Raw genomic sequence first — 57,476 nt, forward strand, 5'->3', positions numbered from 1 at the left:
CCTGTTCCGGATCAAGGCGTTCACGGCCGGCACCATCACCGGATTCATCGCCCGGCTCGCGCAGGGTGGCCTGCAGTTCGTGCTGATCATCTGGTTGCAGGGCGTCTGGCTGCCGCTGCACGGGTACGACTACAGCCAGACGCCGTTCTGGGCGGGCATCTTCCTGCTGCCGCTGACGGCGGGATTCTTCATCGCAGGCCCGCTGTCGGGCACCCTGTCCGACCGGTTCGGCGCGCGCTGGTTCGCCTCCGGCGGCATGCTCCTGTTCGCCCTGACCTTCGTCGGCCTCCTCGCGCTTCCGGTGAACTTCCCCTACCCGACGTTCGCCCTGCTGATCGCCCTAAACGGGGTGGGCATCGGGATGTACAGCTCGCCGAACTCCGCGTCGGTCATGTCCAGCGTGCCGGCCGGGTACCGCGGCGTCGCCTCCGGGATGCGGTCCACCTTCCAGAACTCCGGCACCTCTCTGTCGATCGGGGTGTTCTTCTCCCTCATGATCGGGGGCCTGGCCAACTCCCTGCCCGGCACTCTCACCAGCGGCCTTGCCCAGCACGGCGTCTCCCACCAGGTCGCCGAGCAGATCGGCGGCCTCCCGCCGGTCTCGTCCCTGTTCGCCGCCCTGCTCGGTGTGAACCCCATCCACTACCTGCTGTCGCAGTACGGAGCGCTGTCGCCGCTGACACCGGCGAACGCGAACCTGCTCACCGGCCGCGAGTTCTTTCCCGACCTCATCTCCGGCCCGTTCCACAATGGACTGGTCGTCGTGTTCGCCGTCTCCGCGGCCCTCGGTATCATCGCCGCGATCGTCTCTCTCATGCGCGGCAGCAACCCGCCGTCGGCCGACACCGCAGCGGCCGTGACCCCGACGGCCGCAGCCCGACCCTGACCCCCTTTCGTCACCCCTGAGCCCGCAAGGAGCGCGATCCATGCCGCTGACCACTCTCGGGCCCACGCCCGCCCTGATCGTCATTGACTTGCAGAAGGGGATCGTCGCCGGCTCGGTCGCGAGCGTCGTGCCGAACGCAACCACTCTGGCGAAGGCATTTCGCGAGCACGACCTCCCCGTCGTGCTGGTCAACGTCACGGGGCGGGCGCCCGGTCGCACCGATGCCGACAGCCGTGGCGGCCACGGCACCACCACGACGCTTCCCTCGGGCTGGTCGGACATCATCGACGAACTGGAGCCACAGCCGGACGACCACGTGATCACAAAACGGCGCCGCAGCGCCTTCCACGACACCGGCCTGGACACCCTGCTGCGCGACCTGGGCATCAGCCAGATCGTGCTCGCCGGGGTCTCCACGAGCTCCGGCGTCGAGTCCACCGCTCGCTCCGGCCACGACCACGGTTACCATGTCGTCCTGGCCACGGACGCGATGGCCGACCCCGACCCCCACGCCCACCGGCACGGCGTCGAACGCGTCTTTCCCAAGCTCGGTGAAACCGCCACCACCGCCGAGATCATCGACTTCCTCGACCACGGGCCCCGCCGCACCGACCGCGCCGCCCACCGACCGTAGTCCAGACCCACACACAACCAGATTCGCAGCGAGAAGGAACCGAAATCATGCCCGTAAACCCGCTCGGCGTGGCACTGCGCAACCGGCGCGCCGGCCACCACACTCTCGCCTGGGCCCATCCCGACCTGCAGGCCCCCGAGAACTTCACTCTGACCAGCCCGGCCTTCGACCACGGGGCCCCCATCCCGGACAAGCACCGCGGCCGACTGTTCGGCGCGAACATCTCACCCGCCCTGCACTGGACAAAGCCGCCGGCCGGCACCGTCGAGCTCATGCTCATCGTGCAAGATCCCGACGTCCCGCGCGGGAAGCCCGCCACCCATGCGCTTACGCTGGGCATCGACCCGTCGCTGCCCGGCATCCCGGAGAACGCGCTGGCCAACCCCAGCCCGATCGCCGGCATCCAGCACGGAAAAGGCCCGCTCGGCCGCCGCGGCTGGGCCGGCCCCCTGCCGATCCGATCCCACGGACCGCACGCCTACGTCTTCCAGCTCTTCGCCCTCGACCACGCGCCCCGGCTACCCGGTGGCTTCACCCTCGACGAGGCGATCGCCGCCATCGCCGGCCACGCCATTGGCCGCGCCCGGCTGGACGGAACCTACGAAATCCGTTAAGGACCTCTTCGACGCCTGGATCTCGTCCGACGACCTGCCGGCAGGCAGCCTCGACCAACCAGAGAATCACCAGCCCAGCACAAAAGGACGTCCAGTCGATTTCGGTCCACTTATGACGCCAATTAGCGCAGGCGCTTTCGTCCGGTCACAAGTGCGTCCAGGCTTTCGGTGACACGCAGACGACGCAGGACCTCGGCAACGCTGGCAATCCCCCTTGCTCCGCCCGCTCCTGCGAGTCCTCGGCTGCCTCAGAACCAAAGGATGGAGATCCTCGTCGAAAAACGGATAAAGATGTTGCACCTCGCGCAGGTCAATTCCAGCCTGCACTAGTATTCGGATGAGATTGAACGGCGTTGGTGTCAACTCCTTTCCCGAGCGCACGAAGGACAACAAGTCGACAAAGGTGCAACCGTCGAGAATTCTCTGGCGAACATCGTTGACAATCTTTGGTACGTCCGTTGCCATCTTTTCCTAGGATTACTACTCCACGCTACAGGTGCAAGCACCACTCGACAGTGTCCCGTGATTCGTTCGCCTGGTCAATCGCCAATAAAATACAGATATCCTCGTAGCCGGATTGCGCGTTCGGCAGCATCGATGACTCGAGAAACCGCTGCGGTTGTCTGATCGCCGGGCAGACTCTCGAGTTCTCTGACCAGCACGCCTAGCTGGTATGGATTCAGCATCGTGTCAAGCCACGGTAGGATGCCCCTGCGCATGCTGGTTTCCGGGGCGGATTGACAAATCCTGGCGAAGCTCCCCTCCACGTCGTCGACAACCCTCTCCACCTCGTCGTGGTTTTGATTCTCGATGCGTATGGAAATTCCCAAAATGTACTCCCTAACGAACCGGCGTGGCAATTGTATACATCGTGATCACGCCGCCCCACTTGTCCTGAACCAGCATGTACCAAGATGTTGGCTGGCGTCCCGTCATCTCCGACGTGACCCCGATCAGTCTACCTGCGTCGACGGTCCGCTCGTAGAACCCGGCCGGGTTGGGACCGATGGCCGCAGCCTGGACGGACTGTGCTGCAAGGGCATCCAGATCGACGTCTGCGTCGAAGACACCCTTTGTGAAGTCGACGTTCGTACCACCTACGACGTGCTTACCTTTGATGTAGATCTCTCCCTGAGCGTCCAAGACCGGGTCGAAACAGTCTGCGTTGTGAACCAGTACCGCAACCCCACCTGCCAACACATAGTAGGTGTGGACATCCGCGACCGTAAGGTTGTAAACGCGAACGTCTTCGGTCTCGCGTCGTATGGCTGTGACGATTGCGGGATGGCCGGTTGGTGTCTCCAGGCGCTCACCGACCGAGAGGGAATTAGCAGCGGACCATGCCCGCTGATCGGCGGACCAAAACAGATGGTTCCGTGTAGCGTGGACACTCTCTGTACCGTCAACAGTGACGTCGACAAGTGATTTTATTCCTCGCCCGACAATCAGGCCGCTGACTCGATACGACTGGTTTGCACCGCGCGCCGGATCTTTTGCCAAAACGTTATCACCGAGGCGTACATCTTTAATTTTTTTCGTTGTCCCGTTAGCCATGAGAACCCGAGTATCACCAGTAAAGCTGTTGGCTTCGCAGCTTGTTTTCAGCAAGCCGCGTTCCGCGGCCTCCAAAGCCTCATCGCCCAGCCTGACCTCTGCCGCTTCCGCGTCGATCATGGCTTCTTCGAAGATGGCGGCGATTCGGGTGCCGCTGATGGCACCGGCGGCGCTGCCGACCAGCCCAGCGAGGCCAGGAGCGAGGGCTGCGCCGTCCGGGGTGATTGAGAGCACGATGGCGCCGCAGACTTCCGAGGCGAGGCATGCCATGCCGACGGTCAGTCCGGCGAAGGTGATGGTGAACCCGAGTATGGCCTCGGCCAGGGGTTCGAGCAGGTTCAGTGTCTGGTCGTCTTCGAAGGTGGGGCTGAGCACATCGCGCAGGCAGTTCTGGTAGGCGGGGCTGCCTTCTTTGGCGCTGTGGGAGCATTCCAGGCCGTGTGCGTAGGCGGTTCCGAGGAGCTGTTCGTCGGATGCGGTCGCCAGGTGGATACAGTTGTTGAACCCATCGGTGCCCTGGGGATATTGCCCGGCGCAGTAGGCCGCCTGCTTGGTCTGCGCGTCTTTCTTCTCTTGGTCCAGCTTGCCGAGCGCGTCCTGGACCGCTTGGGTAAAGGCCTGCGCGGCTTTCAGGGCGTCTTTCCCGGCGGCGACGGCGGAGTTGAAGGCCTGGGTGGCCGATCGGTAGGCGTCGCTGGCGAAACCGGAGGCCTGTCGTGCGGATGATTCGGCCCAGATGGCCGATCGTGTGGCCTGGTTCGCGGAAGCAGTGGCCGCAGCGGCGGCGTTCTTGGCGGTCGCGGCCGAGGCCGCCGCCTGTTGCGCTGACGCCTCGGCCTGCGCGGCGGAGTCGTGGGCCTGCTGGGCGTAGGTCGCCGCTTGGTTGGCGTCGTTTTGGGCTTGCTGGGCGTAGTTTGCTGCGACGGTGGCCGCGCCGCGTGCGGTGGCCGCGGCTGCTTGGGCTTCGTTGGCGTTCTGGCTCGCCGTCTGGGCCGCCTCGGACGCCTGTTTCAGATACCCGGCGACCTCCGCGACGTGGGCGGCGCTGTCGGCGTCATGTTGCGCGGCAACATATCGGCCTTGGACCAAGAATTGGTGCAGTATTCCAGGCGGGCCGTCGAGCGCGGCCTGCGCGGCGCCTTTGAGTTCCGGGCCGCTGTTGGGGTCGGCCAGAATCTGGTCGGCGACGATGCGCTCATCCGCACTGGCGGCGGTGTACTGCCCAGTGGTGAGGAAATCGAGCAGAGCCTGGTCGGTGCCGGCGTCCAAAGCGGTCTGCGCGGCTTGTTGGGTGGCGACGTTGCCGGCCTGGAGTGCTGCGCTGAGAACCTGGTCCACCGCGATGCGGTCGTCGGTGTAGTGCTGGGGATAGGTGGGGTTTTGGAGGAAACCGGCCACGTCAGCGTCGCTGCCCGCCAGCGCTGTCCCTGCCGCCGCGCGGAAGTTGTCCGTACCGGTCGCTTCCAAGTCGGCCAGGGTGACCCGGTCGTCCTGGCCGGCAGCGATCGCGACCCCGGACCGCACGTAGTCCATAACCTGTTCGTCGGTACCGGCCAACGCCGTCAGCGCGGCTTCGCGCGTCCACGAACTACTGCTGGCGGCCAAGGCCAGCGCAACCTTGCGGGCGTCGGTGACAGCGACCGCCGGGTCCGTGCCTGCCGCCGTTGCCTCGGCGAGCAACCGGTTGGTCTCCGCGTCACGTTTCGCGGCCTGTGTGGCATTCCAGGCCACTCGTTGCTGATCTCGCTGCGCGGCCGCGCTGGCCTGGAGTGCGGCCTCGTCGGCCTGCTCAGAAGTGGTGGCCACCCGCTGCGCGTCCGCCTGCCGCGCCGCGTCATAGACCTGTTGTGCTTGGTTGGCCGCATCAATCGCTCGTTGAGCGGCGGCTGTCGCGGCGTTGGCGTGGTCGGTGGCCTGTTGGGCCGCGTCCGCGGCCTGTCCGGCGTGATTGGCGGCATCGTCGGCCGCTGCCGCGGCCGCGTTGGCGTCCTGTGTGGCCCGATTCGCTGCGTCCCTGGCCGCGTATGCCGCGTTCGCCGCGGTATCGGCGAACCCTTGTGCTGCCGTGGCAGCGCGATTCGCCCGGTCAGCGTCCGCTCGCGCGGTCGCCGCCGCGGCTCGCGCGGCCGCCGCGTCCGCGCCGGCGTTAGCGGCGTCGCGGCTGGCCTGAGCTGACGCGTCTGCCGCCGCGGCAGCCTCATTACCGGCGTGGCCAGCCGCGAGGGCGGCGTTGCCGGCGGCCTTCGCGGCATCGCCCGCGGCCGCCGCCGCGTCCGCGGCTTTCTGCGCGCCGGCCGCAACGTCGCGAGCGTTCTGTGCTGCCTGCCGGGCGGCGGCCGCCTGGCTGGCGTCCGTGGCCGCTGACGCCGCCGCCGAGTACGCCCGAGCTGCCGCCTGTCCTGCCATGGATGCGGCCGTCGCCGCCCGTGCGGCCGCGGAGGCAGCGACCCGTGCTGCGGTACTGGCTGCGTTCGCGGCACCGATCGCCTCGCGCGCCGCGGCCGCCGCATTGTCGGCCGCCGTCGCAGCCTGACTGGCCGCGGCCGCCGCCGCGTTGGCGTCTCCGTGGGCATTTGCGGCCGCTTGTGCCGCAGCCTGCGCCGCCTGCCGAGCCAACTCGGCTTCGGCTACCGCCTTGTCGGTGGCCTCCTTGGCCGCGGCAGTCTCGCGTGCCGCTTCCTCACCGGCATCCCGGGCGATTCCAGCCAGTTGCGCCACCGTGGCGGTCTCCTGGTCACGGGCTTGGGCTACCGCCCAGTCGGTGTCCAGGAACCGGTTCAACGCGTCCACCGTGCCCGCGTCCAACGCCTCCTGCGCGATCTTCTTCACCTCTGGGCCGCCGTCGGCCAGGATCTGATCGACCCGGATGCGTTGGTCGTTGGCGTACGGTGTCTGCCATCCGGACTTCAAGAATTCCTGCAACGCCGCGACGGATCCGTCATCGAGCGCCCGCTGCGCGGCCTGCCGCAGGTTGCTGCCGCCGACGGCCAGCATCTGGTCCACTCGAAGCCGCTGGTCATTCGCCCACGGCGTCTGCCAGCCGGAACCCAGAAACGCCGTCAGCGCACCCGCATCGGTGGAGTCAAGAGCCTGTTGCGCGGCGGCCTGCATCGCCGGCCCGCCGGAGGCGAGCATTCGGTCTACGCTGATCCGCCGGTCAGTCGCCTGCGCCGGCGCCAAACCGGTGGCCAAAAAGGATTCGACATCCGCGTCTGAACCCACCAACGCCTGTTCAGCTGCCGCCCGGACGGCAGGTCCGCCGAAGTGCCACAACGCCACGACCCGTCCACGATCCCCACTGTGGTCGTCGGCGGGTGCCGCCAAGGCAGGCGCGGGAACTCCGACTATCGCAGCGACAAGCGCCGTGACCGTCGTCAGAACAATCGAGCGCACACCCATTCGCCTGCCAGTCACAGACCCCCCATTTCGACTGAACAAATTCGATACTTCGGCGTAATCCAGTACCAACCAATGGCGTATCACTGCCACTGTCGACGGTTTCGGACTTCAGGAAGCGGACCCCGTGACGATACCCCGACAGACCATGCGTTCGTAACCATATGTCATGATGCGCATCACAGCGCTGGTTTTTCCCGGAGGACTCGACAACGATGGTGCTCGCACGGTTTCGAAGCGCAGGGGGAGATCCATGAAAATCCGTAGTCGCATCCTGCTGATCACCGCCTCGGCGAGTGCCGCGGTGGTCATCATCGCCGGAGCCGTTGCTGCTGCCCCACGAGTGGTCTCGACCAGTCGGGTCGCCTCGGCCGTTGCGGCAGACGCGCAGCCTTCACTGGTGGAGGACTATTCGTATCCCGGTGCGGATGCCATCAAGGCCACCTATGGGGTGGCCTTGGTCTCCGGTGACGGACATATCATGTTCGCCGACTGTGCGACGTCGACCTCCGGCAATCTCGGGCTGATCCAAGTTCACACGAGTCAGGCCGTCGGAGCCGGACAGCAGGGACTGATCTGCTTCAAGGTCCTGGCCGTTCCCGGCCATCTGGAGATGAAGGTGCCCGCCGTCTATGAAATCAGGGGTGACGGACTCGCCGCCGGTGCTGGGCACCACGTCACCGCCGACCTCACCACGGACGACGGCACACACACCACGGTCGCAGTCAATCCCAGTGGTAGCACTCCCGTCGGGATCGGCAACGGCCCGGCCAACCAACCCACCACCTTGTTGACACTCAGCGCCACCAGTTGAACATGCTTGATGGTCACCCATCGCTGAGGTCTGGACCACCATCGTCACTCTGGTGGTTATCGAGATGCGGGCCTCGTCCGGACACGCTCACGCCTTTGGTCCCGACCGGAACTATGTGATTCTCAGGGAGCATTTTTCATGCCTGGCTTTTCGCGAAGACACCTTGGCTCGACGGCCGCGGCGGTGGCTGTGGCGTTGTCCAGCACGGCCTTGTTCACCGCACCGGCCAGCGCGGTGACCGGTGACGCCACCCCGAACGGGCCCGGGGCGATAGTGAAACTCAGCAACACCAACGGCGCCTGCAGCGGCGTGCTGATCGCGACCCAATGGGTCCTGACCTCCAGCACCTGCTTCCCCAACACCACCCCTTACACGGCACCCACCGCGGCGACCACCGCGACCCTCGGCCGCAACGACCTGACCACCGGCACCGACGGCCACGCAGTCGCGGTCACCGCACTCATCACCCAACAAGGCCGACCGATCGCGCTCGCCCGGCTCGCCACCCCGGTCACCGACGTCACCATCGCCCCCCTCGCCACAACCCCACCCAACCCCGGCGACCAGATCTACATCGCCGGATACGGACGCACCGCCACCGCATGGGTACCCGACCAACCCCACTACGCCACCGTCACCGCCGGCACCCCCGACACCACCACCTTCCCCATCAGCACCACCACCGGCCCCACCACCTGCAAAGGCGACGCCGGCGGCCCCGCCTGGCGCACCACCACCACCGGCCAACCCGAACTCCTCGCCCTGCACCACACCTCCTGGCAAGGCGGATGCCTCGGCGAAACCGACACCCGCACCAGCGCCACCGAAACCCGCATCGACGACCTCCACACCACGCTCACCCAACAAACCACCAGCCCCCTCCTCGCCCGCTACCTCGACCTCGGCGGCGCGACATCCTTCCTCGGCGCACCCACCGGCACCGAATACACCATCGCCGACGGCAGCGCACAGGACTATCAGAACGGCGCCCTCTACACCTCACCCGCCACCGGCATCCACTCCGTGCAAGGACCCATCCTCTCGAAATACCAAGAATTCCACGGACCCACCGGACTCGGCTTCCCCACCACCGACCAAAACACCACACCCGACGGCATCGGACACTACAACCACTTCAACCGCCCCGACGGCGCCTCCATCTACTGGACCCCCACCACCGGCGCCCACGAAATCCAAGGCACCATCCGCGACAAATGGGCATCCCTCGGCTGGGAAACCGGACCCGGCTACCCCACCACCGACGAAACAACCACCACCGACGGAACCGGAAAATACAACGACTTCACCAACAACACCTCCATCTACTGGACCCCTGCCACCTCCGTCCACCCCATCTACGGCACCATCCGCGACACCTGGATATCCCTCGGCCGCGAAACCAGCCAGCTCGGCTACCCCACCACCGACGAATACGACAACCCCGGCGGACGCCGCATGGACTTCCAACACGGCACCATCACCTGGAACGCCACCACCAACACCACCCAGGTTTCCTATAGCTAGGACCGAATCTCCGCGCTGAGACGCGCGGGCCCTCGGACTGCGACCACTGACGCCCAGCACGTAGTCGACAAAGCGTCAACCGCTGCCGCCCCGAGCATCGGCCGCCGGGTGGGCCAGCCACCCGGCGGACCCACCCGGCCCGATTCCCGCGTCGGTACCACGCCCGCCAAAGTCAACCGGGTCCTTGATCAGGGATGTGGTAGCCAGGCACTGACGCCGGCGATAGCGCACTTCGCTTGGCAGCGAACGCACCGGCGCGGCAGCCCAGGACGCGGCCAGCCAGCACCTTGCAGAGCCAGCGGGGACCGGGTTGTCGGTGCCCGGCCGTAGGCTCCGGCGCACCAGCCGCACCACTGACGAAGGTGATGATCCATGCGCGCCCTGACCCGAGAGATCAAGGACCCGAAGTTCCCGGTGTGCCGCTTCCTCACGCAACACTTCGGCAACACCAAAGATGTCCAGCGCCAGTACCGCGATGCTGTCGAACCGTTCCGGCTCCCCGGCAACAGCGCTAACCCAGGCACGCTCGGCACGGCTAATGTGTCCAGTGATGTTTCCTGTCGGCTTCGATAGACACCATTCAATCAAATACCACAGCAGGCACCTCGACCCCGGCATGGATGACAGTGGTCGTCTCCGCAGTGGTTGCCGGCGCAGTCGAACTGGTTGTTGCTCCTGGACTGGTCGTTGAAGCACGAGCGCTCGCGACCTCAGCCCGTTTAATGCTTGCGGGGACGGCACGGGAAGCGAGGGAGCCACTAAAAGCCGGGTATTTGTATCCCCATGCTCCTCGAGTTCGTTGAGCGGACCTGGCCATGCCGCGCACCGCCCAGATCCATTCGTCGCGCTCGCCTCGTCAGCCCGCGACGTAATGATGCGCGAGTATGTCGTAATGCTTCGGGTGGGTGGCGTACTCGAGGCGGTCGGCGAGCGTCAGGGCCTCCTCGAGCGACACTTCGCGGAACCGGATCACATCCCGTCCCGGACGTAGCTGGCCGGTCTTCCAACGTCCGGCCGACACAACGGTCGCGATCACGCAGAACCCCGCACACGCCGACAACGACCGGCCCAAATCCCCATCCTCCACCACCGGAACCACCTTCTCCGGCACCGCCGGCTGGGAAATGCCCTCCATCGGACTGACGCTCAACTCCCCCTCGCCCACCAGATACCGGAAAAACTGCTGCAACCCCTTGAACTTGTTCAACGCCGTCGCCGCCGACCGCGTCTCCGCGATCCACACCAGAAACCACCGCACATGCCCGCGCCGCACCCCCACCGCCCTCCACACCCTCGCCCAACCCCTCAGCATCCACTCCACACGCGAGCGGCCCACAAAACCCACGATCTCCGGGCCGGCCAGGAACGCTGCCAACTGCCGGACGGCCAGCAGGTAGTTCTCCCGCGTACGCGCCGGACCCATACTCCATTGCGGACGGGGACTTCACCTTGGACACCTTTTAGTCAAAACGACCACACCCGGTCACGCGACAGTCAAGGAGTCGCTCACCGCTGTGCTAACAGATTCCGCCACAACCACCACCCGCACCGTCGAGATCCACAACAGGCTGGCCACGACTCGATCAGCCCAGGTCAACGCCCCGTTACGACGCCCCGTTACGGCGCCAACTGAGCACAAGGATCGAACCGCACCGAGCAAACCCGACGCCGAGGTGTCCACGAAACCTTACCCCGAATGTTCATAGACACCATTTAGTCAAATTTCTCAAACCTTTTCAGTCCTCCTCGCTCTACCCGCCAAGCACAACCGATAGTCGTCGCCTCGAAGGCCGCAGGATCGGGGCAATGGTGTTCAGTTGACGGTCACCGGTCAACTCGGCTCGACGATGGCGGCGCGCCGTGGTTTCGCCGCGCCCGCTCCCACAAGGCGGCCAGGGCTGTGGCGCGTTCTGAATCGCTCAGCCCACGCACATCACGTGAGCCAGCCTCGGTGATCACAATGTCGACGTCAGTTCGAGCCGTCGAAACCGGCGCGCTCAAGCGGTCGACAAGGGTGGGTCGTCCGCCGCGAAACGCCGGTAGGGCAACGATGCTCAGACCGTCGGCGGCACGGCCGCCCGCCGCCGCGAAATCGGTGTGCCCACCGACGCCGGCGATCGTGCGCCCGGCCACACCTTCGATGTTGACCTGGCCTGTGTGATCGATCTCCAGCGCGGTGTTGATCGCCACGAGCGGAAGCCGGGACAGGCGACCGATGTCGTGGGTGTACTCGACCTCGCGGGCCAGCGGCCGCTGATCGGCCCACGCGTACAACTCGGGCGTGCCCGCGACGTAGGCACAAACCGGCTCGCCGAGTAACAACCCGCGTCGGGCAAGATCACGGACCGGATCGGTCAGGACCCCGGATTCGATCCGGACCGGAACATCGATCGCCCGAAGCGCCGCCTCACCGACCGCACCAGGGCCCACCTGAACGCACGCACCCGCCGGGATCCGGGACGCGACCGCCACGCCGATCGCGTCTGCGGCCTCGGACCGGGGCGGGAGCGGAAGTGCCGCCGGGGGCCGGTTCACCTCCGCGACCACGGGAACGCCTTCCGTACCAGCAACGGTGATGCTCGCCGCGGGCAAGTCGTGATTCACCTCGGCGATGACTTGGGATGCCGACCGCATCGCGGCCGGCATCCAGGACACCTCCGTTCCCAGTGCCCGGCCCGTCGTGAGGCCGAGCAGCAGCAGATCCGGTCGCCACGGACCGGCCAGCAAGGCCGGCATCGCACTCAGCCGGACCGGAGCGAAGCGCACGTGTTCGTTGCCCGCAAGCCCGTATCCGCCCAGATAGCCACGTACCACCGGGAAAGCGTCCGACGGGAACTTCCGCACCTGCGGCCCGAGATACCAGCCAAGAACGAGTTCCACGCCGCCGACCGCGCGTGCCGCGTGAGCCAGCGGGCGCAGCAGGGAAAACGGGGCCCCCGCACCGTCGGCGAGCACCACGCGGCACCCACGGTGCAGGAACCGGCCCAACTCCCGCGCCGTTTCCCGTTCGGTGTCGTTCAGCGGCTCCTCGAACAACGAATCCTCACTTCGCTCCGGCCAGGCCACGCGGCGCCACACCGAACAACACCGGCACGGCTTCGACCAGTTCCTCCGGCTGGAGGACACCTGGCTCTCGGGACGTGTAGTCCTCTCCCATACTCCAGCCGTGCATGCGGATAATCCGCCGTCCCTCGACACGCAGCACCTGGCCGGTGAGCCATCCGGCCTCGGCCGAAGCGAGGTAAGCGACCAGCCCGGAAGCGTTGGCCGGGTCCAGTTTCCTGGTGTCCTTTTCGGACAGACCGGCCAGGTAGGTTTCGGTCATGCGAGTCAGCGCCAGCGGTGAGATCGCGTTGACACACACCTGATAGCGGCGTGCCTCCAGCGCGAGACTCTGCGTGAACCCGATGATGGCGGCCTTCGCGGTGGCATAGGGTGTCTGCCCAGGATTTCCGTACATGCCGGCTCCTGATGTGGTGTTGATGACGCGTCCCGATACCGGAGTGCCTTCCTTGAACCGCTGCCGCCAGTATCGGCACGCGTGGTGCGACATCGCGAACGTGCCCTTGACATGCACGTCCAGCGTGACGTCCAGGTCCGCTTCGGACGCCGAGGTCAGCATGCGGTCCCGGGTCACCCCGGCGTTGTTCACGACGATGTCGAGCCCGCCGAACTCGTCGATCGCGCGCGCGACCGTGGCCGCGCAGGCCTCCCAGTCGCTGACCGACCCGCTGTCGGCGACCGCGGTACCACCGGCCGCGGTGATCTCGTCGACGACACGGTGCGCCGCCGATCCCCCGGTCGCGCGGCCGTCGAGGCCGGCATCCAGATCGTTTACCACGACAGCCGCGCCCTCGGCTGCGAGGGCAAGTGCGTGTGCGCGGCCCAGACCACGGCCGGCGCCGGTGACGATCGCGACCCGGCCATCGAGCAATCCCATGGAGACCCTTCCACTCAACCGATTTCGACTATTGCCTTGCCGTGCACCGCGCCCTGCTCCAGTTGGGAAAGCGCGAATGGCAGGTCCGTCAGTGCATAACGCGCGCCGATCTGCGGACGTAGCAGGTTGCGTTCGTACATCTCCGCCAGAATCCGGCCCACGTCGGCGAAACCCGGCCCTGGTGCGCGCATCGGCCCGGTCCACGAAACGCCGATGGCTTCGAGGTTGCGCATCAGCAACCGATTGGCAGGCAGTGCGGGCACGCCACCCGCCACGAAACCCACCACCAGATGCCGGCCTTCCGGGCGGAGGCACCGCAACGCTTCCAGGGACACGTCGCCGCCCAAGGGATCGACGACGACATCGACACCTTCGCCGCTCAGCGCACGCACCTTCGCTGCGAAACCCGTCGCCAGCACGACCGCGTCCCCGGCACCGGCCGAAAGCGCGGTTTCCGCCTGCTCTTCGTTCGCCACGCCCGCGATGACGCGAGCACCCGAGGCCCCCGCCACCTGGACAGCGGCGGTGCCGATGCCCCCTGCGGCGCCCAGCACCAGAACCGTTTCGCCACTGGCGAGACGCCCGCGCGTGGTGAGCGCGAAATACGCAGTCTGGTAGTTGACGACCAGCGCCGCCCCAGCGGCGAAATCGGCGGAAGCAGGCAGCGCCATGACGCGATCCAGGGGGACCTCGACTGCTTCCGCATAACCACCGTGATCGATATAGGCCGCCACCCGGTCACCGGGCCGCCAAGCACTGTCCCGGGGGGCGTGCTCCACGACACCGGCGATCTCCCGCCCGGGAATGGTGGGCAGGGATGGCAAATCCGCCAGTTTGCCACGTGTGGTGAGCAAATCGGGGAAGTTGACGCCGACTGCCCGCACCCGCACGACCACGCCGTCCTCACCGGGCGAAGGCTCCGCCGTGGTCGTCAGGCGCAGCGCGTCCGGCCCGTCGAAACTCTCCAGGAGAAATGCCCGCATCAAGGCCTCTCCTGGAAGAAGGGATCGGTGTTCTTCTGTCCCATGAGGAAGGGCAGGATGGTGTAGTACTTGCCGTCGAAGGCCGGTTCCACCGCCCCGTTCCGCACCAGCGAGATCGCGATCTCCGACGCGAAGAGCCGGGGGGAACCCGGCACCGGGGACGTTTTGGTGAAGTCCAGCGCCGCGCCGGTTCCGTCGCTGTTCGCCGAGGTCGTGGCGTTCAACGCGGCTTGCAGGCCGGCCGGCGCCAACTCCTTGCGCTGCGACGCCAGGTCACGAAGTGTGTTGCCGATGACCGACATCGCCACCCACGTCGGCTGGGCCTGTTGCGCGGGGTGCTTGGCCTGGTCGGTGGTCACGTACCGCTTCACCGCGTCGGCGAACTTCGCCCACGGCGGGGTGGTCTGGTCGGTGACCAGGCCGCAGATCAGCGCGCCCTCCCACGCGGCCGGATTCTTCGAAACCAGTTCCGTGGTGAGGGTCCCCTGGCCGATGATCTGCCGGAACTTCTGTCCCGACTGCCCGAGCGCCACCCCGAGTTGCGCGGTGAACTGGTCCGACGTGTCACCGACCAGCAGGCAGTCCGAGCCGGCCAATTGCGCGGCGTAGGGAGCGGCGTCGGTGGCGTTCGACGGGTACGTCACGATCTTGATCGTGATGTCCTGAGCCTTGGCGAGATCCCGGACCTGCTCCGCCTGCGTGAGGAAGTTCGAGTTCGTGATGACCGAGGCCGTCTTGCATCCGGTCTTCGCCGCCAGCGCGATGGCGCCGATCTTGGTGGAGGACGACCCGATCGTCACCGGGAAGGAGTCCGGATCACTGAACTCCAGCGGCGACCGTGCCACGCCGGGAACCCAGGGGATCTTCGCGTCGGACAACACCTTCAGGAAGGCGGGACTGACGATCGCGAACCCGACCACGGCGACGGCCTTGTCGGTCACCGCCTGCCGGGCACAGGTGACCGTGGGGTTTGGGGAGGCCTGGTTGTCACAGGTGGTGATCCGGATCGGGTGGCCGTTGATACCGCCCTCGGCGTTCACCGCTTCCGCGTAGGCTTTCGCGACATCGAAGAACTGGGGCAGGCTGGCGAGATCGGAGTTCACCGCAGAGGTGGCCATGATCGTGATGGGCGTGGCGTCCGAACCAGAACCGCCCGCTCCGGTCGTGCCGCAAGCGGCGACGGCGAGTACCGCGCCGGCCGCCAGAGCCGATCGCCAGGATCTAGAGGTTTTCGTAGTGTCCATTTGTCACTCCTGTCTGGAAAAGACTCAGATCGCAAGACTCAGATAAGTTCGCTCGATGTCGTCAACCCGCTGGAGCAGTTCGCCGCTGCTCCCCGAGATCTCGATGCGGCCTCGCCGCATCACGAAGGCGAAATCGCTGACCGCCAGTGCTTTCCGCACATGCTGCTCGACCAGCAGCACGGCGGCCCCGTCATCGGCCGCCGCCCGGATCGTCGCGAGCAGGGTGTCGACGACCAGCGGTGCCAGGCCAAGGGAGAGTTCATCGGCGATGATCACGCGGGGCTTTCGGCTGAGTGCCCTGGCCAGTCCGACGATTTGCTGCTCGCCGCCGGAAAGGAGCCCGCCCGCGACATCGAGCCGGTTTCCCAACTGGGGGAACAAGGCCAGTGCCTCGTCCAGACCGGCACCGCCAAGGCGCAGGTTGTCCCGGCAGCTCAACGTCTTGAACACCGCCCGGTTCTCCGGGATATAGGCGATCCCACGGACTCGCCGGTGCATCGGCGCGCGGGTGCGCACCCCGTCCACCGCGATTTCGCCCGCCGCCGCGGGAATCTGGCCCACGATGGCACGAAGGGTGGTCGTCTTGCCGGCTCCGTTGGGGCCCAGCAGTGCCACGACCTGTCCGGGGACCAGGTCGAGGTCGACACCGTGCACGACCGGCACGTCGCCGTATCCGGCCGCCAAGCCGCGCACGCGCACGGCAGGTTCGCTCGTCATGGCCGGATCACCTCGGAGGGCACCGATACCGGCGTTTCGCCGCCCAGATAGGCCTCCACGACCGCAGGATCGTTGCGCACTTGGCAAGGAGGTCCGTGGCTGATCGCACGGCCGAAGTTCAGGACCATCAACTCGTCGCAGGTGTCCAGGACGAATTCGACGTCGTGTTCGATGAGGAGGATCGCCATCCCCCACTCCCGCGCCAGTCGCCGGACCACGGTGACCAGTTCGCGCCGTTCCTCGCCCGACAAGCCCGCGGCCGGTTCGTCCAGCAAAAGCACACTCGGACCGCCGGCGACCGCGCGAGCGATGGCCAGCAGTCGCCGACGGCCGTACGGCAGCACGGAAGCCACGTGGTCCAGGTCCTGATCCAGGTGGAACTCGCCGATCGCGTCGAGCACTCCGGCGCTGAACTTCAGCGGTGCCGGATAGACCAGATCACGGAGGTAGCACCAACGGCTCGTGGGATCGGTCGCCGCGACGATGTTCTCCAGCGCCGTGAGATCCTCGAACAGCTCCAAGGACTGGAAGGCACGGCTGATTCCGGCGCGCGCACGCACGACCGGAGAACTTCGCGTCACGTCTTTGCCGCCGAGCGCGACCCGTCCGGACGAAATTCGGGCGAAGCCCGTGACGGCGTCGAGCAGCGTCGTCTTACCCGCGCCATTCGGGCCGATGAGGCCAAAGATCCGACCGGGCTCGACAGTCAGGCTCACGTCGTCGACCGCGAGGACATCGCCGTAGCGGACGCTGAGACGGTCAACGGTCAGGGTCAATGGGCCTACGCGCGTCCGGATCGTCTTTTCGGCCGCCGTGCGGGCTGCCGTATCCGGCCGCTTGCGTCGCCTGAGGTGGCCGGTGAGATGACGCAAGCGCTGCGCCATCTCTTTCGCCGCACCGTCCTGGTTGAGCAGCACCGAGAGGATGAGCACCACTCCGCCGATGAGTCCCAGATAGGCGGCCAGTCCGGAAAGGACAGTCGTGCCGAACTGGGTGCCGACCGTGCCTGGCGCGAGTGGCGAGCCGAGCAGCGGGCCGGTGGCGAAGCCGATCCCGCCCACGAACGTCAAACCCAGGTAGAGGATCGAGTGGAACGAAGAGAACACCGTGTAGTCCACGATCCCCACGGAGAAGGAGAAAAGGATCGCGCCGAGCGCGGCGATGCCCGCGGCGACCGCGAACGCGTAGAGCTTGACCGACCGCACGCCGATGCCCAGTGCCGCCGCCGCGCGCTCGTTCGTGCGCACCGCCAGCATGCGCCTGCCCACCAGGCCACGGCGCAGGTTCGTCACGACAAGCGCCACGAGCACGAACGCGCCGGCGCACACCAACAGATACCGGGCGGGATGGGCGCCGCCGTCGAAGTTCCAGCCACCGATCTCCAGCTGAACCGATGTGCCCATGAGCCCGCCCGTGTAGGCCGAGTTCTGGAACAGCATCAGGTCGAGGGCGGTGCCCAGGCCGAGCGTCACGATCGCCAGGTTGATGCCGCGGGTGCGCAAGGCAGGCAACGCGATGACCACACCGAGCACCACCGTCGCGAGAAGGCCGATGACGATCGCCGGCACCAGCGGCATCCCCTGCCCCGCGACGAGACGGCCGGCGACCCAGGCTCCGAAACCGGCCAGCGGCCATTGAGCCAGCGAGATCTGCCCGACATAGCCGATCAGCACCACGAACGACAGCATGAACAAGGACAGTGCGAAGGTGGCACCGAACGACTGGACCCACGCATCGGAGAGCACGGTGCCGAGTACGACCACGGCCGCGACACCGGCGACCACGAGCCAGGGACGTACACGTCCCGTACCGGCGACGGGAAGCCGGGAGGCCACATGTCCCCGAAGCGGCACGGCGCGCCCGCGCACGATCATCACCAAGACGATGACCAGGAAGGGGACCGCGGACGCGAGGCCCGGCTTGGTCATGTAGCTCGTGAGGATGGTCTGCCCGACGCCAAGGACAAGGCTCGCCGCGAACGCGATCGGGAAAGAGCGGAACTCCGCGATCAGCGCGGCCGCGAGCGCGGCCAGCACCAGCGTCGTCATACCACCGGCCTGCAGCGTGATGATCGGCGCCACCAGGACCGCCGCCAGCGCCGCGAGTCCGCAGCCGAGCGCCCAGTTCACGGTGGCCACCACGTCGGGCGAGACGCCGACCGCGGCCGAAAGTGTCTGGTCCTCGGCGACCGCGCTCGTCGCGCGGCCGAAACCGGTATGCCGGTAGATCCACCACAGGCCCGCGGAAAGCACCAGCGCGATGCCGATCAGGATGGCCCGGTCCTGCGGGATGGCGACCCCACCCGGCGTCCACGCCCGTGTCGGCAGCGCACTGGGCACCACGTTGACGCTGGTGCCGTAGCGGAGAATCACCAGGGACTGCAAGGAGATAAGGAGCCCGAGGGTCGCGATGGTGCGCGCGAGCGACGACGCGGAAGCCAGCCGGCGCATCAGTCCCAGCTGGATGACCGCTCCCGCGGCCGCGGCGGCGAGCACCGCGACGAGCAACGCGACCGGATAGGACCACCCGTGGTTGACGTGAAGTTCGAACCACAGGTAGGCCGCGCACAGACCGATCGCTCCGTGCGCGAAGTTGATCACGCCGGACCCACGGTAGATCAGCACGATCCCCAAGGACGCGAGCGCGTACAGTGCGCTCAGCCCCAGCCCCAGTACGGCGACCCCGAGCAAGGCGCTCATGGCCGCGCCATGAACGGTTTGCCCCATCCCATGCGTCCGGCGATGCGGCCGTCGGAGCCGAGCAGCATGACCTCGGCCGTCGTCATCGCGCCGCGAGTGCCATCGGAGAGGCGGAGGTGCCAGTGGGCCTCCACGAAGAAGTACCAATCCCGGACGTACCAGTTGAGCCTGACCACGTCCTCGACGGTCACGGCCCGGTAGAACTGCTCGTAGTTCTGCCGTAGCTTTTCGAGGCTGTCCAGGTGAACCAGCGACGGACGGTCGTCACCGAAATACGACCGCACCGCCGAGCCGGCGTACTCGGTGGGACTGAACAGACTCATCAAGCGGTCGACGTCTCCCTCCCGGGACGCGACGAAGTACGTCTCGAGCAACTCGTTGCGCTGCGCGTGCGTCTGGCCTTCCGGCGCCCGCAACTTGATCGATGTCATCTCCGCGTTGATGCCCCGGCCGTCGGTGAAGTGCAGCGAAAAGGCCTGGCTTTCGACCCGCTTACCGGTGAACGGCGAGACGCCTGTCCAGGCGGTATCCCAGATCACCCACCAGTCCGTCGCGAGCCTGGCGTTCATGTCGTAGCGCTCGCGCTTGCCGTTCGAGCCGACCCACTGGTAGTGCTTCGTCACATCCTCGACGCTGGTCGCGACCGAGAGCGACATCCCATCGGGCTCGAACCGGGGCGCCACCCAGACCAGGCAGTCGGACCATTCCAGTTCTTCTGGTTTCGATACCGTTGCCATTACCGTCGGCACGGAGAACGGCACCACATATTCGGAGTCCGCGTGCCGGATCGACCGCCGCAGCGAGTCCGCGACGCGATCGGCGTACTCAGGCAACACAGGCGAACTCGGCGTAACGATGGGTCCCACGCTGTTCCTCCTCGTGAGCAGCGTCACCCCGCCGCGACGCTGTGGCCCTACTATCGTATCAATAGTCTAGATGTTTTCAGTGATGTGAGCCACTATGTGATGGAGGTCGCAGTGGCCTACGGAACGGTCCACTTGGAACGGTCGGCAGCCCGGGAGTGCGCCTGATGCCCCAGACGACAGAGCAAAAGGAGCTTCGCGAGGTCGTCCGGTCCATGCTGGACGACCTCGCGACCGAATCCGCCGTGCGCAAACAGATGGCGGCGGACACCTTCGATCACGCGCTGTGGAACGTGATGGCCACCGACATCGGGCTGCAGGGCCTGGCCATCCCGGAACGCTATGGCGGCGCCGGGGCCGGCTGGGTCGAGCAAGGTCTCGTGTTCGAGGAACTGGGACAGCGCCTGGCGTGTGTGCCCTACCTGAGCACGGTCGGGCTCGCCACCGCGGCGCTACTCGCCGCGGACGAACCTGCCCGGGAACGCTGGCTGCCGGAGATCGCGGGCGGGAGTGTGACCGCGACCGTCGCGGTGCCGGGAAAACCGGTCTCTGGCTGGTATTTCGGCGATCTCGGGGTCAGCGCGGTGCGATCGGGTCCGGTGTGGCGGTTGACCGGCGACGCACCGTATGTGCTCGACGGCGACACCGCCGATCTCGTCCTGGTGGCGGCCCGCTCCGCCGACGGTATCGGGGTGTACGCGGTCGAAGGAGTGATGGCAGCGCCCGTCGGGACTTCCGACCAGACCCGGCGGATCGCCTCCCTCACCTTCACCGGCACACCGGCGACCCGTATCGGCGGAGCCGAAGTGGCCGCGGCCGCACACCGCGCCGGGATCACCATGCTGGCGTGCGAACAGGCCGGCGGGGCCGCGTTCTGTCTCGACCAGGCCGTGCAGTACGCGCGGGTGCGGCGCCAGTTCGGCAGGCCGATCGGGTCCTTCCAGGCGGTGCAACATCATTGTGCCGACATGCTCATCGCGGTGGAGACGGCTCGATCGGCGGCGTGGCGCGCGGTGCGTGGCCTGGACAGCGACGAGCCCGCCGATCGTGTGGCCACCCTCGCCGCCGGCGCCGCCTGTGGCGAGGCATACGCGTTCTGCGCTTCCATGAACGTCCAGATCCATGGTGGCATCGGATACACCTGGGAACACTTCGCCCAGATGCATGTCAAGAGGTCGCGGGGATCTCTCGTTCTGCTCGGCTCCCCCGCCCAGCATCGCCGAGCCTTGATGTCCAGTGACGAGGTGTTGGCCGGCTCATGAGTTTTCGTGATGACGTTGCGGAGTTCCTGTGGACGGTGCGCCGTCCGGATGGATTGACCGACTACGGCCCGACGCCAGGCCCCGAACACGTCGCGGCGGGCCGGGAATGGCAGGCGATTCTGGCCGAGCACGGTTACGCCTGCCTGCACTGGCCGGCCGAGCACGGCGGGCGTGACGCCTCGGTGGCGGAGCAGGCCGCGTTCGCCGAGGAATGCGCGCGGGCCGGGGTGCCGCGCCAGCTTTCCATCGTCGGCCCGGACCTGGTCGGCCCGGTGTTGATGCGATTCGGCACAGCCGGGCAGAATGCGAACTTCCTGCCCCGGATCCGTACCGGAGCCGATTTGTGGTGTCAGCTGTTCTCCGAGCCCGGCTCCGGTTCGGATCTCGCATCGGTGAGCACCAAAGCCCGGCAGGACGGGACCGGCTGGATCGTCGACGGCCAGAAGGTCTGGACCAGTGGTGCGGAAGACGCCGACTACGGACTCCTGCTGGCACGAACCGGTGGGCCCGGTCGCGCTGGCCTGTCCGTGTTCTCGGTGCCCATGTCGGCGCCGGGAATCCTGGTGCGGCCGCTGCGGCAGATGGACGGTGAGAGCAAGTTCAACGAGGTGTTCTTCGAAGGCGTCCGGCTGGATCCGGCCTGCCTGATCGGCGAGGTCGGCGGGGGGTGGCAAGTCGCCACTGCCACGCTGGGTCGTGAGCGACTGTCGCTGGGGGCCAACGCGGTGGGCATGTTCAAAGCGCTCGCCGAACTGGAATCCACCGCCGAGGAACACAATCTGCTCGACGCCACGCTCTCCGAAGACATCACCAAGCTGTGGCTTCGGGTGTGGTTGCTGCGAACGACCTGGGAGCGCGCCATCGACGAAGGCGCCGAACCGGGCGGGGCTTCGTTCTCGGTGCTGAAACTGCTCACCTCGGAGACCTACCGTGACATCGGCGACCTCGGTGTGTCCGCGCTGGGGCTGGCGGCGCTGGAAGAGGATCAGCCGCTGGTGAAGCGGATGCTGGTCGGGCACGCGCAGACCATCCTCGGTGGCACCAGCGAGATCCAGCGGAACATTCTGGCCGAACGGGTACTCGGGCTGCCGCGCGGACCGAAGTGATGGCCGGGCCCGGCGGGCCCGGCCATCGTTTCAGGCCGTGTCGATCGACAGGATCGACACGGCCGAAACCGCGGTCGGCCCGCCGATGTTGTGGGCGAGGCCGATCCGCGCGCCGTCGACCTGGTTCGCCGCCTCACCGCGCAACTGGTCGAAGATCTCCACACACTGCGCGACGCCCGTCGCGCCCGGCGGATGGCCCTTCGCCTTCAGACCGCCACTGGGGTTGACCGGGATCCTTCCGCCCACCGTGGTCTCCCCGTTTTCGACCAGCCGGTGCGCCTCGAAGCGTTCCGCGAATCCCAGGTCCTCGTAGGAGATGAGTTCGACTCCGCTGAAGCAGTCATGCACCTCCGCGACATCGACGTCGGCGGGCGTGATCCCGGCCATGCGATACGCCTGCCCGGCCGCGCGCACGGTGGCCGGGAAGGTCGTCATGTCGCGTTTGTGCTGGTGCATGACATGATCAAGCCCCAGCCCCACCCCGCGCACCCAGACCGGCCAATTGGTGAAGCGGTCGACGCTGTCCTCGGCGACGACGAGGAGAGCGGCCGCGCCATCGCTCTGCGGGGTGCAGTCCAGCAGGCCGAACGGATCGGCGACCATCGGCGCCCCCAGCACCTGCTCGACCGTGACTTCGAACCGCAACTGCGCCTTCGGGTTCCCCACCGCGTGCCGGTGGTTCTTCACCGCCACCATGGCCATGTGTTCCCGCGTGGCCGGGCTTTCATGCAGATAGCGCTGCACATGCAGGGCGAAGTTCGCCGGGGCGATCAGGCCCAGTGGGTAGTCCCATGCCATGTCACGCGTCATCCCGGCCCACTCCCAGAATGTCGTGCGTGCCGACGACTCGCGGATCTTGTCGGCACCGATGACCAGCACGACATCGAAGGCACCGGAACTCACGGCGAACACCGCGTTGCGCAACGCGTCATTACCCGTGGCGCAAGCGTTTTCGACCCGGGTCACCGGGATGTCGAGCAAGCCGCAGGAGTCGGCGAGCACGCCGCTCGGGAACCCGTCACTGGTCTGCAACTGGCCGAACCAGGCAGCCTGGATGTCTTCCTTGCGCGCGCCCTTGTCGACGCTCGCGAGACATTCGGCCAGCGCGGCCGGCAACAGATCCTTCATCCCCAGATCGAAGTGCTCGGCGAACCGGGTCATCCCGGCACCGACAATCGCACATCGCCTCATGCTGTCAACTCCTCGTCGGGACGGAACGCGTAGCCATAGTCGGGAATCCCCGATCGCGTCGCCACCAGGCGCAACACGACCTCGCCTCGGTCACCGATCCCGACCGGGCGCGCCGCACCCGTCGTGGCCATGATGGACCGCACGCCGACGTCCGCGAGTTCGACGATGACCAACTGGTAGGGCGTCGCCTTACCCGGCACCGGGACGTGAATGGTGCTGGTCGTGTAAACGGTGCCGCGGCGTGGCAGATCCGTGAGTTCCACACTGCCGTCGGACGTCCGGACGGCAGCGTGCGGGCGTGGCGGAAGATCCAGGCCACCGGACTCGGAGTTCGTGCTGGCCTGCCACCGCAGCTTCGCGTCGAACGCCCGGTCATAGGCAGGCAACGCGATCGGGATCGGCGGCCCGTCGGTGTAGGTGGCACGCGGCTGATCTCGCACCGGCCGCTCATCGCGACGGCACACCGCTTCACCGCCCTGGACGACGGCGGTGGTGACACTCGCTTGGTCGACCGCAGCCAGCACCGATCCAGCCGACGAAGCCAGCGCCGCCAGGCAGAACAGCGTCGAGGAGGCCCCGGTAGTGGGTACGTCGGGTGCTTCGCCCGCGCACAACGACCGGGCCTGCTTCGCCGGCAACCCCGCGATCGCGTCGGGCTTTCCCTCACTCGACCGGCTCAGGGTCGCCACCGCGCCACGGTCCCGGAGCAGACGCGGGTCTCCGTAGTCGTAATGATGGCCGGACAGGTCGCGTGCCGTGACCGGGAGTGACCGGTTGCTCCGGGCCACCGGGGTCAGGTTCACACCGGTCGAACCGACGACCGCCGCCGCGGCACCCGCGCGAGGTCCGGCGTCCGCGCCGATCACGAGCGTGCCGTGCGGCGCCGACAGCAGCACATCAAGTGCCGCCGTGGCACCGCCGACCTGCTCGACCACCTCGACGTCGGCCGGCAGGCCCAGGCCACCCAGAAGAGACGCGGCGTTTCCGCCCTCCAGCAAAGGAAGATCTCGTGAAACGAGGACAACCCGGGTGACGGCCTCTCCGTAGCCCTCTCGCGCGAGACGACCGGCAGCGACCGCGAGGGTGACCGCGTCCTCGTCGGCGCCGGTGAACCGCTGCCCTTGACGCCCCCAGACCGGCAGGTAGGTACCGATGGACGCGATCACCGGATACGTCCAGTAACATGACCCAACACGGTAAGTCACCTACAATCGTCATAATCATCTATATGTAGTAGAGGTATGCTAACTCCATGACCCACGGTTGGCAATGTCGGCACAAACGCGTCCGGCCCGGTTCGAGGGCGCTAGCATGATGTCCATGTCTCCAGCGAAAGACCTGCATTCCGGGTCCGAACAGGTGCGCGTACCGAAAGCGGCGGAACTCGTGGCGGCGCGCCTGCGGAAGAACATCATCCGCGGCGAGGTCCGCGAAGGAGACTTCCTGCCTCCCGAGGCCACGCTGTTGTCACGTTTCGGTGTCAGCAGGCCGACGCTACGGGAAGCACTACGCGTACTCGAAGCCGAAAACCTCATCGAGGTGCGCCGGGGAAGCCGGGGCGGAGCACGCGTGAAACCGCCGGACGGCGAAATGGCGGCACGGTACACCGCGTTTCTTCTGGAGTATCGGAGCGCCACCCTTTCCGACGTTTTCGAGGCCGCCGCCACCATCGAGTCGGCATGCGTGAGTTCACTGGCCCGCCGCAGAACACCGGAGGACCTGATCCGGCTGAAGGAGGCGATCGACAGCGAGGAAGCAGCGGACGATCTGGCCGATTCCCTGCGTGCCCAGAACCAGTTCCACACACTGGTGGTCCAGCTGTCGGGAAACGTTACCCTGATCGCTCTTTCGGAGATGGTCCGGCGCGTCATCGACACCGCCACCCGCCGCGGACTCGAGCGAGAGGGACAATCGATCCGTCAACTGCAGGCCCGGCACAAGAGCGACCAGACCCATCGCATGCTGCTCGACTACATTACGGATTCGGACGCCGAGGCCGCCGCGCGTCTTTGGGCCCGACACCTCCGCGAGACGAGTAAATACCTCCGGTCGATTCTCGATACCGAGGACGTTCTGGATCTCCTCGACTAGGGGTATTCGTTCATTGTCAGTGGTTGCGCCACTCGGGACCGCATCTTATCATCATCTAGATGATTTAGACCAGTGGAGGTCAGAGAGGCCAGGTGTCAATGATGACGCGAGCCGATATCAGGGTGACTCGACGAGCCGACGCTCTGGGAGCGGAGGTGACGGGCGTCGACTGGTCCACCGAGGTCGCCGAAGAAACGGTGGCCCGGCTTCGCAAGGCATGGCTGGAGCATCATGTCCTCGTCTTCCGTCGCCAACGACTGTCGCCCGAGCGCCTGCTGGCCTTCGGGCAGGCCTTCGGTGAGCTCGAGCGAGTGGCAACCTACTCCGGTCTCGAGGGACACCCGGAGATCATGCCGCTGGTCAAGGAACCCGGCGACCGCCTGAACATCGGTGAGGGCTGGCACATCGACTCGACCTACCGGGAGCGTCCGCCCGCGGGGGCGGTTCTCTATGCGATCGACGTGCCCCCGAAGGGCGGTGACACCCTGTTCTCGAATATGTATCTCGCCTACGAAACCCTCTCGGCGGGTATGCGCCGTCTGGTCGACGGGATCGAAGTCGTGCACGCCAACGGTTTTCTGGGTGATGCCGCGGCGCGGGAGGAGCGGCAGGCGCAGCAGTCCATGAAGCTGCGCATCAAGGCGAAGGTCGAGACGGCACGACACCCGCTTTCCCGTGTTCACCCGGAGACTGGCCGCAAATGCCTCTACGTCAACAAGATGCTGGCTGACGGCGGGATGATCGCCAACCTCGCCGACATGACGGTCGAGGAAAGCGCGCCGCTCGTGAATTACCTGTGCGAACACGCGGCGCGCGATGAATTCACCTTACGCGTCACCTGGGAACCCGGAATGCTGGTGCTGTACGACAACCGTTGCCTGCAACACAACGCACCGAACGACTACCACGGTTATCGACGAGAAATGTGGCGTCTCTCGCTCGCCGGTGATAATCCTGGTTAGCGGCCCACGCGTGGATCGCCGCCGGGCCGCCAGCGGCTACCGAGCGGACCGGCCGGGGCACGTTCTGGGCAGTGCGTTCGTCATGGGCTTGTGACCTGCGGAAAGGTAGGATGTCGGACAGTCAGCGCCGAACAGAGCGAAGAGGCCGTGCCAGTCCGTACCGTGGGAAACCTTCCCGCCGAGATCTCGAGTTTCGTCGGTCGGCGCCGGAGCAGCGCCGAGGTGAAGCGGGTGTTGTCGTCGTCGCGCCTGGTGACGTTGACCGGCGTGGGCGGGGTGGGAAAATCCCGGTTGGCCCTGCATGTGGCTCGAGATGTCCGGCGGGCCTTCCCGGATGGCGAGTGGCTGGTGGAGCTGGCTGGGCTGCGCGACCCCGCACTGCTGGTGCATACCGTGGCGACCGGCATGGCCCTGCCGGCTCAGACGTCTCGTGAGCCCCTGGCGGCGTTGCTGGAGTATGTGGCGGACAAGCGCCTGCTGATAGTGCTCGACAATTGCGAACACGTACTGGAGGCGTCCGCGCGGTTGCTGAATGTGCTGCTGCCGGCCGCTCCGGGAGTCCAGGTGCTGGCCACCAGCCGAGAGCCGCTCCGCGTTGCCGGTGAGCAGGTATGGATGGTGCCGCCCTTGTCTCTTCCCCGCGGTGACGGGCCGGCCGGCTCCCGTTCACCGGCGGACTCGCCGGGCCGCTACGAAGCGTTGGCTTTGTTCGCCGAGCGTGCGGCGGCGGTGGCCCCGGGGTTCAGGGTCACCGCGGAGAACGAGGCGGCGGTGGCGCGGTTGTGTCAGCGGCTGGATGGATTGCCGTTGGCGATCGAGTTGGCCGCGGTGTGGCTGCGAGTGTTGCCCGTCGAGGAGCTCCTGGTTCGCCTGGAGAACCGCTACGACCTGTTGACCACCGGTTACCGCGGGGGGTTGGCGCATCACGAAACGTTGCAGGCGGCGGTCGAGTGGAGCTTCGACCTGTGCTCACCCGCGGAAAAAACCTTGTGGACCCGGTTGTCGGTGTTCGCCGGCGGGTGCGATCTGGACGCCGTGGAATCGGTCTGTGCCGGTGACGGACTGGATGCGGAGCAGGTTTTCACCGCGGTAGCCGGGTTGGTGGACAAGTCCGTGCTGGTCTCGGTTCCCGAACAGCATGGCGGGCCGGCACGGTATTCGATGCTGGCGACCATCCGTCAGTTCGGCCGGCAACGACTCCGGGACGGCGACGACCACGGCGCGGAGGTCGTGTTGCGACGCCGTCACCGGGATTACTACCTCGGCCTCGCCGAACGCGCCGACCGGGATGTCCTGGGACCAAGGCAGTGGGACTGGGTGATGCGGATTCGGGCGGAGCAGGCGAACCTGTGGGCGGCGTTCGAGTTCTGCCTTACCCAGCCCGGTGAAGGCCGTGCGGCATTGCGGATGGTTCGTGCGCTGTGGTTCCCCTGGACCGTTTGCGGCGTCACCCCGTCCGGTCGGCATCTGGATCGGGCACTGGCACTGGACACCCAGCCGACCCCGGAACGGGCCAAGGCCCTGTGGGTGGGCGGTTGGCTCAGGGAAAGACAGGGAGATCCTCGCTCCGCGACATCGATGCTTCAAGAGTGCGCCGCGCTGGCCCGCCGGTTCAACGATCGCAGGACGCAGGCCTACGCTGCCCAGTTCCTTGCCCGGGCCGCGATCAACCAGAACGACCTGGCAGGCGCGCTCAGACTCAACGACCAGGCCATGGCTTGGCACCGGGCGGAGCGCGGGTGGCCCCTGGCGGCCATGGCGAGTTACCCGATCCATTCCACGATCCACTGCGCGCTGGGAAACACCTCCGAGGCCATCGCGGTCGCGAAGGAGGGACGGGCCATCTGCGAACACCACGGCGACCAATGGGTATTGAGCTGGATATTGTGGGCCCTTGGCCTGGCGCAGTTGGTGGAGGGCGATGTCCGAGTGGCGACCACGCACATGCGGGAAGCACTCCGCCTCAAAGGTCTTTTCGCCGATTCGGCAGGCATTGCCAGTTGTATCGACACTCTCGCGCTCGCCGCGGCGAGTTCCGGTGATGCCGAACGCGTCGCCCGGTTACTCGGAGCCGCTGAAGAGCGGTGGAAACCCATCGGCCGACCGTTGACCAGCATGGACTTCCTGCTCGAACGGCGCGCACGTGCGCAAGCCGAGGCCAGAGCCGCCCTCGGGGACCAGGCCTTCGAGGCCGCCTGTCAGCACGGCCGGCACCTCACCGCCGATGAGGCCGTGGCCTACGCGCTTGGCAAGATCCCAGCCCCAGCGGTCGCCAAAGCCGTGTCTCCGCTGACCCCCCGGGAAGATCAAGTCGCGCGGCTCGTCGCCCAAGGACTGTCCAACAAGGACATAGCCGGCACGCTGGTCATTTCGCAACGCACCGCCGAAACCCACGTGGAACACATCCTGGTCAAACTCGGTTTCACCTCGCGCACCCAGGTCGCCACCTGGCTCAGCTCATCGGCCGACCAGTGAGGGAAGGCGGCGGGAAATGATCTCCTCCGCCTCCGAAACCACCCGGCTGACGACGCCTGCGCAGGTGTCGATGTCATTGATCAGACCTTGTGCCTGACTGGCCCACCACAGGCCGCCTTCCATGTCACCCGCACCAAGAACGTTTTCGCGGCCACGCACGCCCGAGGCGAGATCGGCGATATCGGCGAACGTGGCACCCGGTCGCCGCGAGATTTCCCGGATCTGTTCGGAAACGCTGTTGCGGGCGACGCGGGCGGTGTTGTGAAACTCGCGGAAAACCAGCAGGGTGTCGCGCTCGCCGTTCGCGACGATCTGCCGCTTGACATTCTCGTGCACAGGGGCCTCGGCGGTCGCCATGAAGCGCGTGCCCATGTTGACCCCGTCCGCTCCCAGCGCCAGCGCCGCCGCGAGGCCGGATCCGGTCGCGATGCCGCCCGAGGCGATGACGGGCACCGACAGCTTGGCGACGGCGGCCGGGATCAGCACGAGCCCGGGAATGTCGTCCTCACCCGGGTGGCCGGTGCACTCGAAACCATCGATGCTGATGGCGTCGACACCTTTACGCTCGGCCGAAAGGGCGTGGCGCACGCTCGTCGCCTTGTGCAGGACCTTGACTCCGGCGGCGTGGAAGTCGGGCAGGTGCGGCGCCGGGTCGGAGCCGGCGGTCTCCACGATCTTGACACCGGATTCGACGATCACCGCGCGGTACTCGTCATAGGGCACCGGCCGGATCGTCGGCAGGATCGTCAGATTGACCCCGAAGGGCCGGTCTGTCCGCTCTTGCGTGCGCGCGATCTCCTTGGCCAGGTCCTCCGGACGCGGCTGGGTCAGCGCGGTCAGGAACCCCAGCGCGCCGGCGTCGGCGACCGCCGAGACGAGCGCGGCCGTGCCGAGGCCGGTCATGCCACCACACACAACGGGATGGTCGATACCGAAAAGCTCGGTGATGCGCGTCCGGATCATTACGGGCACTCTTCCTTTGTTTCAGACGAATCGAGGGGGTCGCTTTTCCCGAAGCGAAGCGAGACCCTCACGAATGTCGGGGCCGCCGATTCCGAACATCTCGGCCATGGTCGAGAAATCGAATGCACCACCGTTGTCGCGATACCAGTAGTTCAGTGCCTGCTTCGTGTAGCGGAGCGCGTCCTGTGCTCCGTTCGCGAGCCGGGTCGCGATCTTCAGCGCCCGGGTGTCGACCTCTTCGTCGTCGACGGTGAGCGAGACCAACCCGATACGCTCCGCTTCCTCGCCCGAGATGGGTTCGCAGGTCAGCAGCAGGTACTTCGCCTTGGCCATACCGCACAGAAGCGGCCAGGAGATCACGGAATGGTCCCCGGCGGCGATGCCCAGGCGCGTATGCCCGTCGACCAGGCGAGCGGTTCGCGACACCACGGAGATGTCCGAGAGGAGCCCGACCACGAGACCGGCTCCGACGGCGGTGCCCCGGATTCCCGACACGATCGGCTTCGAACAGTCGATCATCGCGAAGACGATGTCCCTCGTCTCCTGGTACAGCCTGGTCCGGACCGCAGGGTCCTCGATCGCCTCGTCGATGACGTCGAAACTGCCGCCTGCCGAAAACGTGCCGTTCGCGCCTCGCACCACGACCGCGCGGACATCCGGTGCGTTCTCGATGTCCCGCCAGATCCGGGCGAGATCCGCGTGCATCTCCGCGGACACGGCGTTGAGGTTGGGTGCGTCGAACAGCAACTCCAGGACGCCGTCCGAGACGAAGCTGGGATGCAAGCTGGCGTAGGTGTCGGAAATTTCGGGCACAGCAGCCTTCCTTCTCACGGACGTTCGAGCACGGAGGCGCGGAGATCGACCTTGCTCACCTTGCCACCGGAATTCACCGGGAACTCGGGAAACTCCACCATCCGCTCCGGTATCATGAACTCCGGCAGACCGCGATCCCGCAGATATCCGGCGACCCGGTCGAGCGGAAGACCCGGTTCCTTGGGGACGACGCACAGGCACACCCGCTCACCGTAAACCGCGTCGGGAATGCCCACGACCGCCGCTTCGGCGATATCCTCCATGCCCACCACGACGTCCTCGATCTCGCGCGGGCTGATGTTCTGCCCACCCCGGATGATCAGATCCTTCGCGCGCCCGACGATCCGAAGATAACCGTCTTCGTCGAGCTTTCCGAGATCTCCGGAGCGATAGAGTCCATCAGGCGTGAACGCCGCCTCCGTCTGCGTGTCGTCGTTGAAATAACCGAGTGTCTTGATGGGATTGCGCCACTGCACTTCACCTTCCGCCGAGAGCCGGAACTCAGTGTTCGGGATGATCTTCCCGACCGAGACATAGCGCTTTTCGGCAGGATCGGAAACGGTGGTGAAGGCGGGCACCCCGCCATCGGTCGCGCCGTACATCGGCAGGATCTTGCAGCCGAACGCACGCTCTACTTCCGCGGCGACCTCAGGTGCCAGTGGCGCGCCCGCGGTGGTGACGCCACGGAGCGTGCTCAGATCGATCCGGCGATTCTTCGCGACATCAAGCAGTTTGATCACCTGAGTGGGCACCGCCACCGCGACGGCGACCTTCTCCCGTTCCATCAGGTCGAGCGCGACGACCGGATTCCAGTGCTCCAGCATCACCGAGGTCGATCCGAACAGCAGCGGGGTCAGTATCGGGAACAGATAGCCGGTCGAACCGGTGTTCGCGGGAGCGAGGTTGACGAAGACCTCTGGCCCGTCCTGTTCCAGCGTTCGCACGTAGGTGGTGAGGAAGTACCAGAGATTGTTGTCGGTATAGAGGGAGATCTTCGGCAATCCCGATGTCCCGGAGGTTACCATGCACATCCGTGGCTCGTTGGGTGACGCCTGGTGCGAGCCACGGATGGGGGTGGAACCGGCGACGATCTCGTCCAGGCTCGTACTCACCGCGACGACATCGAGGTCGGGCAGTTCACCCCGTAGCTCCGCCATCATGCCGGAATAACTGAAGTGCTCGGAGTCGGGCGGCGAGATGAACACCCGGGCCGCCGACTTCTTCAGCAGGTGGCCGATTTCCCGCGACCGCCACGCATCCGACAACGGCAGGAAGGTGAGATCGGCGCGGTCGCAGGCGAAATGCATCAGCGGGATCAACGCCGAACTCCTGCTCTGCACCGCGACGACCGAGCCGGGTGGCAGGCCAAGGCCGGAAAGCCAGCCGGCCAGCAACTGGGTCGCATCGGCGAACTGCCGGTAGGTCAGCCGCCGATGCCCGTCCGCCACGGCGAGACGGTCCCCGTGGCGCGCCGCGTTCTCGTCGAGCACATGGTAGAGCTTTTCGGACCGCCACACGCCCGAATCCGTGAGCTCACGGATTTCGGCGTCTGTCACTGCACGAATCGTCATGACCGATCCATTTCTCTTCTCAGCCGGCCGTGGGGTCCCAGGAATCGACGTCCCGCACCGATGCCTGGGCCGGGAACACCTTGGTGACAAGGACCTTGTGCAGCTCAGGATCGGGGTCGGCGCAGGCGTCCGCAAGCACCTCCGCGCGGAAATCCCGATCGGCGGCCTCACGCAGCGTCGAGAGCACGACGCCGCTGGTGGTCAGTCCGGTGAGGACCACGCGCTCGATCCGCAGCGAGCGCAGGATCACGTCGAGATCGCTGCCGGTGAACGCGCTGACCCGCCGTTTGACGAAGACGATGTCGTTGGCCGACGGCGCTATCTCGTCCGCGAACTCGGCGGTCGGGGCACCGGTATCGAAGGCACCGCTCACCGCGACACCGGTGAACATCACGTTCTGGTTGCTCACATCGGCATGGTTGGGACGCAGGCGCACGGCACCGTAGAGCACCGGCAAGCCGGCCTCACGTGCTTTGGCGACCGCCTCGGCGGCCCGTTGCACCGCCGTCAGGCCTTCCGGGCAAGCCGGGACGAGGCCACGTTGGAAATCCAGCACCAACAAAGCCGTAGTCGAGACAGTCATTCGCTTCATCGTCCTTCACGTGATCACAGGCCGAGTTCTCGTGCCCATTGGAGATTCATTCGCGCGCTTTCCAGGTACGACGCATGGAGACCACCCCGTTGTCCGTCAGGCCAGTGGAAGGTGGCCTCTCCACGCTCGCCGGCCGAGATCACCTGTTTCCAGAACGCGATTTCGCCTGCCGTCGGAGTGAACACCTCGTGCGCCAGTTCCACGCCGTCCGGATCGGTGAGTATCCCGAAATAGCCGAGGTCGCGCTGGGACTCCGCCCAGGCCCGGATCCCGGCGGTATCGTGCGGCGACCCGGCCCATACCCCGGTGACCGGGTACCGGATTCCGGCCGCACGGATGTCCAGCAATACCTTGGCGCGCAAGTACAGGCTCTCGTCACCACCCGGCGTCCAGCGGTACCTGATCGACTGGTAGACATCGCCGAAGCGCGAAGTCATCCCGCCCAGACAGGTCACCCGGGGTGATGCCGTGGCGATCTCATACGCCTGCCGGATCCCCTCCGCGGACTCGAGGAACGGGAACACCTGGGTGCTCCCGAGCAAGCGGCCGTGCTCGGCCTCCACGCAGGTCAGCACTCCGTCCAGCATGTGGATATCGCTCGCCCGCGCCGCCTTGGGCAGCAGCACCCCGGTCAGCGCGGGGGTCATCACCGCGGCCAGGTCCGCCGTGGTCAACCCGGTGCTCGGGGGATTCACCCGCACGAAATAACGAGTCCGTCCGTCATCGGGCACCGAGTGAAGGTACTCGCTTACCGCCTGACGCGCTTGCCGTCGCTCCGCGGGACCATAGGGATAGCCGGGATCCTCCAGATCCAGGAAAAGCGCGTCCGCGCCCGCTTCGACCGCCTGGGCCACCGCGGCTTCGTCGGCAGCCCCCACGTACACGAGGCTGCGAATCGGACGCACCTCACCGTTGGCCGCCATCGGCAAACTCATAGTAGCGCACTCCAAGCCAAGGCACCGCTGCCTAATCGCTATTCACATCTATCTAAGCATCATTCACTCATCGGCGCAAGGAGTCAGCGATGCGTGGAGACGAAGGCGGCTATGCGCTCCTTCGCCTCGCGTCCCGCGCCCAGACCGGCGATGGTCACGGCCTCACGGCGTAGCTGGTCCACATGGGACTCTTCGATACCCTGGCGGAGCAGGATCGCCGCCTGGCCGAGCGCCGGCGCGGGGCCGGCCGCGATCGCTCCGGCGAGTTCGTCCACCCGGCCCGGCAACCGCTCCGCGGAACAAACCTCGGTCACCAGTCCCCACTCCTCGGCCTCGACGGCGGTGAGGACGCGGCCGGTCAACGCGAACACGGCGGCCCTGCGTGGCCCGACGACGCGAGGCAGCAACGCACTCACTCCGCAGTCCGGCGACAACCCCACTCCGGGATAGGCGATGGCGAACTTCGCCGGATCCGCCGCGACCGCGATGTCCGCGGCCAGGACCAGGCCGACGCCGGCTCCAGCAGCCGTTCCCTGCACCTGCGCGATGACCGGGACAGGTGTCCGGCGTAGCGCGTCGAGTGCCTCATGCATCGTTCCGGCGAGTTCGGCGAGATACCCGGAGCGGTCGGCACTGGCGGCCATTTCTCCGACATCACCACCACCGCAGAACAGTTTGCCGGTGGCCGCCAGAACCAGCACCCGCACCTGCTCGTTCCGCGCCGTTTCGACGATCGCCCGCCGGAACGCTCGCGCCGTCGAGAGATCGAGCGCGTTCCCGGTTTCCGGGCGGTTGAGCGTAATTCTGGCTACGCCGTCCACGATCGGATCGTTTCGAATGGTCATTTACGCCAGCCTAACGCCGGTTCACCTCATCGACAACCCGCCTCGACAGCGGGTTCCGGCTCGTGCTAAAAATTTTCCAGATCCGTTGCCACGGACAAGCGAACATCGATGACGGGGAGAAGTGCAGTGGGTGACCTTACCGGTCTGCGGGCGCTGATCACCGGCGGCACAAAGGGTATCGGCGCGGCGATCGCCCGGCACCTGGGCGACGCCGGAGCGCTGGTCGTGGTGTCGGCTCGAAACCCTGGTGGTGACCAGGGCGCTGGTCACTTCATCGCGGCCGACGTGTCGACTCCTGACGGGCCGGAGCGGCTCGCGCGTGAAGCGGCCGAACATCTCGGCGGTATCGATATTCTCGTCGACAACGCCGCAAGCCAGACCCGGGTTCCCGGCGGGGCGCTGGCGATGACCGACGCCGACTGGCTCGCCGATCTGAACGGCAGTCTGCTTTCCGCGGTCCGGCTGGATCGCGCCGTGCTGCCCGGCATGATCGCCGCCGGCGGCGGCGTGATCGTCCACATTGGCTCCGGCGCCGCCCGGCTGCCCCAGCCGGCCGCGCTCGCGTATGGGACCGCGAAGGCGGCCCTGGCGACCTACAGCAAAGGGCTCGCCAACGAGGTCGGCCGGCACAACGTGCGCGTCAACCTCGTGTCTCCCGGCATCATCGAAACCGCCGGACTGACCACTCGGCTCCATCAACTGAGCGCGGAAGGCGACACAGATCTCGACACTGCCCGCCGCCGGTTTCTGGAGAACTTCGACGTTCCGCTCCACCGGGTCGGCACCGTGGACGATGTCGCGTCGCTGGTCCGGTTCCTCGTGTCGCCGGCCGCGAGCTACATCACCGGTACCAATCACGTTATCGACGGCGGGCTTTTCCCGACTGTCTAGACTCGCGCGACCGGCACCGGGCTTGGGCGGCCAGAGGCACTGAGCGCGGTTCGAGCCCGTCGGCGTATGAGGCAAAAGAAAGGATTTTCGGTGACCGAATCGACTCCGCGTGTCTTCGCCTCCGTCGACGAAGTAGTGGCGGCGGCCGGTCTCCAGCTCGGGCCGAGTGAACCGCTGAAAATCGACCAGCAGCGGGTCGACGGTTTCGCCGAGGTCACCGACGACCATCAGTGGATCCACGTCGATGTGGAGCGATCCGCTGATGGTCCTTGGGGTGGCACGATCGCGCACGGTTTCCTGACCCTCTCACTGGTGCCGCGGTTCGCCCGTCTTCTGTACCGCTTCGAGTTCGGTGGCGCCCGGCTGAACTACGGCCTCGACAAGGTCCGCTTTCCGGCTCCCGTGCCCACCGGTTCGGTTTTGCGGGCGAGCGCCACCATCGGGTCGGTCCGGCCGAATCCGGCGGGCACGATCATCACCACGAACGTCGTCATCACCGTCGAGGGTGCCGGAAAACCGTCTTGTATCGCGGATTTACTGGTTCTGGTCACCCAGGGCGAAAGGTGAGACGTCAGGCCGCCGGGATGGCCGGCCGGATCAGGTCGGCGCTGGTGACATACGCCTCCGCTTCGAGGTTGTGCACGTGCGGTTCACCGAGACTGAAGCCAGCGGCCGAGTCAAGTCGCTCGGTGTCCTCAGTGGACAGTACAAGATCGACGGCTTGGAGATTCTCGGTGAGATCGGCGGCGGTCGGAGCGGAGGTGATGGGGACCAGCGCCGTGGCGGAACGCCGCGCCCGGTCCAGCACCCAGGCCAGCCCGACCTGGGCCGGCGTGGCACCGAGCTCGCCGGCGACCTTGGCGACGGTGTCACGCGCCGCCAGGTCCGCCGGGGTAGGACGGCCCCCTCGCCGGGACGGCTCCGGCCGCTGATGCCCTCGTGCGTGCCGAACAATCCGGTACCCAGCCCGATCTCCGAAACGCGTAATCCGTTGTTCCGCCCGAAGGTCCGGTATTTCATGATGCTTACTCCCTTATTCTGGCGTGCTGACGCCGACCGACGATCCGCCGTCGACGACGAGTGAGGCTCCGGTGACATAGCTGCTGTCATCGGAAGCGAGGAACAGCGCGGCCTGAGCGACCTCGCTGGGTTCGGCGAGTCGCGGGATCGGAAAGCCCGCGGCCATCACCTCGGCGGCGCCGAGGTAGCCCTCTTCTTCGAGCATTTGGGTACGGGTGCCGCCCGGGTGTACCGCGTTGGCTCGCACTCCGTCGTGGCCCTAGGCCACGGCGACATGCCGGACCAATGCGGTCAGGGCGGCCTTGGCCGCCTGATAGGCCGCGTTGACCGGCAGGGCCACCTCATTGCCGTTGGTCGCCGAGATGACGACGATCGAGCCGTGGCCGCGGGCACGCATGCCGGGCAGCACCGACCGGATGCCGTGGAAACCACCCGTGAGATTGACCTCCAGCGATCCGGCCCATTCGGTGTCGGTGAGATCGGCCAGCGCGGGCATGCTGTACCGGAAAGCGTTGCTCACCAAGACATCGACGGGGCCGAACCGGCGTTCCGCCTCGTCCCGGGCCGCGTCCCAGTCCGAGCGCGAGCGGACGTCGAGATGCCGGTAGAGGCCGGAACCTCCGGCCTCGGCAATGGTGGCGGCGACCTTCTCGCCTTCGCTGTCCCGGACATCGGTCAGAATCACGGACGCGCCCTGCGCCGCGAACAGGCGCGCGATGCCGGCCCCGATACCGCGTCCCGCGCCGCTGATCATGGCAACCTTGCCGGCCAGTCGCCCGCTCATGAAGCACTCGGCACGGCGTAGAGGCGCTCGGCCTCGCGACGGGTCTGGTGCAGTTCCCAGTAGGTCTCGGCGATGACCTCCGGCCGGCTGTCCGGGCCTGCCTGGCCGATCCAGGTCGCGATCGCCACGTGCGCGGCATACACACCGCGGGGTTCGAGGGCCGCGTGCAGGTTGAGCACCCAGTTCCGCAGCGCCCCGGACGCGGCGGCGATGTTGGCGAACGGCGGGTGTATGACCGGGCCCGACGACGCCCCGGTGCTGACCAGGATCGTCCCGGTCCCGCGGGCGACCATGTCGGGCAGGACCTGCCGGACCGCCGTCACCCCGCCGAAAAGATGCACATCCAGTTGCGGGAGCAACGACTCGACGGTGACCTCGGCCGCGTCGACCGCACCGATCGTGCCGGGATCACTCGGCGCCGGGGAATACTCCAGCACCTCGATCGCCTCGAAGCGCGCTTTCACGTCATCGAACGCCTTGACCAGACCGGGACGGTCTGGTCACATCGGCCACGAAGCCTTCGGCGCGCACGCCTGCCCCGCTCAGACCCTCCACGAGCGTGTCGAGCGTGCTCGCGTTACGGCCGATCAACGCGATGTCGAAACCCTCAACACCGAAACGGTGGGCGATCGCCCGGCCCAACCCATGACCCGCCCCCACGATGACCGCAGTACTCATTTACCCTCCCAGAACCATTTAATCCTACAAGTCGTTTATAGCACTACACGATTCAAGATGCTAGACTATTGCCATGGCTGATAGGTCACTGCTCGACGAGCACCGTTCACGACCCGGGCTGATGCTGGCGCTACTCGGCAACGAGGCCATGCGGCGCCTGCGTGACGCGCACACCGCCCACGGCCTCAGTCCCCGGCAGTTCGAACTCCTGGGGCTGCTGCACGACCGCGGCCCCCTCGGGCAAACCGAACTCGGACAACTCATGGGCATCGCGCCCAGCATCCTGGTCACCCAGCTCAACCCACTCGAAACCGAAGACCTCATCGTGCGGGAGAGGGACCAGGCCGACCGCCGACGCCACGTCGTCGCCCTCACCGACACCGGACGCACCCGCCTGCGCGAAGCATCCAAAGCGCAACACGAAGCCGAAGACGCCCTGTTCGCCAAACTGACCGCCACCCAGCGTCAGCAACTAGGACGGCTCCTGACCGTGATCCGCGATGACCTCACCAACGGCGACGACAAGTGCGCGAGCCCCGCCTCCCTCGAGGAACAACAACCCAAATAAACAGTCCCCGGCGCGGCATGCGCGCCGGGGACCAATGCCTGCCTTCTTCGCGGTTCAGCTCTCGGCGAGCGCGGAGGTCGCCGAGAGCGCTTCCAGCGCGTTGATCACCTCGGCGGTCTCTTCGAACAGGACGCGAGGTTCGCTGATCGGGTCCGCGGAACACACGGCGGCCCAGTTGTCGCGCAGATCCTCGACCGTCACGCCGTTCGCGCGAGGTGACAGCCAGCCCCGCCCCAGTGCGGCGAAAACGCGGGCATAGCGGCCCGCGCAGGCGGAGAACACCTCACCGTTGGCCGCACAGTCCGGTTGGGCGAGCAAGACGACGAGTGGTGCCACCAGTTCGGGCGCGCGCCGCTTCTCGATCTCACCCCGATACACCGCTCCGTGACGCTCCCGCATCTCCCGGTTTCCCGGGATCGGGTTGTCGACACTGATCGTCGTCGCGGCGAACGGCAGTACGACATTGACGTTGATGCCGCATTCCGCGCCCTCCTGGGAAAGCGCGCGGGCGAGCCCGAAAACGCCCGCCTTGGCGGCGCAGTAGTTGCTGTTCGCGGCTTGGGAGAACATGCCGGCACTCGAACCGGTCATGATCACCCGTCCGTGGCCCTTCGCCTTCATGACCCGCCAGGCCGGCTGGGTTACGAAGAACGCCGCCCGCAGGTGGACGTCGAGGATCGAGTCGATGTCGTCGATGCTCAGGTCTTCGAACCGGCCCGGTCGCAGGAAACCGGCGTTGTTGACCACGATGTCGACGGTGCCGAACGACGCCACGGCCTTCGCCGTGATCGCCTCTCCTCCGTCGGGTTCACTGACGTCGCTGGTGTCGGCGACCGCCGCGCCGCCCGCCGCGACGATCGCCTCCACGACTTCCCGCGCGCGTTCCTCGTGCAGATCGTTGACGACCACGCGCGCGCCGCGCGCGGCGAGTGCCAGTGCCTCCGCGCGGCCCAGTCCCTGTCCGGCTCCCGTAACGATCGCGACCTGCCCGGCCAGGGTCCGGGGTTCAGACATCCGCGTCCACCTCGAATTCGATGTCGATGTGCAATGCGTTCAAGCCACGGAACTGCGTGCTGGGGACATGATCGAGGTTCTGCCCGGGTACGAGCCGGATGTCGCCGACCCGGGCCAGGAACGTTTCGAACGCGATCCGGCCTTCGAGCCGGGCCAGCGGCGCGCCGAGACAGAAATGCGGACCCACGCCGAAGGCGACCTGAGCATGGACGTTCGCCCGGTCGGCCGCGAACTCGGCGGAGCCGGAGAACTCACTCCCATCGCGGTTGGCGGCGCCGAACATCAGGAGTACGCGCGCGCCGGCCGGAATCGTGACACCGCCGATCGAGGTGTCCCGCGTCGCGATCCGGGGTGCCCACTGCACCGGCGATTCCATTCTGAGCGTCTCTTCGAGCGCCGCCGGAATGCGCGAGAAATCCTCCCGCACGGCACGCAAACGGCCCGGCTGCTCCAGCAGTTTCAGCATGGTCATCGAGATCAGGTGCGCCGTCGTGATCACCCCGCCGCGGATCACCGTGACCACATTGTCCCGGACATAGTCGATGTCCAGGGCCCCGTCCCGGGCGACCTGCCGGGCGATCATCCCGCTCAGCTCGTCGTCACCGGGGTTGTCCGCAAGCCGGAGAATCGTGCGCGTCAAGTTCTCGGTGGCGCCGTGGGCACTGGCCTTCTGGAGCTCCTGCACCTCCGGCGGCAGGAAGCTCAGGCCACCATTGTCCACTCGGGACCAGCCATCGAGCCAACCCAGATCCTCGCGCGAGAAACCCATCATATCGGTCAGCACGAGAAGCGGCAGCCGCTCGGCGAAATCGGCAACGAAATCGATCCGGGTGCGGCCCTTGAGATCGTCGATCAGATCCTGGCAGATCTCGGTGATCCGGCCGGTGCGGGCACGGAGCCGGCGGGGTTTGAAGGCGTTGCCGCAGAAGTCGCGTTTCGCCCTGTGGTCGGGCGGATCGGCCTCCAGCAGGCTCTGGGTCTCCTTTCCGTCGCCGGTCTCGTTGAAGGGGTTGTACCGGCTCCGGCTGCCGACGCTGGAGAAGGTCTCGTGGTCCTTCGCGATCGCGGTGACGTCTTCGAACCGGGTGACGAGGAAGTCGGTCGTTCCCGGAATCCGGTAGACCGGCGCCTCCGCGCGCAACCAGTCATAGAGGGGGTAAGGGTTTTCGGCGCCCTCGAGCGAGGGATAGTTGACGTGGACGGGACACTGGTTCATGCCGCACCTCCCGAAGTGTCTGCTGTGGACCTGGGTAACGCCAGCGACTCGGCGAGCCGGCCGGCGTCCGGTTGCTCGTCCAGCGTGTCGATCAACGAGACGACGGCACGGGCCCGCCGCTCGCCCAGCACGGGTTCGGCCAGTCCCAGGAACTTCCCGACGGTGTCGGAGTAGGTCATCGGGTTCCCGGGACTGCCCTTGGCCCAGTCGACCTTGCGCTCGATCACGCTCCCGTCGGAGTGCGCCACGCGGACCTCCGCTTCGGTAATGCGCTCGTAGGTATCCAGCAGCGCGACCCTGGCCGTCAGTTCCCGGACGTCCGGACGGCGAACGGCGCCGTCGGTGAAATCCGGCGCGGAGGACTGTCCCGACAACAGTGCGGACGCGACCGCGTACTGGGTGCTGAACTTTCCCTCCAGGCCGGTCGCGGGCGCGGGGATCCCGGCGGAGTGAACGGTGACCGAGGAAACCGCGCACTCGACCCGCTCGATCCGCTCCGGCCGGACTTCCTCCGACAACGCGATGGCCCCGTCGATGGCGGCGTGAATGGCACCGCACGCCGCGTACGGTTTGATCGCGTTGTCCAGCAGGAGCCAGCGCGAACCCAGTTCTCGCCCGAGAGGCCGCTCCGGGTCCGCTCCGGCCAGTACGGCGGGCAACCCCCGCTCACCGTCGAGCACCCGCGAATTGCCGGTGAAGCCGGCTTCCGCGAGCAAGGCCGACAGCACACCATCCGCGGCGGCCTTCCCTGCGTGCAACGGCTTGCCCATCGTGCCGAAGCTGGCGAGCAGGCCCGCGGCCTGCGTCGCGGCGATCCCCAGGCACGTCGCCAAGCCTGGGGTGTCCAGGCCGATCAGCTTGCCGGCCCCGGCCGCCGACCCGAGGTGTGTCAGCACGCCGGTCGGATGAAAACCCTTGTAGATCAACGGATGTCCGATGACGGTGGACAGGTGCGCGTGCACCTCGTACCCCGCGACGAAGCTGGTGAGGAAATCTTCACCAGTGGATCGCCGGTCCTCCGCGACGGCGAGCAGCGCGGCGGCCAGTCCGGCCGAAGCGTGGATGACGCCCTCCGCCAGATAGTCGTCGAAATCCAGCGCGTGTGCCGCGGCGCCATTGATCAGAGCCGCGGTTTCGATCCCGGCGGTGGCCTTCCGGCCCACGATCGTCACGGCTCCGGTGTCCGCACGCTTCGCGGCCACCAGCGCGTCGGCCAGCGGCTGCGCGCTCCCGGCAAGCGCGACTCCGGCCCAGTCGAGGATCGCGCGCTTGGCCGCGTCCTGGACGGCGGCAGGGATATCGACCAGTTTCAGATCGTGGGCGAACGCCGCGAACCGGGCGGTGGTGTTTTCCGATGGCATTTCAGCCTCCCCGCTGGGCACGGACCGCACCGAGTGCGATCAGCTTTTCCGCGTCCGGACCGCTGATGCCCGCCTCGGCCAGGATTTCCCAGGTGTCCTCGCCGATCAGCGGCGCTTCGTGGCGAACCTGGCACGGGGAATCGAATCCGACGGGCATAGCGATCCGGAGGTAGTCCCCGGCGACGGGATGCCGCGCGGAGGTGACCACACCGCGCGCCCGGCCTGGGCCGGAGATGACTTCTTCGAGATCGTTGACCGGAGCCGCGGCGATGTCCAGCGATGCGCAGACCTCGAGCCAGTGCGCCGTGGAGTGCGCGGGAAGCTCTTGATCCAGCCAGGCATACATGCTCGGCGCCATCTGCTTGACTTCACGTTCGGAACGGCCGTCGAGCGCCGCCCGGTGTTCCTCCCGGCCGAGACGGGACCAGAGCCGGTCCCAGTCGCGAGCCGAGTAGGGCATGATCACGATCCACCCGTCTTCCGTCCGATGTGGACGACGGTGCGGAGTGAGCACGCGATCATAGCCCGGCTTGCCCAGCGGTGGACGCGAAGTCGCGCCGCTGAGGTGCTCGACGAGCGTGAAGGCCACCATCGTGTCGAACATCGGCACCTCCACCTCCTGGCCGGCACCGGTCCGGGTCCGCTCGAACAGCGCGGCCAGGACGGCATAGACGATCGTGAGGCCGCAGACCTTGTCGGCGAGCACGGTCGGGAGCAGACCGGGCTCCCCGGTCACCCGTTCGCTCAGCGACGCCAGCCCGCTCGCGGCCTGGATGACATCGTCGTAGGCCGGATCGTCGGCCTCTGGCGTGTCACCGCGGTAACCATGGGACCGGCAGTACACGATTGCCGGTTGCCAGGCACGGACGTCTTCGTATCCGACGCGGAGCTTGCGCAACGCCGAAGGCCGCAGGTTGGTCAGGAAGACGTCGGCACCTGCCGTGATGCGACCGAGCACATCGTGTCCCTCGGCGGTGCGGAGATCCACCGCGATGGACCGCTTGTTGCGGTTGAGGTTGAGGGCCGGGCCCGAGAGCTCGGAATGCGGTCCGAGGCCGATCTGGCGGTTGGGATCGCCTTCGAAGGACTCGACCTTGATCACGTCGGCGCCGAGATCGCCGAGGATCTGGCCGGCCAGCGGCACCATCAGCACCGTGCCCAGTTCCACCACCGTGATTCCGCTCAGCGGCCCACCGGATGTCATGCTGTGTCCTTCCGCGACCTGCACGTCCCCGGTTCGATCGCGCTCAACACGGCCCACGCGTCGTCACCGGCGACGGCCGCGCCCAGCCGCGCGCTCCACTCGTCCTCGGTGCCGTCCTCGTCCTGCCACGACCACAGGCGACGGGTCAGCTGATGCAAGGGGTACTCGGCGGTGACGCCGATGGCACCGTGCAACTGGTGCGCGGCGGCCGAAACCAGCCGTGCCGCCCTGGAGGTCATCACCTTGGCCGTGCCGCACTCGATCTCTCCGGCCTGTTCGTCCTCGGCCGCTCTGATCGCGACCGCGAGTGCCACCCGTGCCAGCGACACCTCGGCGGCCAGTGCCGCGACCGCTTGCGCGACCGCCTGGAAGCGCGCGATTGGGCGACCGAACTGCTCCCGTCGCCCGACGAAGTCCAAAGTCAGCTCACGAGTCCCTTCCAGGGCACCGAAAAGCTGGGCCGAGCGCGACAGGGCCGCACGCTGCCGCACCTCCTCGACCGTGAACGGCAGCGTCCGGTACCCGGCCTCGCCCACGGCGACTTCGTAATGGACACGCTGCCTCGGCTCGCCCGCGAGGTTGACACCGCCTTCGACCTTGACGAGGGCAGGATCGACAAGCGCGACCAGCCACTGTCCCCCGGCCTGGACGACGGTGGCGATTCGCGCCGACTCGGCCGCCCACGGAACGCCTTCGGCGGTGCCGCTGATGACCAGTCCTGATCCATCGAGGCGACCGGCCAGCGAGTCGCCCGGGCCCGCTCCGGCGACCGTGAGCGGGCCGGGCGGGATGCTCAACCCCGCCGACTCCAGCAGCCAGGACGCCACCAGCACCGTCTCCGCGATCGGCAACGGCAAGGCATGCCTGCCCACGGCCTTGGCGACCTCGGCGGCATGCGAGACCGTGCCACCCGAGCCGCCGAGGGCCTCACCGGCGCCCACGAGCGTCAGTCCCAGTGACTCCAGTTCATCCCACAGTCGTCGCGAAGCCTCGGCCGAAGGCTCGACGGCGTGCCAAAGGTCCTGGGCGACCTGATCCAGCAGCACGCGCAGTTCGTCGGTCATCGGTTCACCAACTGCCGGGCCGTGACGGTGCGGAGCATTTCCGTCGTGCCACCACGCAAGGTGAAGGTCGAGGACGCGATCTGCGCGGCCCTGAGGTGGGCTTCGAGTTCGGGGTGATCGGACACCGCCGAGCCGAGCGCACGGCGGATGAGTTCCACGCTGTCTTGTTCGAAAGTCGTGCCGGCGTCCTTTGCGAGCGCCGCCTCGGCGGCGAAGTCGAGGCCCGCCTGGCTCCGCTCCATCACCTCGAAGGTCAACGCCCGCAGCGCGAGGAGCCTCGCGGCCAACTGTCCCTTCACCGCCGCCAGGCAGGCGTCCTCCAGCGCGAAAAACCTCGCCAGGAGCGGATAGGTACTCAGGTAGCGGTCGGGGCCGTTGCGTTCCCAGCCCAGCTCCCGCGTCACCTGTTCCCATCCCCGGCCGACGTCGCCGATGACATCGGAATCGGGCACGAACACCCGGTCGAAGAAGACCTCGGCGAACTCGGCCTCGCCGCTCATCGTGGGGATCGGCCGCGCGGTGACCCCCTCGGCTGTCATGGTGACCATCAGCTGACTCAACCCCTCATGCCGCTGGGCGGATTCGCTGGTACGGCACAGGACGAACATGTAGTCGGCATGATGCCCGGCGCTGGTCCAGACCTTTTGCCCGGTGAGTTCCCACCCACCTTCGACCCTGGCCGCTTTCGTCCGCACGGAGGCGAGATCCGAGCCCGAGTCCGGCTCGGAGAGCCCGATCGCGAAACACAGTTCGCCCCGCACGATTCCGGGCAGAAGCCGGTGCTGCTGCTCTTCGGTGCCGATCCGCAGCAGCATCGGTGCGACCTGCCGTTCCGCCGCCCAGTGCGCCAGCACGGGTGCACCGGCGGCGAGAAGTTCCTCGGCCACGACGAATCGTTCCCGATGCGAGCGTCCCGCACCGCCGAAACGACCGGGGACGGTCATCCCGACCCAGCCACGCGCGGCGAGGCGCCGGGTGAACTCGCGGGAGAAACCCCGCACCCATGAGTCGATCTTGGGCACGAACCCGCCCGCCGTGACCTCCTCGGCCAGGAAGCGGCGGACATCCGCACGCAACGCCGCGTGGTCCCCGGCCGCGGGCGCCATCAGTGCCCGACCAGAACGTTCGGAATCGAGTCCACGATGTACTTGGGCTCGAAGATCCGCTCGGCATAGCGCCAGCCCTGGCCGGTGCGGCGCAACTTGTCCCGGTAGACGCCGAACATGGACACCTCGCACTTCCTCTGTTCGTTGAGGAACAGCAGATAGCACTGGACGGTCGCGGAATCGCCGTCAATGGTGATGGCGTAGTCGGAGGTGATGTGGAACCCGTGCGGCCGCCTGTCGAAGATCTTCGTGCCGAGTTCGTCGATGCCCTGGGCACGGTTGGTCGACTGGTAACGTTCGAAATAGCCGTCTTCCGTCCAGCAGCTCAACCAGCCCTCCCGGTCGTCCAGGTCGAGCGTGTGCATGTACTTGGCCGCCAGTTCCAGAATCGCGTCGCGGTCGCCCATGACCTCTCCTCCGTCATCGATGAGCGGGTTTTTCGTCCGAATCGGCGGGCAGGCCCGCCACCAGCGCGCTCCACGCGAGCCCGCACAGTTCGCCGACCGACAACTCCGCTCGCGTGGAATAGGTGCGTGACAGGTCGTTGACGATCGTCATCGCGGCGTGCACCCGGACCGACGCCTCTGCCGGTGTCACTTCCGGATAGCACTTGCGCAACTGACGGCCCCAGGTCTTGACGTAGCGGACCCAGGAATCCACCGCGGGCTGCCGCTCGTCATCGGCCAGGTGCGGGATCTCGCTCAGCAAGGCCTCGACGATATGCGGCTCATGCGTCACCAGGCGCGCATAGGAATTCAGTAGGGCCCGCATCGCGCCACAGTCATCCGTGGCGGTCTTGAGCGCCGCGGAGGCGTCCGCGGACAAGCGTGCGTTCGCCCGTCCGAGCACCGCGGCGAGCACGGCGCCCTTCGAGGTGTAACGGTAGTAGATGCTCGGGCCTGCCATCCCGACCGCCTGCCCCAGTTCCTCCATCGAGACCTTGTGGTACCCGCGGGTTCCGTACAGTTTCGCAGCCGCTTCCACAATCGCCCGGTCGGTCGAATCCAATTCGTCGTCCTCCACCGTGCGGGCCGAGACGGTCGCGATCTTCTCACCGGACCATTCCAGGTCACGGGAACTGCGCGGTGAGTCGGCGCCAACACCGAGGATCAACTGCCGCATCAACGCTTGCAGTCGCGTTTCCGACATCTTCGTGTCGTGGTAGGAAAGACTGATCAGCACCGAGATCGTGGCCCATGCCCTGGCGATCGCGGTAGGCCGGCCGGCCGGTTCGTCGATATTGCCCGAAATGCGTTTGGCGACCATGCGAAGCCTGCTCGCCAAACTGGCGTAAGCCGATTCCGGCAGGTTGCGCGCTTCGCGCTGCCACAGGACACCGAGATCGCGGTGCGTGGTCGCGATCGGTGTCAGGACTTCGGCGACGTTTTTCCATCCGTGACACTCGTCGAGTGCGGATTCGTAGTCGAGGAAACGGCGATCCAGGATGATCTCGAGCAACTTCTGCTTGCTGGACACGTGCCGGTAAAGCGCACTGGCCGTGATACCCACCTCGCGGGTCACGTCGGCCACACCGGTGTTCTCGAATCCGCCGCCGCACATCAGGCGTGCGCCCGCCTCGATGATTTCGTTCAGTCGCTGGGACTTGCGCCGCTCGCGGCGCACCGGCACGCCGGTGAATTCAGTCATGACGGCCGCCCCGGGATCCGGCATCGAGGTGAATATCCATTCGACAATCATACGAACGGCCATGGCTGGGCTCCGCGGCCATCAGGCACCTTCCAGCCGGCCGAAACGGGGCGCCCGCCGCTCCACGAAGGCGGTCATTCCCTCGGCCGCATCGCGGCTGCCGGCCAGCGAACGCATGACCTCCGACTCACGGCGGCGAGACTCGCCGAAACTCCCCTCCTGCCCGTCAGCGAGCAGGCGCAGGGTCTCCCAGCGCGCCCGCGGGGATGTCCCCAGGCCGATCGCCCTCGCCATCTCGACCGCGCGCTCGATCAGGGCCGCGGGCTCGCCCACTTCGGTGACCAGTCCGGCATCACGTGCTTCTTCCGCCGCGATCACGCGCCCGGTCAGCATCCACTCGGTCGCGCGGGACAACCCGACCAGCCTGGGCAACAGCCAGGTCGATCCACCCTCCGGGACCACGCCGACCTTCCCGAATCCGAAGCCGAAACGCACCCCACGGGCGGCGATGCGCACGTCGGCACCCAGTGTCAACGTCGCGCCGCCCCCGACCGCGTCGCCGTTGACCGCGGCCACCACCGGGACGGGACCGGACCGTAGCAGCGTGGTGACCCGCCCGGCGGGCTCCAGCCAGCCAGGCCGCTCACCGCCGTCCGCGGCGATCAGGTCCGACAACGCGGTGGGCCCGGCGGCGAGGTCCGCGCCGACGCTGAACACGCGCCCGCTGCCCGTCAGGACCACCCCGGCCACCGACGCGGTCGACATCGCGGTGCGCAGCGCATCCTCGAGCGCGCCGAATGCCTGCGCGGACAAGGTGTTACCACGCTTCCCGCACATCGTCAGCACCTCGACCGGTCCGGCCGTCGTGGTTTCGACGCGGAACGAATCGGCAGTCATCCCGCGCTCCTCAACGCTGACCGGCAAGCTGGACACCGGACAGCTCGGCGATCAGCTGCAACGCGAGGAAACGGGAAAAGATGCGCGCCTCGGGTAAACCCCCGCCGATGACCCACAAGGCCTCCTGCGCGGTGGGACGGCAGATGTTGCGCAGCTCTCCCTCGTCGTCCAGTCCCCATACCGGACCGATCGCCTCGGCCACCGCACTGCCCAGCATGCCGGCCACCGTGTCGGTGAAAGGCCGGTACCCGGTGGCGAGCACGAGGGCGTCGAACTCCCGGTGGGAGCCGTCCCGGTAAACCAGGCCCCCGGAGTCGAATCCGGTGGTGTGGTAAGCGTTGACGACATCGATCTTGCCCTCGGCGATCAAGCCGGAGCAGCCCACGTCGATGTAGTACCCGCCACCAGTACGCAGGAACTGCATCTGGAAACCAGTGCCATCGGATCCGCTGTGGGTCCGGAAACCGGCGCGGTGGAGGCCCTGGATCAACTCGTCGTCGAGCGCGCGGATCTCTTTGGTCAACCGCCGCGTCAGCTCGCGCTTGACCGGGTACGGGACCGAAATACTCAAAAGGTCTAGCTTGTCCAGGGGCAGGCTCGTGCGGTAATGAGCGTACACTTTTTCGGCACCCGGTCGCAGGCTCGCGACGATCGTCTCGCTCCGCTGCATCATCGCGACACTCGCGCCGTGCCAGTACAGATCCTGCGCGATGTCATGACCGCTGACACCGCTGCCGACCACGAGCACACGCTGACCGCGGAACCGCGCGCCATTGGTGTAGTCGCTCGAATGCAGGACGTCGCCCTGGAATTCGCCGAGCCCGGGGATCTCCGGACGTTTGGCCATCCCGCTGACACCGATAGCGAGCACAAGCTGCTTGGGTCGTAGCGTCCGGCGCTCCCCCTGGCGGGAAACGACCACGTTCCAGCACCGGTCCGCGGAATCGAATTCCCCGGCTTCGAACGAGGTGTTCGTCCAGACATTGAGCTCCATGCTCTGGGCATAGCTTTCCAGCCAGTCCGCGAGCTTGTCCTTCGGTATGTAGGCCGGCCAGTTCTCCGGGAACGGCAGGAAGGGCAGATGGTCACCGAATTTCTGGTTGTGCAGCCGCAACATGTGGTATCGCTTGCGCCAGTTGTCGCCGACCCGCTCGTTCTTGTCGACGAGCAGCGTGTCGACGCCGGCCTGTCGCAGGCGGGCGGCCAGCGCCAGCCCGCACTGCCCCGCGCCGACGATGAGGACCTCAGGTTCCCGATCGGCGTAGGCCAGTTCGACCTTGCGGTAGTCGAGCCAGTTCCGGCGATCCTCGCCTTCATAAGCGTGCTCAGTCGGACGCGCCGCAGGCTCGCGGACGAGATCGTCCCGTAGTTTCGCCAGCGCGGTCAGCAATGTCCAGGCTCGCACCGTCCCGGACTCATCGTCGATCAGGCGCACGACCCCTTCACCGTGCCCGGTGGCAGTCTCGAAACGGAAGACGACTTCGACCGCGGGACGTCCGGTCCGCTCATTGCGCTCAATGTGGACGGTCTCGGTCACCCTGAACACGAAGCCACCGTCGCGCTCCACCGAGCTTTTCAACGCTTCCTCGATCGGACCACGCCCATGCAGCGTTCTGAAGTCTCCGGTGAAGGCCAGAATGTCGCGCCACGAGGCCCCCTCGGCGAACAGCGCACCGACCTGCGACGTCTCCCCACTCATCAGGCACGTCTCGAAGCTCGCGAGCCACGAACCCGCCCGCGAGTCGACGCCACTGGTCGCGGTGACCACTTCGGCCATGTGTCGTTCTCCTTCGAACCCTGCCCGGCGTGCGACTCGAATCGCGGTTCACTGATCTCTAATCTTCATTCACACCTTAGCCACGAGTCCGCCGCGTGGCAACAACCTGTGCCCTCTGGAATGTCCTGCCCGGCCACGAGTGGTGGGTGCCGACCGCGGACAGCGGTAACCCGGTGCGTTCAGTCAAGCCGTGCCCGTGGTAGAGCCGGGCGAACGGCCACGGCTCGAGCGGGAGGGCTACCTCAAACAGCTCGAAACCCCGTCGAGGATCAACGAGTCCGGTTCGCTAGCTTCCAGTACGACCACGCCGTCCGAGACCTGGTGGCGTCGAGCATGTAGCGCTCGGTGATGCCGGGGGCTGGCGCCCAAGGCGAGGTCGGACTGCTCGAGCCGATAGGTCCAAGCGGTTGGTCGACTCGTCGACCACGAGCAGGTTGCCCCACGGGCTACAGAACACGAGGGCGACTCTGCTTCGTTCTCATGACTACAACGGTGATCGGCAGCCTGGCCACCTACCCACCGGCAGACCCCTTTCGGTCAATTTTCGCGGCATGAGAACATGCGCCAGTCAAGGTGTCTACGAGCGCTGTGCACCAAGAACTGGACCGAACAGGGTCCACCGAGGGCGAGAAAAAGAGGGCTCCCACAGGCTCTGACCTGCGAAAACCCTCTTGGCCGTCGGGGCGACAGGATTTGAACCTGCGACCCCTAGCACTTGATCAATAAACGCTGTCCTCACAACTGTTCATCCAGCTCAACAACGAGCGTAACACACCGAGTTAAGGTGTCCATCCGCCGTATTCTGCCGACCGTCATGGACACCATTTAGTCAAATTTTCCGACTCTTGCTGGCCGTTCGATTCATTTCCGGTAATCACGCGCACCGGCCTGCTCGACGACCTTACGTTCGCTCCGAAGCGCCACCCCACATCGACATCAGCCAAGCGAGGTCGATCGTTGCTTTGTGCCGGGCGTTCGTGGCGCGGGTGAACAGTTCGCCGGTTTTCGTCAGCACCAATGTGTAGGGCCGTCCTTGTCGCCGGGTCTGGTGCCGTACCGGCAGGCCGGCCGAGTCGATCTGGGCGTGCACGTGCCGCCGTCCCTCTGTCGCCAGCGGCCACTCGAAGACCTGCCGCGAGCGGGAGCCGAGAAACGCGGCCAGCGTGTCGCAGAGGCCGCATCCGCACCCGGTCCAGGGGATCGACCAGTCGTCTTCGTCGCGGGGTGGCTGGTCGGCCATCGCGCGGAGTCGCTGCGCGCAGTCGCGCACGACCGCATCAAGCCCGGCTATGCTCCGCGCGCCCACGAATTTCAGTGCCGGAATCAGGCACTCCAACACGGTGTCCTCGTACTCGCACAGCGCTCCGGTAATCTCCTCGCGCAGCGTGTCGTCGGCTGCTTCCAGCAATTTCACCAATGGTGAGCTCAGCAGTTCCAGCTGCGGTCGGCGGATTTCGCCGCGCGCGGTGGTGATCCAAAGCCGGAGCCTGCCGTCCATCCAGTGCCACGCCCGCGCGGCCAGCAGTCGCGCCGCTTCCGGCCGCCCGGCGGTACACAACCCTTGGCACAGGCCTGGCAACCCATCGTTGATCCACTCCGACCGGTCCGCTGTGGAGTGATGACCTTCCCTGAACCACCCCTCGATGACCTCCCGCGTCCACGCCGGGCCGTACCGCTCGGCGGCCATGGCCAGTCTCTCCGCATGGTCCCGCGTGATCATCTCCACCCGGAACGGCTCCAACAGCATTGACGCCGTGTCGGCAACGCCCAAGGCCCTGCCCGGCGTCGCCGGCACACCCGTGACTTCCTCGCACTCCTCACCAACGTAGCGGCCACAGACCCCGCAACCACCGCCCGCGCAGCCCGCGACCTCTTCGCCGACCCCGTCAACACGGCCTGCGTTCTGCTCTCAACCGACGACACCCGCCGCACCGAACAACGACTCCGCAACTGCATCCTCGCCACCGCGGCAACCACCGACCCAGCGCTCGCCGGAAGCTTCGCCGCCGATCTACCCGCCCTCCGCAGTGCCGATCCCCGCGACGAACCCGCGCTCCGCAACGACATCACCACCTGGTGGCGACGCCTCCTCCACACCCTCCACCGCCAACCACCGTCTGTCCCGTCGTCGTGCCCTGAACCCGGAGCGGGTCTTCTGGCAACCGCAGGACAAGCAGCCACGGACGACCCGGCCGCCCTCGACCACCTGACCACCTCACAAGCCGCGGTCGCCGTCACCCAGGCCATCTCCACAACCAGCCTCGCGCTCGCCGACCCCAGCCTCCCCGCCGACATCATGTGCTGACCCGCGTCGGCAACCGCCCATCTGTTCGGCGGCGTTTGAACCTGACCGCAGCGCGTGTCCGCATCGGTCTTCTCGTGCCGGATGCTCTTCATCGACCCGCGATGGCCGGACCGGTCTGGGGTGGGCTGATCGGGTACTGGTTGACGCACCGAGTTCCACATCGGGCCGTGTTCTCCTACGGTCAAGATCAGCGACAGGCAACTCGGCATTTTTGCGTGGTGACGGTCCAGACATTCTGAATTTGACGCCTTGCCAGAAGGGGTTTCCTGTTGCCCTTCTGATGGGAAACGGGAAACCCGGAGGCAATGGTGAGCGCGCCACCCATACTGTTCGGGGCAAAGCTGCGAGAGCTACGGCTCGCCGCAGGCTTGTCACTGAACGACCTGGCCGCCTTGGTCCACTACAGCAAAGGATACCTGAGCAAGATCGAGACAGGCCAGAAACAACCAACGGACGATATTGCCCGACGATGCGACGCGGCCCTGGGCACCAGCGGCGACCTGGTCACGCTGCTCCCTGGAAAACCGCAACACGGTCCGGCAGGGGAAACAAGTGTCGATGGCGAGGGGTGGACGATGACGCTGGTACCCGGGGGTGCAAGCTGGTTTCAACCGATGGACCGGCGTCAGGCGCTGGCGAGCGGCACCGCATCGATGCTGACCTTCGGTATCAGCGCCGGAAACACCCAGACGGCCTCCACGGTTCCGATCGACGTCTTCCGCGCCATGTTCGACCATTTTCGCCGGCTCGGCCAGTCGATGAGCCCGGCCGTGGTGTTGCCCGCGCTCGTCACCCATACCCACACACTGCGCGAACTCGCCCGCAACGCCCGTCCGGGGGAACGCGGCGAAGTCTTGACGCTGTGTGCCCGGTATGCGGAATACGCCGGATGGATGGCACAAGAATCAGGAAATGACCACGCCGCGCTGTGGTGGACCGACCGCGCCGTCGAGATGGCCGAGGCCGGCGGCGACCGCGAGATGGCGACCTATGCCGTGGTGCGGCGTGCGCTTGTCGCGTTCTACCGGGGCGACGCCCACGACACGATCGAGCTCGCGAAGCAGGCACAGAACCCGAATTCTTCGCACCGGATCAGGGGTTTGGCCGCGCAACGGGAGGCCCAGGGCCACGCGCTCGCCGGTGATTACGACCAGTGCATGCGCGGCCTGGACCGTGCAAGGGCGCTCCTGGCCGCGGCCACCAACGAATCGACGTTGCCACCGTTGGGGCCGACCAACGTGGCCGACCCGGTCGCGATGACAGAAGGCTGGAGCCTGCACGATCTCGGTCGCCCACATGAAGCCGCCTCCATATTGGACAGGGAGATGGACCGGATTCCCGGCCACGCTGTGCGCTCCCGCGCGCGCTACGGCGTGCGGCAGGCCCTGGCCCACGCGGCAAGCGGCGAGGTCGAACACGCCTGCGTGCTGACCGCGCGGATACTCGACCTTGTTGACGCCGCGGACTCAGTCACCGTCAACACCGACCTACAGCGCCTGGCCCGCACACTGGCCAGATTCCACACATCATCTGCGGTCAAAGCGATCCAGCCGCGCCTGGTCACCTCGCTACACCGCCCGTCCACTTAACACCTCCGCAAACCGATCTGTGAAGGGACATTCGTTACTCATGGGACGACCAACCGTGCCCGAGATCTTCGTCAACTACCGAACCGGTGACGGGGACCATGTGGCCGCGCTGATCGAACGAGAGCTCTCTCGCCGGTTCGGCAGTGACAGGATCTTCCGCGCCAGCAAGTCCATCCGGCCCGGCGAGAACTATCGCCACGCCTTGTCGACCGCCTCCAGCACCACCCAAGTCCTGCTGGTCATCATCGGCGAGAAATGGCTTACCCTCCCCGACGACAACGGCAATCCAGGACTGGACGACGAAGAAAACTGGACCCGCCGGGAAATCCTCAACGCCTTCGACCACGGAGCCTGGGTCATCCCGATTCTCATCGGACGAAAGACGCCGCGGTTGTCACCCCATTCACTCCCTGCCGCGCTCGCCCCGCTGGCCGACCAGCAGTCCATCACGCTGGACACCGGCGACCCCGATCCGGGCCTGGCCAAGATCGCGAAACGTCTCGTCGAACTGGTTCCCGGACTCGTCGACCGGAGTGTCGAGCGATCGGGCGATACAGGGCACACCCGCAACCAGCTCAACGGGACCGTGTCCGGCGTCTCGATCCAGGCTCGTGACTTTCAGCAGACCGGTGGCGCCGTTGGCCGAACTGTCATCCACAACGCCCACGGCCCGGTGCACACCGGCGACGGCGATCAGCACAACCAGTATCACTCGCCGACCTTCCACGGAGACGGGAACAACTACATCACCGGTAAGAACACCGGCGGTATCCACCAGAAGTTCGGGCGAAGCAGCGACAAGGACAACAACCAGTGACCGAAATCAACGACCTGCACGGTCCGGCACACTTCGGCAACGGTGACCTGTATAACGACTCCACCATCGTCCAGATCCTGGCAGACCTCAGACAACGCATCCCCCGCCTGATCCCCGAAGACGACCTGAAGTGGCTCGACCGACGTTTCGTAGCACCACCAAACCTGGCCGCTGCCCGCCACCGGCTGCATGACCACCGCACCGTCTTTCTTAGGGGACAACCCGGCAGTGGTCGACTCACCGCGGCCAAGATGCTTCTCCACGAACTACGCGACCAATCCGGCCCGTTCACCCCGCTACCCGAAGAAGACGACCTCAACCCCAACGACGTTCATCCTCAAAGCAGACTCCTGCTCGACCTCTCCCATTCCGACACCGCGATCGTGAACGCACGACGAGCGCAACTGCCCACCATGCGTGCAGTCCTGCCCGAGCGCCACGCGTACCTGGTCGTTGTACTCCCCGACAACGTCGATCCGCACGCCGACCTGGACCTACTCCAGCACACGGTGCCCATCGGGAAGCCGCTCGGTGACCTGGTGCTCCGGCGCCATCTCGACGCCGACGGCATCCACCTCACTGATGACGACCTCGCGCTCCCCGCGCTCAAAGCCCACATCGACGGCCCCATGCGCGACATCGCCGGCCTTGCCATCTCGGTACGTCAGGCCGCCGCGGCGAACCCCCACGCCAGCACAGCCGACTGGCTGGAGGGGGCCATCGCGGTCAACGACCGCACCGTCGAGGTGGCACAACGAATAAACGACCGTCCCTCGATCCGAGACCGTGCGGTCCTGCTGGCCACCGCGATGTGCCCCGACGCAACCAGAGACGCCGTGTTCTTCGCCGCCCAAAAATTGCTCGACGTCGTCGGACCGCCTACCGGTGAACGACCCAGACTGGAACAGGACGGCTACCTCAAACAACTCACCACCCTGGAAATCGAGGTCAACGACGAACGAGTCCGGTTCGCCAGCTTCCACTACGACCACACCGTCCGCGTTCATTTCTGGGACAACTACCCTGACCTGCGCGCCTCGTTCTGCGCATGGACCGACCACCTCGTAGAACTCCCGTGGCTGACCTTCACGGAACGGGAAGACCTGCTCGACCGCTTCCTCGAACAAGCACTACGCACCAACTGCGCCAACGAAGTAGCGAACCTGGTCAATCGGTGGGCGAACGCACAAGTACGTGGCCGCCCCATACGCCTGCGGTTCGCCGCGCAGGCACTCACCACCGGCCTCAACGATGACGACCACGGCCGATGGTTCCGGGATCTCGTTTACGCGTGGGCCACCAGCAATCAACTACCCCACTATGTGGGATCGCTGCTGGTGCGTGTGTGCACCGAGGTGATAGCCCCTCTCTACCCCGAACAGGCCGTGGTCCGACTACATCAACGAGCCAGAAGAGAGGGTACGAACGCCCCGCCGCCCACAGCCAGAGACGCATTGCGCGAGCTAACGACCAATGACCCAATCCTGTTCCGCTTTCTCCTGCAACGGATCGTCGACCGAATCGAGAAACAACGATCACCCGTCGACCAGGCCTTGTTCCTCGATCTGATCAACTCGCCCACCCTCACCGACACACACAACCGCACCCAGCCCCTCGCCGCGGACCAGACCGTGCACGCGCAACTCGTACGCGGCTGGTACACCATCCTGCGACAAGATCCCGCTACGGTCTCCCACGCGGTCCGTCGCTGGCTGTCCACCGCAGCCGATACCCACGACCCCCAATTGTTACTTCACATCATCGTGGACGCGGCCGATCACGATGTACAGCGCTTGGCCACGCTCCATGTACTGGCACGCGACTGGAGCCACACGCTCAACCCGCGCTCCAACCTTCCACGAATTCTTACCCGCCTTATCGACGCCACCCAAGGAATCCACCCACTCGGGGACCGACTCCACCAAGGAAACAACACCATGACCAGACAAAACCGCATCCTCGCGGCTGGACTCGCGACCGCCTTCGCGCTCCCGCTCGTCGCCGGCCTGCTCCTGAATTGGCCATTCTGGATCACCGCGCCAATACTCGCCACGGTCCTCGCCGGAATATACCGAAAACTCGTACACCCCACCTACACCATCACCGACCACGTCGGAGAACTTCTCGACACAGCCGGACTCCCCTCCAACAACCCCATTCGCGACCTTACCGCGCACCGAATCGCAGAACTGATCGAAGCCAGCGGCAACACTCGTGTGGCCACCGAAATACGCCGCGAATTCGACCCCCCACGTCCTTGACTCAGTTTGACAAAGCCCGTTCCACCACTCCCATAAGTTCAGCCAACGTCGCCCCCGCGCCAGCGGGGATGGTTCGACCACGGGGCGGTTCTTCCTGAGCGCGGCCCTGTCGCTCCCGCGCCAGCGGGGAACGCCGCCGTACGGGCCCTACCGCGGCCGAGGAACGCTCGAACCGACCATGAGCTGCCTTCCGTGCCGCAGCGGTGCGCGCCGCACGGTCCTTCGTATTGGCCCACGACACATGCGCCGCGAGCTTGGCCCGCAGGATGCGCTGGGCCGGTGTCATTCCCGCCATACCCACCACCCCACCGCACCCCTGTCACCCGCCCACTACCGCGCCGGCAACCGACCACGGTGCCCGTACCCGATCACCAAGGCGCATCGTGCGGCCCTCGGCAATTTCCGCACAACGATCTCTCCCGAACCGCTGTACCGTCCAGACGTCCAGATCACGCACCCGACCGGTACGATGAGCGAACATGATCAACAACGGGGAGGGCACCGTGAAAGACCCGTTTCCGCCCCAGGGCGTCGACCTGGAGCGGCCGAGCGTGGCCCGGGTCTACGACTGGTACCTCGGCGGCACCGCGAACTGGGCGATCG

The 57,476-nt window shown here is 66.6% G+C and carries 50 protein-coding genes and 1 pseudogene (2 of these 51 only partly in view); 18 read left to right on the forward strand and 33 right to left on the reverse strand.

Annotated features, from left to right (window positions below):
- The 3 genes in view from ACFSXZ_RS36580 to ACFSXZ_RS36590 are tightly spaced (at most 47 nt apart) and all read left to right on the forward strand, a layout consistent with a single transcriptional unit that may run on beyond the window.
- Positions 1-886 carry the 3' portion of an MFS transporter gene (locus ACFSXZ_RS36580; RefSeq protein ID WP_378270665.1) on the forward strand. The gene continues 863 nt to the left of window position 1, outside the view, so 886 of the gene's 1,749 nt are visible here — the last part of the coding sequence; the start codon falls outside the window, past its left edge; the stop codon is at positions 884-886.
- Positions 887-926: 40 nt separating this feature from the next.
- The gene (locus tag ACFSXZ_RS36585) at positions 927-1,520 is read left to right on the forward strand and encodes an isochorismatase family cysteine hydrolase (protein WP_378270666.1); all 594 of its coding nucleotides are present in this window, start codon (positions 927-929) and stop codon (positions 1,518-1,520) included.
- A gap of 47 nt (positions 1,521-1,567) precedes the next feature.
- Entirely contained in the window at positions 1,568-2,134 is a 567-nt protein-coding gene (locus tag ACFSXZ_RS36590) for a YbhB/YbcL family Raf kinase inhibitor-like protein (protein ID WP_378270667.1), read from the forward strand.
- Between the two features lie 539 nt (positions 2,135-2,673).
- Here ACFSXZ_RS36590 and ACFSXZ_RS36595 read toward each other — a convergent pair.
- Together ACFSXZ_RS36595 and ACFSXZ_RS36600 are read right to left on the reverse strand one after the other, a co-directional pair.
- Positions 2,674-2,994 (reverse strand): hypothetical protein, encoded by a 321-nt coding sequence (locus tag ACFSXZ_RS36595; RefSeq protein WP_378270668.1) that lies wholly within the window; start codon positions 2,992-2,994, stop codon positions 2,674-2,676.
- The gene (locus tag ACFSXZ_RS36600) at positions 2,975-6,967 is read right to left on the reverse strand and encodes a polymorphic toxin-type HINT domain-containing protein (RefSeq protein ID WP_378270669.1); all 3,993 of its coding nucleotides are present in this window, start codon (positions 6,965-6,967) and stop codon (positions 2,975-2,977) included. Before ACFSXZ_RS36600 ends, ACFSXZ_RS36595 begins: the two co-directional genes overlap by 20 nt.
- Before the next feature lie 286 nt (positions 6,968-7,253).
- Here ACFSXZ_RS36600 and ACFSXZ_RS36605 point away from each other — a divergent pair, with 286 nt between their 5' ends.
- From ACFSXZ_RS36605 to ACFSXZ_RS36615, 3 genes are all read left to right on the forward strand, one after another.
- The gene (locus ACFSXZ_RS36605; protein ID WP_378270671.1) at positions 7,254-7,898 is read left to right on the forward strand and encodes a hypothetical protein; all 645 of its coding nucleotides are present in this window, start codon (positions 7,254-7,256) and stop codon (positions 7,896-7,898) included.
- 138 nt (positions 7,899-8,036) lie between these two features.
- A complete protein-coding gene (locus ACFSXZ_RS36610) occupies positions 8,037-9,422 on the forward strand; it encodes a trypsin-like serine protease (protein WP_378270673.1) in 1,386 nt (461 codons plus the stop codon).
- A gap of 372 nt (positions 9,423-9,794) precedes the next feature.
- Positions 9,795-9,995 (forward strand): hypothetical protein, encoded by a 201-nt coding sequence (locus ACFSXZ_RS36615; RefSeq protein ID WP_378270675.1) that lies wholly within the window; start codon positions 9,795-9,797, stop codon positions 9,993-9,995.
- 283 nt (positions 9,996-10,278) lie between these two features.
- Here ACFSXZ_RS36615 and ACFSXZ_RS36620 read toward each other — a convergent pair whose 3' ends face one another.
- The 8 genes from ACFSXZ_RS36620 to ACFSXZ_RS36655 form a co-directional block, all read right to left on the reverse strand.
- Positions 10,279-10,845, reverse strand: coding sequence for a hypothetical protein (locus ACFSXZ_RS36620; protein WP_378270677.1), 567 nt, complete (start codon positions 10,843-10,845; stop codon positions 10,279-10,281).
- A 401-nt stretch (positions 10,846-11,246) separates the two neighbouring features.
- Positions 11,247-12,458, reverse strand: coding sequence for an acetyl-CoA hydrolase/transferase C-terminal domain-containing protein (locus tag ACFSXZ_RS36625; RefSeq protein ID WP_378270678.1), 1,212 nt, complete (start codon positions 12,456-12,458; stop codon positions 11,247-11,249).
- 7 nt (positions 12,459-12,465) lie between these two features.
- Positions 12,466-13,362: an SDR family NAD(P)-dependent oxidoreductase gene (locus ACFSXZ_RS36630; protein WP_378270679.1), complete on the reverse strand. Its 897-nt coding sequence runs from the start codon at positions 13,360-13,362 to the stop codon at positions 12,466-12,468.
- A gap of 14 nt (positions 13,363-13,376) precedes the next feature.
- On the reverse strand, positions 13,377-14,345 hold the full coding sequence (locus tag ACFSXZ_RS36635) for a zinc-binding dehydrogenase (RefSeq protein ID WP_378270680.1): 969 nt from the start codon (positions 14,343-14,345) through the stop codon (positions 13,377-13,379).
- The gene (locus tag ACFSXZ_RS36640) at positions 14,345-15,589 is read right to left on the reverse strand and encodes an ABC transporter substrate-binding protein (protein ID WP_378270682.1); all 1,245 of its coding nucleotides are present in this window, start codon (positions 15,587-15,589) and stop codon (positions 14,345-14,347) included. Before ACFSXZ_RS36640 ends, ACFSXZ_RS36635 begins: the two co-directional genes overlap by 1 nt.
- Positions 15,590-15,613: 24 nt before the next feature.
- Positions 15,614-16,306 (reverse strand): ABC transporter ATP-binding protein, encoded by a 693-nt coding sequence (locus ACFSXZ_RS36645; RefSeq protein ID WP_378270683.1) that lies wholly within the window; start codon positions 16,304-16,306, stop codon positions 15,614-15,616.
- Positions 16,303-19,005 carry an ABC transporter permease subunit gene (locus ACFSXZ_RS36650; RefSeq protein WP_378270684.1) on the reverse strand — a complete coding sequence of 901 codons (2,703 nt, stop codon included), beginning with the start codon at positions 19,003-19,005 and terminating at the stop codon, positions 16,303-16,305. Before ACFSXZ_RS36650 ends, ACFSXZ_RS36645 begins: the two co-directional genes overlap by 4 nt.
- Positions 19,002-19,871: a hypothetical protein gene (locus ACFSXZ_RS36655; RefSeq protein WP_378270685.1), complete on the reverse strand. Its 870-nt coding sequence runs from the start codon at positions 19,869-19,871 to the stop codon at positions 19,002-19,004. The genes ACFSXZ_RS36650 and ACFSXZ_RS36655 overlap by 4 nt, the downstream gene beginning before the upstream one ends.
- A 164-nt stretch (positions 19,872-20,035) precedes the next feature.
- Between ACFSXZ_RS36655 and ACFSXZ_RS36660 the strand changes: the two genes are divergently transcribed.
- Together ACFSXZ_RS36660 and ACFSXZ_RS36665 are read left to right on the forward strand one after the other, a co-directional pair.
- Positions 20,036-21,130 (forward strand): acyl-CoA dehydrogenase family protein, encoded by a 1,095-nt coding sequence (locus ACFSXZ_RS36660; protein ID WP_378270686.1) that lies wholly within the window; start codon positions 20,036-20,038, stop codon positions 21,128-21,130.
- The gene (locus ACFSXZ_RS36665; RefSeq protein WP_378270688.1) at positions 21,127-22,236 is read left to right on the forward strand and encodes an acyl-CoA dehydrogenase family protein; all 1,110 of its coding nucleotides are present in this window, start codon (positions 21,127-21,129) and stop codon (positions 22,234-22,236) included. The genes ACFSXZ_RS36660 and ACFSXZ_RS36665 overlap by 4 nt, the downstream gene beginning before the upstream one ends.
- 30 nt (positions 22,237-22,266) lie before the next feature.
- On the opposite strand, the gene ACFSXZ_RS36670 is transcribed toward ACFSXZ_RS36665, so the two are convergent.
- Both ACFSXZ_RS36670 and ACFSXZ_RS36675 read right to left on the reverse strand, forming a co-directional pair.
- A complete protein-coding gene (locus ACFSXZ_RS36670) occupies positions 22,267-23,427 on the reverse strand; it encodes a thiolase C-terminal domain-containing protein (RefSeq protein WP_378270690.1) in 1,161 nt (386 codons plus the stop codon).
- Positions 23,424-24,593 carry an OB-fold domain-containing protein gene (locus tag ACFSXZ_RS36675; RefSeq protein ID WP_378270692.1) on the reverse strand — a complete coding sequence of 390 codons (1,170 nt, stop codon included), beginning with the start codon at positions 24,591-24,593 and terminating at the stop codon, positions 23,424-23,426. The genes ACFSXZ_RS36670 and ACFSXZ_RS36675 overlap by 4 nt, the downstream gene beginning before the upstream one ends.
- Positions 24,594-24,747: 154 nt before the next feature.
- Between ACFSXZ_RS36675 and ACFSXZ_RS36680 the strand changes: the two genes are divergently transcribed.
- The 3 genes from ACFSXZ_RS36680 to ACFSXZ_RS36690 all read left to right on the forward strand — a co-directional run bounded on the left by ACFSXZ_RS36680 (position 24,748) and on the right by ACFSXZ_RS36690 (position 28,955).
- Positions 24,748-25,518 (forward strand): FadR/GntR family transcriptional regulator, encoded by a 771-nt coding sequence (locus ACFSXZ_RS36680; protein WP_378270693.1) that lies wholly within the window; start codon positions 24,748-24,750, stop codon positions 25,516-25,518.
- A 101-nt stretch (positions 25,519-25,619) separates the two neighbouring features.
- On the forward strand, positions 25,620-26,480 hold the full coding sequence (locus tag ACFSXZ_RS36685; RefSeq protein ID WP_378270695.1) for a TauD/TfdA dioxygenase family protein: 861 nt from the start codon (positions 25,620-25,622) through the stop codon (positions 26,478-26,480).
- Positions 26,481-26,627: 147 nt separating this feature from the next.
- Positions 26,628-28,955, forward strand: a complete 2,328-nt coding sequence (locus ACFSXZ_RS36690; RefSeq protein ID WP_378270697.1) for a LuxR C-terminal-related transcriptional regulator — start codon at positions 26,628-26,630, stop codon at positions 28,953-28,955.
- On the opposite strand, the gene ACFSXZ_RS36695 is transcribed toward ACFSXZ_RS36690, so the two are convergent.
- The 6 genes from ACFSXZ_RS36695 to ACFSXZ_RS36720 form a co-directional block, all read right to left on the reverse strand.
- Positions 28,938-29,918: an NAD(P)H-dependent flavin oxidoreductase gene (locus ACFSXZ_RS36695; RefSeq protein WP_378270698.1), complete on the reverse strand. Its 981-nt coding sequence runs from the start codon at positions 29,916-29,918 to the stop codon at positions 28,938-28,940. The two genes, ACFSXZ_RS36690 and ACFSXZ_RS36695, sit on opposite strands and share 18 nt — an antisense overlap.
- Positions 29,919-29,939: 21 nt before the next feature.
- Entirely contained in the window at positions 29,940-30,731 is a 792-nt protein-coding gene (locus ACFSXZ_RS36700) for an enoyl-CoA hydratase/isomerase family protein (protein ID WP_378270700.1), read from the reverse strand.
- A gap of 14 nt (positions 30,732-30,745) precedes the next feature.
- The gene (locus ACFSXZ_RS36705; protein ID WP_378270701.1) at positions 30,746-32,302 is read right to left on the reverse strand and encodes a class I adenylate-forming enzyme family protein; all 1,557 of its coding nucleotides are present in this window, start codon (positions 32,300-32,302) and stop codon (positions 30,746-30,748) included.
- A gap of 19 nt (positions 32,303-32,321) precedes the next feature.
- Complete coding sequence (locus ACFSXZ_RS36710; RefSeq protein ID WP_378270702.1) at positions 32,322-32,885, reverse strand: cysteine hydrolase family protein; 564 nt, start codon at positions 32,883-32,885, stop codon at positions 32,322-32,324.
- 23 nt (positions 32,886-32,908) lie between these two features.
- Positions 32,909-33,829, reverse strand: a complete 921-nt coding sequence (locus ACFSXZ_RS36715; RefSeq protein WP_378270704.1) for an HpcH/HpaI aldolase/citrate lyase family protein — start codon at positions 33,827-33,829, stop codon at positions 32,909-32,911.
- 83 nt (positions 33,830-33,912) lie between these two features.
- Entirely contained in the window at positions 33,913-34,674 is a 762-nt protein-coding gene (locus ACFSXZ_RS36720) for an enoyl-CoA hydratase/isomerase family protein (protein WP_378270706.1), read from the reverse strand.
- A 126-nt stretch (positions 34,675-34,800) separates the two neighbouring features.
- Between ACFSXZ_RS36720 and ACFSXZ_RS36725 the strand changes: the two genes are divergently transcribed.
- Together ACFSXZ_RS36725 and ACFSXZ_RS36730 are read left to right on the forward strand one after the other, a co-directional pair.
- Positions 34,801-35,565 carry an oxidoreductase gene (locus tag ACFSXZ_RS36725; protein WP_378270707.1) on the forward strand — a complete coding sequence of 255 codons (765 nt, stop codon included), beginning with the start codon at positions 34,801-34,803 and terminating at the stop codon, positions 35,563-35,565.
- Positions 35,566-35,655: 90 nt separating this feature from the next.
- Positions 35,656-36,132: a MaoC family dehydratase gene (locus ACFSXZ_RS36730; RefSeq protein WP_378270708.1), complete on the forward strand. Its 477-nt coding sequence runs from the start codon at positions 35,656-35,658 to the stop codon at positions 36,130-36,132.
- Between the two features lie 4 nt (positions 36,133-36,136).
- Here the strand turns inward: ACFSXZ_RS36730 and ACFSXZ_RS36735 are convergent, their stop codons facing one another.
- The 4 genes and pseudogenes from ACFSXZ_RS36735 to ACFSXZ_RS36750 form a co-directional block, all read right to left on the reverse strand.
- The gene (locus tag ACFSXZ_RS36735) at positions 36,137-36,580 is read right to left on the reverse strand and encodes an aldo/keto reductase (RefSeq protein WP_378270747.1); all 444 of its coding nucleotides are present in this window, start codon (positions 36,578-36,580) and stop codon (positions 36,137-36,139) included.
- Between the two features lie 18 nt (positions 36,581-36,598).
- Positions 36,599-37,369, reverse strand: a pseudogene (locus ACFSXZ_RS36740) (SDR family NAD(P)-dependent oxidoreductase).
- Positions 37,366-37,833: a hypothetical protein gene (locus ACFSXZ_RS36745; protein ID WP_378270709.1), complete on the reverse strand. Its 468-nt coding sequence runs from the start codon at positions 37,831-37,833 to the stop codon at positions 37,366-37,368. The pseudogene ACFSXZ_RS36740 and the gene ACFSXZ_RS36745 overlap by 4 nt, the downstream one beginning before the upstream one ends.
- 1 nt (position 37,834) lies before the next feature.
- Entirely contained in the window at positions 37,835-38,047 is a 213-nt protein-coding gene (locus tag ACFSXZ_RS36750) for an SDR family NAD(P)-dependent oxidoreductase (protein WP_378270710.1), read from the reverse strand.
- A gap of 73 nt (positions 38,048-38,120) precedes the next feature.
- Between ACFSXZ_RS36750 and ACFSXZ_RS36755 the strand changes: the two genes are divergently transcribed.
- Positions 38,121-38,615 (forward strand): MarR family winged helix-turn-helix transcriptional regulator, encoded by a 495-nt coding sequence (locus tag ACFSXZ_RS36755; RefSeq protein WP_378270712.1) that lies wholly within the window; start codon positions 38,121-38,123, stop codon positions 38,613-38,615.
- 54 nt (positions 38,616-38,669) lie between these two features.
- On the opposite strand, the gene ACFSXZ_RS36760 is transcribed toward ACFSXZ_RS36755, so the two are convergent.
- From ACFSXZ_RS36760 to ACFSXZ_RS36810, 11 genes are all read right to left on the reverse strand, one after another.
- Positions 38,670-39,629, reverse strand: coding sequence for an SDR family NAD(P)-dependent oxidoreductase (locus ACFSXZ_RS36760; protein ID WP_378270714.1), 960 nt, complete (start codon positions 39,627-39,629; stop codon positions 38,670-38,672).
- Positions 39,622-40,845, reverse strand: coding sequence for a cytochrome P450 (locus tag ACFSXZ_RS36765; RefSeq protein WP_378270715.1), 1,224 nt, complete (start codon positions 40,843-40,845; stop codon positions 39,622-39,624). The genes ACFSXZ_RS36760 and ACFSXZ_RS36765 overlap by 8 nt, the downstream gene beginning before the upstream one ends.
- Positions 40,842-42,206: an MmgE/PrpD family protein gene (locus ACFSXZ_RS36770; protein WP_378270717.1), complete on the reverse strand. Its 1,365-nt coding sequence runs from the start codon at positions 42,204-42,206 to the stop codon at positions 40,842-40,844. The genes ACFSXZ_RS36765 and ACFSXZ_RS36770 overlap by 4 nt, the downstream gene beginning before the upstream one ends.
- Position 42,207: 1 nt before the next feature.
- Positions 42,208-43,410 (reverse strand): CaiB/BaiF CoA transferase family protein, encoded by a 1,203-nt coding sequence (locus tag ACFSXZ_RS36775; RefSeq protein ID WP_378270719.1) that lies wholly within the window; start codon positions 43,408-43,410, stop codon positions 42,208-42,210.
- Entirely contained in the window at positions 43,407-44,474 is a 1,068-nt protein-coding gene (locus ACFSXZ_RS36780) for an acyl-CoA dehydrogenase family protein (RefSeq protein ID WP_378270721.1), read from the reverse strand. The genes ACFSXZ_RS36775 and ACFSXZ_RS36780 overlap by 4 nt, the downstream gene beginning before the upstream one ends.
- A complete protein-coding gene (locus tag ACFSXZ_RS36785) occupies positions 44,471-45,580 on the reverse strand; it encodes an acyl-CoA dehydrogenase family protein (protein WP_378270722.1) in 1,110 nt (369 codons plus the stop codon). Before ACFSXZ_RS36785 ends, ACFSXZ_RS36780 begins: the two co-directional genes overlap by 4 nt.
- Positions 45,580-45,987: a nuclear transport factor 2 family protein gene (locus ACFSXZ_RS36790; RefSeq protein WP_378270723.1), complete on the reverse strand. Its 408-nt coding sequence runs from the start codon at positions 45,985-45,987 to the stop codon at positions 45,580-45,582. The genes ACFSXZ_RS36785 and ACFSXZ_RS36790 overlap by 1 nt, the downstream gene beginning before the upstream one ends.
- Positions 45,988-46,000: 13 nt before the next feature.
- A complete protein-coding gene (locus tag ACFSXZ_RS36795) occupies positions 46,001-47,227 on the reverse strand; it encodes a TetR/AcrR family transcriptional regulator (protein WP_378270725.1) in 1,227 nt (408 codons plus the stop codon).
- Positions 47,228-47,308: 81 nt separating this feature from the next.
- Positions 47,309-48,124, reverse strand: coding sequence for an enoyl-CoA hydratase/isomerase family protein (locus ACFSXZ_RS36800; protein WP_378270727.1), 816 nt, complete (start codon positions 48,122-48,124; stop codon positions 47,309-47,311).
- Positions 48,125-48,134: 10 nt separating this feature from the next.
- The gene (locus ACFSXZ_RS36805) at positions 48,135-49,901 is read right to left on the reverse strand and encodes an FAD-dependent oxidoreductase (RefSeq protein ID WP_378270729.1); all 1,767 of its coding nucleotides are present in this window, start codon (positions 49,899-49,901) and stop codon (positions 48,135-48,137) included.
- A gap of 901 nt (positions 49,902-50,802) precedes the next feature.
- Positions 50,803-51,648, reverse strand: a complete 846-nt coding sequence (locus ACFSXZ_RS36810; RefSeq protein ID WP_378270730.1) for a hypothetical protein — start codon at positions 51,646-51,648, stop codon at positions 50,803-50,805.
- An 863-nt stretch (positions 51,649-52,511) separates the two neighbouring features.
- Here ACFSXZ_RS36810 and ACFSXZ_RS36815 point away from each other — a divergent pair.
- The 4 genes from ACFSXZ_RS36815 to ACFSXZ_RS36830 form a co-directional block, all read left to right on the forward strand.
- Positions 52,512-53,795, forward strand: a complete 1,284-nt coding sequence (locus tag ACFSXZ_RS36815) for a helix-turn-helix domain-containing protein (protein ID WP_378270732.1) — start codon at positions 52,512-52,514, stop codon at positions 53,793-53,795.
- Between the two features lie 40 nt (positions 53,796-53,835).
- Positions 53,836-54,612, forward strand: coding sequence for a TIR domain-containing protein (locus ACFSXZ_RS36820; RefSeq protein WP_378270733.1), 777 nt, complete (start codon positions 53,836-53,838; stop codon positions 54,610-54,612).
- Positions 54,609-56,873, forward strand: coding sequence for a hypothetical protein (locus tag ACFSXZ_RS36825; RefSeq protein WP_378270735.1), 2,265 nt, complete (start codon positions 54,609-54,611; stop codon positions 56,871-56,873). Before ACFSXZ_RS36820 ends, ACFSXZ_RS36825 begins: the two co-directional genes overlap by 4 nt.
- A 479-nt stretch (positions 56,874-57,352) precedes the next feature.
- Positions 57,353-57,476: the start of an SAM-dependent methyltransferase gene (locus ACFSXZ_RS36830; protein WP_378270737.1), read on the forward strand. The gene runs 752 nt beyond the window's last position; only the first 124 of its 876 coding nucleotides appear in the window; the start codon lies at positions 57,353-57,355; its stop codon lies off the right edge, out of view.

This window comes from Amycolatopsis pigmentata (assembly GCF_042684065.1).
GTDB lineage: Bacteria > Actinomycetota > Actinomycetes > Mycobacteriales > Pseudonocardiaceae > Amycolatopsis_E > Amycolatopsis_E pigmentata.

Bases quoted from the DNA above. Each gene is read 5' to 3' on its own strand.
- ACFSXZ_RS36585 (WP_378270666.1), top strand. From the start codon at position 927: ATGCCGCTGACCACTCTCGGGCCCACGCCCGCCCTGATCGTCATTGAC.
- ACFSXZ_RS36590 (WP_378270667.1), top strand. From the start codon at position 1,568: ATGCCCGTAAACCCGCTCGGCGTGGCACTGCGCAACCGGCGCGCCGGC.
- ACFSXZ_RS36605 (WP_378270671.1), top strand. From the start codon at position 7,254: ATGATGCGCATCACAGCGCTGGTTTTTCCCGGAGGACTCGACAACGAT.
- ACFSXZ_RS36610 (WP_378270673.1), top strand. From the start codon at position 8,037: ATGCCTGGCTTTTCGCGAAGACACCTTGGCTCGACGGCCGCGGCGGTG.
- ACFSXZ_RS36615 (WP_378270675.1), top strand. From the start codon at position 9,795: ATGCGCGCCCTGACCCGAGAGATCAAGGACCCGAAGTTCCCGGTGTGC.
- ACFSXZ_RS36620 (WP_378270677.1), bottom strand. From the start codon at position 10,845: ATGGGTCCGGCGCGTACGCGGGAGAACTACCTGCTGGCCGTCCGGCAG.
- ACFSXZ_RS36630 (WP_378270679.1), bottom strand. From the start codon at position 13,362: ATGGGATTGCTCGATGGCCGGGTCGCGATCGTCACCGGCGCCGGCCGT.
- ACFSXZ_RS36635 (WP_378270680.1), bottom strand. From the start codon at position 14,345: ATGCGGGCATTTCTCCTGGAGAGTTTCGACGGGCCGGACGCGCTGCGC.
- ACFSXZ_RS36640 (WP_378270682.1), bottom strand. From the start codon at position 15,589: ATGGACACTACGAAAACCTCTAGATCCTGGCGATCGGCTCTGGCGGCC.
- ACFSXZ_RS36645 (WP_378270683.1), bottom strand. From the start codon at position 16,306: ATGACGAGCGAACCTGCCGTGCGCGTGCGCGGCTTGGCGGCCGGATAC.
- ACFSXZ_RS36650 (WP_378270684.1), bottom strand. From the start codon at position 19,005: ATGAGCGCCTTGCTCGGGGTCGCCGTACTGGGGCTGGGGCTGAGCGCA.
- ACFSXZ_RS36660 (WP_378270686.1), top strand. From the start codon at position 20,036: ATGCCCCAGACGACAGAGCAAAAGGAGCTTCGCGAGGTCGTCCGGTCC.
- ACFSXZ_RS36665 (WP_378270688.1), top strand. From the start codon at position 21,127: ATGAGTTTTCGTGATGACGTTGCGGAGTTCCTGTGGACGGTGCGCCGT.
- ACFSXZ_RS36670 (WP_378270690.1), bottom strand. From the start codon at position 23,427: ATGAGGCGATGTGCGATTGTCGGTGCCGGGATGACCCGGTTCGCCGAG.
- ACFSXZ_RS36680 (WP_378270693.1), top strand. From the start codon at position 24,748: ATGTCTCCAGCGAAAGACCTGCATTCCGGGTCCGAACAGGTGCGCGTA.
- ACFSXZ_RS36685 (WP_378270695.1), top strand. From the start codon at position 25,620: ATGACGCGAGCCGATATCAGGGTGACTCGACGAGCCGACGCTCTGGGA.
- ACFSXZ_RS36695 (WP_378270698.1), bottom strand. From the start codon at position 29,918: ATGATCCGGACGCGCATCACCGAGCTTTTCGGTATCGACCATCCCGTT.
- ACFSXZ_RS36705 (WP_378270701.1), bottom strand. From the start codon at position 32,302: ATGACGATTCGTGCAGTGACAGACGCCGAAATCCGTGAGCTCACGGAT.
- ACFSXZ_RS36710 (WP_378270702.1), bottom strand. From the start codon at position 32,885: ATGACTGTCTCGACTACGGCTTTGTTGGTGCTGGATTTCCAACGTGGC.
- ACFSXZ_RS36715 (WP_378270704.1), bottom strand. From the start codon at position 33,829: ATGAGTTTGCCGATGGCGGCCAACGGTGAGGTGCGTCCGATTCGCAGC.
- ACFSXZ_RS36720 (WP_378270706.1), bottom strand. From the start codon at position 34,674: ATGACCATTCGAAACGATCCGATCGTGGACGGCGTAGCCAGAATTACG.
- ACFSXZ_RS36750 (WP_378270710.1), bottom strand. From the start codon at position 38,047: ATGAGTACTGCGGTCATCGTGGGGGCGGGTCATGGGTTGGGCCGGGCG.
- ACFSXZ_RS36755 (WP_378270712.1), top strand. From the start codon at position 38,121: ATGGCTGATAGGTCACTGCTCGACGAGCACCGTTCACGACCCGGGCTG.
- ACFSXZ_RS36760 (WP_378270714.1), bottom strand. From the start codon at position 39,629: ATGTCTGAACCCCGGACCCTGGCCGGGCAGGTCGCGATCGTTACGGGA.
- ACFSXZ_RS36765 (WP_378270715.1), bottom strand. From the start codon at position 40,845: ATGAACCAGTGTCCCGTCCACGTCAACTATCCCTCGCTCGAGGGCGCC.
- ACFSXZ_RS36770 (WP_378270717.1), bottom strand. From the start codon at position 42,206: ATGCCATCGGAAAACACCACCGCCCGGTTCGCGGCGTTCGCCCACGAT.
- ACFSXZ_RS36775 (WP_378270719.1), bottom strand. From the start codon at position 43,410: ATGACATCCGGTGGGCCGCTGAGCGGAATCACGGTGGTGGAACTGGGC.
- ACFSXZ_RS36780 (WP_378270721.1), bottom strand. From the start codon at position 44,474: ATGACCGACGAACTGCGCGTGCTGCTGGATCAGGTCGCCCAGGACCTT.
- ACFSXZ_RS36785 (WP_378270722.1), bottom strand. From the start codon at position 45,580: ATGGCGCCCGCGGCCGGGGACCACGCGGCGTTGCGTGCGGATGTCCGC.
- ACFSXZ_RS36790 (WP_378270723.1), bottom strand. From the start codon at position 45,987: ATGGGCGACCGCGACGCGATTCTGGAACTGGCGGCCAAGTACATGCAC.
- ACFSXZ_RS36795 (WP_378270725.1), bottom strand. From the start codon at position 47,227: ATGACTGAATTCACCGGCGTGCCGGTGCGCCGCGAGCGGCGCAAGTCC.
- ACFSXZ_RS36800 (WP_378270727.1), bottom strand. From the start codon at position 48,124: ATGACTGCCGATTCGTTCCGCGTCGAAACCACGACGGCCGGACCGGTC.
- ACFSXZ_RS36805 (WP_378270729.1), bottom strand. From the start codon at position 49,901: ATGGCCGAAGTGGTCACCGCGACCAGTGGCGTCGACTCGCGGGCGGGT.
- ACFSXZ_RS36810 (WP_378270730.1), bottom strand. From the start codon at position 51,648: ATGCTGTTGGAGCCGTTCCGGGTGGAGATGATCACGCGGGACCATGCG.
- ACFSXZ_RS36815 (WP_378270732.1), top strand. From the start codon at position 52,512: ATGGTGAGCGCGCCACCCATACTGTTCGGGGCAAAGCTGCGAGAGCTA.
- ACFSXZ_RS36820 (WP_378270733.1), top strand. From the start codon at position 53,836: ATGGGACGACCAACCGTGCCCGAGATCTTCGTCAACTACCGAACCGGT.